This is a genomic window from Streptosporangium sp. NPDC002607, assembly GCF_053592655.1.
Genome location: NZ_JBSFWD010000050.1, coordinates 1 through 51599, shown reverse-complemented (window position 1 = coordinate 51599; position 51599 = coordinate 1). Strand labels below are relative to the sequence as shown.

47 protein-coding genes and 1 pseudogene are annotated in these 51599 nt (G+C 69.8%); 25 read left to right on the top strand and 23 right to left on the bottom strand.

What is annotated here, in order from left to right:
* Positions 1-615: pseudogene (locus ACWD3H_RS38015) on the bottom strand (hypothetical protein); the annotation flags it as partial.
* Between the two features lie 242 nt (positions 616-857).
* Between ACWD3H_RS38015 and ACWD3H_RS38010 the strand changes: the two are divergent.
* The 3 genes from ACWD3H_RS38010 to ACWD3H_RS38000 all read left to right on the top strand — a co-directional run bounded on the left by ACWD3H_RS38010 (position 858) and on the right by ACWD3H_RS38000 (position 5323).
* Positions 858-2906: an adenylate/guanylate cyclase domain-containing protein gene (locus ACWD3H_RS38010; protein ID WP_451958433.1), complete on the top strand. Its 2049-nt coding sequence runs from the start codon at positions 858-860 to the stop codon at positions 2904-2906.
* Between the two features lie 57 nt (positions 2907-2963).
* Positions 2964-3632, top strand: a complete 669-nt coding sequence (locus ACWD3H_RS38005) for a Crp/Fnr family transcriptional regulator (protein ID WP_350929757.1) — start codon at positions 2964-2966, stop codon at positions 3630-3632.
* A 227-nt stretch (positions 3633-3859) separates the two neighbouring features.
* The gene (locus tag ACWD3H_RS38000; RefSeq protein ID WP_451958432.1) at positions 3860-5323 is read left to right on the top strand and encodes an MFS transporter; all 1464 of its coding nucleotides are present in this window, start codon (positions 3860-3862) and stop codon (positions 5321-5323) included.
* A 3-nt stretch (positions 5324-5326) separates the two neighbouring features.
* Here the strand turns inward: ACWD3H_RS38000 and ACWD3H_RS37995 are convergent, their stop codons facing one another.
* A complete protein-coding gene (locus tag ACWD3H_RS37995) occupies positions 5327-6001 on the bottom strand; it encodes a TetR/AcrR family transcriptional regulator (protein WP_451958441.1) in 675 nt (224 codons plus the stop codon).
* 82 nt (positions 6002-6083) lie between these two features.
* Here ACWD3H_RS37995 and ACWD3H_RS37990 point away from each other — a divergent pair, with 82 nt between their 5' ends.
* Positions 6084-7520, top strand: coding sequence for an MFS transporter (locus ACWD3H_RS37990; protein WP_451958431.1), 1437 nt, complete (start codon positions 6084-6086; stop codon positions 7518-7520).
* A gap of 178 nt (positions 7521-7698) precedes the next feature.
* Here ACWD3H_RS37990 and ACWD3H_RS37985 read toward each other — a convergent pair whose 3' ends face one another.
* Positions 7699-8013 (bottom strand): hypothetical protein, encoded by a 315-nt coding sequence (locus ACWD3H_RS37985; RefSeq protein ID WP_451958430.1) that lies wholly within the window; start codon positions 8011-8013, stop codon positions 7699-7701.
* Between the two features lie 13 nt (positions 8014-8026).
* Between ACWD3H_RS37985 and ACWD3H_RS37980 the strand changes: the two genes are divergently transcribed.
* The gene (locus ACWD3H_RS37980; protein WP_451958429.1) at positions 8027-8425 is read left to right on the top strand and encodes a hypothetical protein; all 399 of its coding nucleotides are present in this window, start codon (positions 8027-8029) and stop codon (positions 8423-8425) included.
* A gap of 91 nt (positions 8426-8516) precedes the next feature.
* Here the strand turns inward: ACWD3H_RS37980 and ACWD3H_RS37975 are convergent, their stop codons facing one another.
* On the bottom strand, positions 8517-10580 hold the full coding sequence (locus ACWD3H_RS37975; RefSeq protein WP_451958428.1) for a PhoX family protein: 2064 nt from the start codon (positions 10578-10580) through the stop codon (positions 8517-8519).
* A 178-nt stretch (positions 10581-10758) separates the two neighbouring features.
* Here ACWD3H_RS37975 and ACWD3H_RS37970 point away from each other — a divergent pair, with 178 nt between their 5' ends.
* Positions 10759-11214, top strand: a complete 456-nt coding sequence (locus ACWD3H_RS37970; RefSeq protein ID WP_451958440.1) for a sterol carrier family protein — start codon at positions 10759-10761, stop codon at positions 11212-11214.
* An 89-nt stretch (positions 11215-11303) separates the two neighbouring features.
* Here the strand turns inward: ACWD3H_RS37970 and ACWD3H_RS37965 are convergent, their stop codons facing one another.
* Together ACWD3H_RS37965 and ACWD3H_RS37960 are read right to left on the bottom strand one after the other, a co-directional pair.
* The gene (locus ACWD3H_RS37965) at positions 11304-11753 is read right to left on the bottom strand and encodes a cupin domain-containing protein (RefSeq protein ID WP_451958427.1); all 450 of its coding nucleotides are present in this window, start codon (positions 11751-11753) and stop codon (positions 11304-11306) included.
* Positions 11754-11825: 72 nt separating this feature from the next.
* The gene (locus tag ACWD3H_RS37960) at positions 11826-12998 is read right to left on the bottom strand and encodes a glutathione-independent formaldehyde dehydrogenase (protein ID WP_451958426.1); all 1173 of its coding nucleotides are present in this window, start codon (positions 12996-12998) and stop codon (positions 11826-11828) included.
* A gap of 837 nt (positions 12999-13835) precedes the next feature.
* On the opposite strand from ACWD3H_RS37960, the gene ACWD3H_RS37955 reads away from it, so the two are divergent.
* Both ACWD3H_RS37955 and ACWD3H_RS37950 read left to right on the top strand, forming a co-directional pair.
* A complete protein-coding gene (locus ACWD3H_RS37955; protein ID WP_451958425.1) occupies positions 13836-15137 on the top strand; it encodes an Nramp family divalent metal transporter in 1302 nt (433 codons plus the stop codon).
* Between the two features lie 104 nt (positions 15138-15241).
* Positions 15242-16390, top strand: a complete 1149-nt coding sequence (locus ACWD3H_RS37950; protein WP_451958424.1) for an oxalate decarboxylase family bicupin — start codon at positions 15242-15244, stop codon at positions 16388-16390.
* Between the two features lie 337 nt (positions 16391-16727).
* Here ACWD3H_RS37950 and ACWD3H_RS37945 read toward each other — a convergent pair whose 3' ends face one another.
* A complete protein-coding gene (locus ACWD3H_RS37945) occupies positions 16728-17732 on the bottom strand; it encodes a hypothetical protein (protein WP_451958423.1) in 1005 nt (334 codons plus the stop codon).
* 160 nt (positions 17733-17892) lie between these two features.
* Between ACWD3H_RS37945 and purF the strand changes: the two genes are divergently transcribed.
* Complete coding sequence (purF, locus tag ACWD3H_RS37940) at positions 17893-19338, top strand: amidophosphoribosyltransferase (RefSeq protein ID WP_451958422.1); 1446 nt, start codon at positions 17893-17895, stop codon at positions 19336-19338.
* Positions 19339-19381: 43 nt separating this feature from the next.
* Complete coding sequence (purM, locus tag ACWD3H_RS37935) at positions 19382-20407, top strand: phosphoribosylformylglycinamidine cyclo-ligase (RefSeq protein ID WP_350929752.1); 1026 nt, start codon at positions 19382-19384, stop codon at positions 20405-20407.
* Between the two features lie 177 nt (positions 20408-20584).
* On the opposite strand, the gene ACWD3H_RS37930 is transcribed toward purM, so the two are convergent.
* Both ACWD3H_RS37930 and ACWD3H_RS37925 read right to left on the bottom strand, forming a co-directional pair.
* A complete protein-coding gene (locus tag ACWD3H_RS37930; protein WP_030917477.1) occupies positions 20585-20818 on the bottom strand; it encodes a DUF3073 domain-containing protein in 234 nt (77 codons plus the stop codon).
* Between the two features lie 150 nt (positions 20819-20968).
* Positions 20969-22072 (bottom strand): Glu/Leu/Phe/Val family dehydrogenase, encoded by a 1104-nt coding sequence (locus ACWD3H_RS37925; RefSeq protein ID WP_355548326.1) that lies wholly within the window; start codon positions 22070-22072, stop codon positions 20969-20971.
* Between the two features lie 264 nt (positions 22073-22336).
* Here ACWD3H_RS37925 and ACWD3H_RS37920 point away from each other — a divergent pair, with 264 nt between their 5' ends.
* Entirely contained in the window at positions 22337-23194 is an 858-nt protein-coding gene (locus tag ACWD3H_RS37920) for a hypothetical protein (RefSeq protein WP_355548329.1), read from the top strand.
* A gap of 318 nt (positions 23195-23512) precedes the next feature.
* Positions 23513-23716, top strand: coding sequence for a developmental transcriptional regulator BldC (bldC, locus tag ACWD3H_RS37915; protein ID WP_013133571.1), 204 nt, complete (start codon positions 23513-23515; stop codon positions 23714-23716).
* Between the two features lie 139 nt (positions 23717-23855).
* Here the strand turns inward: bldC and ACWD3H_RS37910 are convergent, their stop codons facing one another.
* Complete coding sequence (locus tag ACWD3H_RS37910) at positions 23856-24545, bottom strand: TetR/AcrR family transcriptional regulator (RefSeq protein WP_355548333.1); 690 nt, start codon at positions 24543-24545, stop codon at positions 23856-23858.
* Between the two features lie 135 nt (positions 24546-24680).
* On the opposite strand from ACWD3H_RS37910, the gene ACWD3H_RS37905 reads away from it, so the two are divergent.
* The 3 genes from ACWD3H_RS37905 to ACWD3H_RS37895 all read left to right on the top strand — a co-directional run bounded on the left by ACWD3H_RS37905 (position 24681) and on the right by ACWD3H_RS37895 (position 27115).
* Positions 24681-25766, top strand: a complete 1086-nt coding sequence (locus tag ACWD3H_RS37905; protein WP_030917489.1) for a LacI family DNA-binding transcriptional regulator — start codon at positions 24681-24683, stop codon at positions 25764-25766.
* A gap of 123 nt (positions 25767-25889) precedes the next feature.
* On the top strand, positions 25890-26138 hold the full coding sequence (locus ACWD3H_RS37900; RefSeq protein WP_030917491.1) for a hypothetical protein: 249 nt from the start codon (positions 25890-25892) through the stop codon (positions 26136-26138).
* A 71-nt stretch (positions 26139-26209) separates the two neighbouring features.
* A complete protein-coding gene (locus tag ACWD3H_RS37895; protein WP_451958421.1) occupies positions 26210-27115 on the top strand; it encodes an N-acetylmuramoyl-L-alanine amidase in 906 nt (301 codons plus the stop codon).
* 7 nt (positions 27116-27122) lie between these two features.
* Here the strand turns inward: ACWD3H_RS37895 and ACWD3H_RS37890 are convergent, their stop codons facing one another.
* Positions 27123-28667, bottom strand: a complete 1545-nt coding sequence (locus ACWD3H_RS37890) for a N,N-dimethylformamidase beta subunit family domain-containing protein (protein WP_451958420.1) — start codon at positions 28665-28667, stop codon at positions 27123-27125.
* A gap of 113 nt (positions 28668-28780) precedes the next feature.
* Here ACWD3H_RS37890 and ACWD3H_RS37885 point away from each other — a divergent pair, with 113 nt between their 5' ends.
* Positions 28781-30418: a beta-N-acetylhexosaminidase gene (locus ACWD3H_RS37885; RefSeq protein WP_451958419.1), complete on the top strand. Its 1638-nt coding sequence runs from the start codon at positions 28781-28783 to the stop codon at positions 30416-30418.
* A 74-nt stretch (positions 30419-30492) separates the two neighbouring features.
* Here ACWD3H_RS37885 and ACWD3H_RS37880 read toward each other — a convergent pair whose 3' ends face one another.
* From ACWD3H_RS37880 to ACWD3H_RS37865, 4 genes are all read right to left on the bottom strand, one after another.
* Entirely contained in the window at positions 30493-30696 is a 204-nt protein-coding gene (locus ACWD3H_RS37880) for a heavy-metal-associated domain-containing protein (RefSeq protein ID WP_350929745.1), read from the bottom strand.
* Positions 30697-30756: 60 nt separating this feature from the next.
* On the bottom strand, positions 30757-31842 hold the full coding sequence (locus ACWD3H_RS37875; RefSeq protein WP_350929744.1) for a quinone-dependent dihydroorotate dehydrogenase: 1086 nt from the start codon (positions 31840-31842) through the stop codon (positions 30757-30759).
* A 107-nt stretch (positions 31843-31949) separates the two neighbouring features.
* Complete coding sequence (locus tag ACWD3H_RS37870) at positions 31950-32657, bottom strand: GAF and ANTAR domain-containing protein (RefSeq protein ID WP_355625146.1); 708 nt, start codon at positions 32655-32657, stop codon at positions 31950-31952.
* A gap of 45 nt (positions 32658-32702) precedes the next feature.
* Positions 32703-33173, bottom strand: coding sequence for a GAF domain-containing protein (locus tag ACWD3H_RS37865; RefSeq protein ID WP_451958418.1), 471 nt, complete (start codon positions 33171-33173; stop codon positions 32703-32705).
* A gap of 172 nt (positions 33174-33345) precedes the next feature.
* Here ACWD3H_RS37865 and ACWD3H_RS37860 point away from each other — a divergent pair, with 172 nt between their 5' ends.
* The 4 genes from ACWD3H_RS37860 to ACWD3H_RS37845 all read left to right on the top strand — a co-directional run bounded on the left by ACWD3H_RS37860 (position 33346) and on the right by ACWD3H_RS37845 (position 35789).
* A complete protein-coding gene (locus ACWD3H_RS37860) occupies positions 33346-33729 on the top strand; it encodes a hypothetical protein (RefSeq protein ID WP_355548357.1) in 384 nt (127 codons plus the stop codon).
* A 53-nt stretch (positions 33730-33782) separates the two neighbouring features.
* Positions 33783-34547 carry a phosphatase PAP2 family protein gene (locus ACWD3H_RS37855; RefSeq protein WP_451958417.1) on the top strand — a complete coding sequence of 255 codons (765 nt, stop codon included), beginning with the start codon at positions 33783-33785 and terminating at the stop codon, positions 34545-34547.
* A 55-nt stretch (positions 34548-34602) separates the two neighbouring features.
* The gene (locus ACWD3H_RS37850) at positions 34603-35304 is read left to right on the top strand and encodes a phosphatase PAP2 family protein (RefSeq protein ID WP_451958416.1); all 702 of its coding nucleotides are present in this window, start codon (positions 34603-34605) and stop codon (positions 35302-35304) included.
* A gap of 221 nt (positions 35305-35525) precedes the next feature.
* Positions 35526-35789, top strand: coding sequence for a hypothetical protein (locus tag ACWD3H_RS37845; RefSeq protein ID WP_451958415.1), 264 nt, complete (start codon positions 35526-35528; stop codon positions 35787-35789).
* Between the two features lie 239 nt (positions 35790-36028).
* Here ACWD3H_RS37845 and ACWD3H_RS37840 read toward each other — a convergent pair whose 3' ends face one another.
* From ACWD3H_RS37840 to ACWD3H_RS37830, 3 genes are all read right to left on the bottom strand, one after another.
* Positions 36029-37930 (bottom strand): glycoside hydrolase family 15 protein, encoded by a 1902-nt coding sequence (locus ACWD3H_RS37840; protein ID WP_451958414.1) that lies wholly within the window; start codon positions 37928-37930, stop codon positions 36029-36031.
* Between the two features lie 134 nt (positions 37931-38064).
* On the bottom strand, positions 38065-38439 hold the full coding sequence (locus tag ACWD3H_RS37835) for a DUF2267 domain-containing protein (protein WP_355548372.1): 375 nt from the start codon (positions 38437-38439) through the stop codon (positions 38065-38067).
* A 94-nt stretch (positions 38440-38533) separates the two neighbouring features.
* Positions 38534-39469: an AraC family transcriptional regulator gene (locus tag ACWD3H_RS37830; RefSeq protein ID WP_451958413.1), complete on the bottom strand. Its 936-nt coding sequence runs from the start codon at positions 39467-39469 to the stop codon at positions 38534-38536.
* Between the two features lie 80 nt (positions 39470-39549).
* Between ACWD3H_RS37830 and ACWD3H_RS37825 the strand changes: the two genes are divergently transcribed.
* The 3 genes from ACWD3H_RS37825 (at position 39550) to ACWD3H_RS37815 (ending at position 42434) form a co-directional block, all read left to right on the top strand.
* On the top strand, positions 39550-40389 hold the full coding sequence (locus tag ACWD3H_RS37825) for an NAD(P)H-binding protein (RefSeq protein WP_451958412.1): 840 nt from the start codon (positions 39550-39552) through the stop codon (positions 40387-40389).
* A gap of 215 nt (positions 40390-40604) precedes the next feature.
* Positions 40605-41120: an anthrone oxygenase family protein gene (locus ACWD3H_RS37820; protein ID WP_355548381.1), complete on the top strand. Its 516-nt coding sequence runs from the start codon at positions 40605-40607 to the stop codon at positions 41118-41120.
* A 126-nt stretch (positions 41121-41246) separates the two neighbouring features.
* On the top strand, positions 41247-42434 hold the full coding sequence (locus ACWD3H_RS37815) for a serine hydrolase domain-containing protein (RefSeq protein ID WP_451958411.1): 1188 nt from the start codon (positions 41247-41249) through the stop codon (positions 42432-42434).
* 161 nt (positions 42435-42595) lie between these two features.
* Here the strand turns inward: ACWD3H_RS37815 and ACWD3H_RS37810 are convergent, their stop codons facing one another.
* The 5 genes from ACWD3H_RS37810 to recD2 all read right to left on the bottom strand — a co-directional run bounded on the left by ACWD3H_RS37810 (position 42596) and on the right by recD2 (position 48265).
* Positions 42596-43462, bottom strand: a complete 867-nt coding sequence (locus tag ACWD3H_RS37810) for an NAD(P)-dependent oxidoreductase (protein WP_451958410.1) — start codon at positions 43460-43462, stop codon at positions 42596-42598.
* Between the two features lie 90 nt (positions 43463-43552).
* Positions 43553-44584, bottom strand: coding sequence for an ABC transporter ATP-binding protein (locus ACWD3H_RS37805; RefSeq protein WP_451958409.1), 1032 nt, complete (start codon positions 44582-44584; stop codon positions 43553-43555).
* Positions 44581-45315 (bottom strand): molybdate ABC transporter permease subunit, encoded by a 735-nt coding sequence (gene modB, locus ACWD3H_RS37800; protein WP_355548654.1) that lies wholly within the window; start codon positions 45313-45315, stop codon positions 44581-44583. The genes ACWD3H_RS37805 and modB overlap by 4 nt, the downstream gene beginning before the upstream one ends.
* A 124-nt stretch (positions 45316-45439) precedes the next feature.
* Complete coding sequence (locus ACWD3H_RS37795; RefSeq protein ID WP_350927813.1) at positions 45440-45847, bottom strand: TOBE domain-containing protein; 408 nt, start codon at positions 45845-45847, stop codon at positions 45440-45442.
* 270 nt (positions 45848-46117) lie between these two features.
* Positions 46118-48265, bottom strand: a complete 2148-nt coding sequence (gene recD2, locus ACWD3H_RS37790; RefSeq protein ID WP_451958408.1) for an SF1B family DNA helicase RecD2 — start codon at positions 48263-48265, stop codon at positions 46118-46120.
* 159 nt (positions 48266-48424) lie between these two features.
* On the opposite strand from recD2, the gene ACWD3H_RS37785 reads away from it, so the two are divergent.
* Positions 48425-49450: a LacI family DNA-binding transcriptional regulator gene (locus ACWD3H_RS37785; RefSeq protein ID WP_451958407.1), complete on the top strand. Its 1026-nt coding sequence runs from the start codon at positions 48425-48427 to the stop codon at positions 49448-49450.
* 240 nt (positions 49451-49690) lie between these two features.
* Complete coding sequence (locus ACWD3H_RS37780; RefSeq protein WP_451958406.1) at positions 49691-51562, top strand: ricin-type beta-trefoil lectin domain protein; 1872 nt, start codon at positions 49691-49693, stop codon at positions 51560-51562.
* Positions 51563-51599: the final 37 nt, after the last annotated feature.

The window sequence follows — 51599 nt, the reverse complement described above, 5'->3', positions numbered from 1 at the left end:
CTTCGGACCGGCGGGTCCGGCGGGACCCTGAGCGCCCTTCGCACCGTCCTGACCGTCGGCGCCCTTCGGACCGGCGGGTCCGGCGGGACCCTGAGCGCCCTTCGCACCGTCCTGACCGTCGGCGCCCTTCGGACCGGCGGGTCCGGCGGGACCCTGAGCACCGGTGTCGCCCTTGGGACCCTGCGGACCGGTGGCGCCGTCCTTACCGTCCTTGCCGTCCTCGCCCTTCGGACCCTGAGCCCCGGTGTCGCCCTTGGGGCCCTGCGGACCGGTGGCGCCGGTCTTGCCGATAGGGCCACGCAGCCCCTGCGGACCCTGCGGTCCGGCGTCGCCCTTGAGGCCCTGCGGACCACGCTCGCCCTGCGGGCCGGCGGTGGCGATGCCCTGCTGCTGGCTCTCGCCCTGCTGCCCCCACCTGATCCGGATCTCGGTGGGCTTGCACTTGGCCGTCGCGTTGACGATGCGGGCGTAACGCGTCTGCTTGTGGACACACGCGTGGATCTCCGCACCCGCCGACGAGGCTACGGCACTGCCGCTCGCGGTGAACAACGTTCCGGCGAGCACACCAACGGTCACGACGGCGAGCGTGCGTCCGCCCGGCAACTTGATAGCCACTGGGCTTCCTTTCTGCGACACCAGAGTCTGGCGTGATGGGAGAGATACACGTAGTACACGGTTCAACCGTTCCAACGGTTGGCTCGCGAAACATCACACTTTGATCTCGGAAGCACAAATGTCCGGATGCCTGCCGACAGCGGCCGCGTGCGGGATAATCGGGCCGTTCGGGGGAACCCGCCCGCTGGGCGTGGACGAACAACACAGGGAACCAACCGGGTTCTCCAGACACGGAGGCCACCGTGCCGACCATCAACCCGACGGACACGGCCCTACAAGACCGTTCCGAACGGGAACCGTACCTGCCGCCCGCGACCCAGCCGGTCCGCACCCTGGTGTGGGCGTTGCATCTGGCACTGCCGATGCTCGGACTCTGGCTGCTGCTGGCCCAGCCCGACCTGAACATCGTCCTGCAGGACAATCCCAGTCATTTCTGGTTGATCATCACTGTCGCCGGGATCAACCTGGTTCTGGGCCTCATGATCAGCGAGGCGTCGGCCAGGCGGGCGGACGCACGCCTGCTCCTGGTCTCGCTGGTCTTCCTGAGCAGTGCCGGATCCTTCCTGGTGCACGGGCTGAGCACCCCGGGCATCATCCTGGGCACCCCGAGCTACGGGTTCGACCTGTCCCACCCGGTGGGCCTCCTCATCGCCTCGGTGTTCGCGTTCATATCGGCGCTGCCCCTGGGGGACCGAGCGGCCGAGACCGTCCTGCGGCGCCAGATGTGGCTACGCGGCGGTCTGGCCACCCTGATCACCGGGTGGGGGATCGCCTGCCTGGTGCCGGGCCTGACCCCGCTGAGCGACTCGCCCCCCGAGGGCACCGGCCTGGGCGGCCTGGAGTGGATCGGGGTGGCCCTGTACCTGGTGGCGGCCGCGATGATGTTCCAGCTGCACCGTGGCCGCCCCGCGGTCGTGCTGATCAGCCTGGTCACCGCGTACGCGCTGCTCGCCGAGTCCCTGGTCGCGGGGTTGTCCCACCACAACTGGCACCTGTCGTGGTGGCTCTGGCACGTGCTGCTGACCACGGCGTTCCTCTTCGTCGCCTACAGCGCCTACCTGCAGTTCCGGCGGGAGGGCACGAGCGCCGGGCTGTTCGACTCGGTGGCGCTGTCGGCGACGGTCCGCAGGATCAGGGCCGACTACGAGGCCGCCCTGGAGGAACTCGTCGGCCACCTGCGGCGCAGGGAGGAGAGCAGGGTTCCGATCGCGAACAGGCTGGCGGGCAAGTTCGGGCTCACCGAGTCCCAGGTGGCGGTGCTCGACCGGGCGGGTGAGGCACTGGCCAACGAGCGGGAGCTGACCGACAGGCTCGCCGCGCTGGTCGAGGTGGGCAGGCAGGCCCGCGTGGGCCTGCCGGAGCGCGAACTGCTGGCGCAGAGCCTCGACCGCGTACGGCAGGCGTACGGAGACGTCCGGATCAAGCTGGTCGACAACGGCCGGGTCACCGTGAACTCCAGGGAGTACGGCCCGAAGGACTTCCCCGGCGACCAGCCGATCCGGCTGGAGAGGAAGGTCGTCCACCCCCTGACCGTGAAGGGCAGGCTCGCCGGGGCGCTGGAGGTGCCGACCGGCAGCACCCCGCAGGACGAGGCGCTCGCCGCCATGCTGGCCGGTCAGCTGTCCATCTCCCTGGAGAACGTCCGCCTCTACAGCGAGCTGGAGACCCTCTTTCGGCAGTACATGTCGCCGGACGTGGCCCAGTCACTGCTGGCCGACCCGCAGACCGCGGCGCTCGGCGGCGAGCTGGTGGAGCTGACCGCGCTCTTCGCCGACCTGAAGGGCTTCACGAGCTTCTCCGAGCGGGTGGCGCCCGGCGAGATCGTCGAGATGCTGAACCGCTACCACACCGCGGCCGTGCCCATCGTGCTCGGCAACGGCGGCACGATCGTGCAGTTCGTGGGTGACGCGCTGCTCGCGCTGTTCAACGCCCCCGCCCGGCAGTCCGACCACGCCCTCGCCGCGGTGCGGGCGGGCCTGGCGATGCAGGAGGCCGCCGAGGAGATCGCGGCGGGGATGCCCGGCTATCCCCGCTTCAGGATTGGCATCAATACCGGTGAGGCGCTTGTCGGAAACATCGGCAGCCCCGAGCTTCGCGGTTTCAACGCGATGGGCGACTGCGTCAACGTGGCCGCCAGACTTGAGGGAATCGCCGACCCCGGCAGCGTCGTGATCGGCCAGAGCACCCTCGACCTGATCGGCCCCCGGGCCCAGACTCGTTCCCTGGGCCCGCTCAACCTCAAGGGCAGGGAACAACCCGTCCATGCCCACGTGCTGTCCGGGCTCTCGTAGCAGCGCCTCTCGTCCCGGGAGTCGTACGGACACGATCGAGATCACCATGAGGTGGTTATGACTTCTTCCCCCGAACCGGGTGAGTTCATCACATTGCTCACGAGCGATGAGGTAGCGGCTCTGTACGCCGCCGGGCGTCCCCGGCGCTGGGACAGGGGCGCGACGATGTTCACCGAAGGCGACGTGAACGACTGGGTGGTCATCCTGACATCCGGCCGGGTCAAGGTGTCCTCGCACACCGCGATCGGCAGCGAGGTGGTCCTGGCGATCCGGGGACCCGGAGCGTTGCTCGGCGAGTTCGCGGCGATCGACGGGCTGCCCAGGTCCGCCACGATCACCGCCCTCGAACCCGTCGAAGGAGTCACGGTCCGCGACTTTCCCGCCTACCTGCGGGACCACGGGAGAGTCGCGGTGCTGCTCATGCGGATGGTGATCGGCAAGATGCGCGACTCCGACCGCAAGCGGATCGAGTACGGCGCGTTCGACACCACGGGCCGGGTGGCCACCCGGCTGGTCGAGCTGGCCGAGCGGTACGGCGAGCCCACCAACGGCGGGGTCCGGGTGACGTTGCCGCTCTCCCAGGACGAGCTGGCCGGCTGGACCGGGGCCTCCCGCGAGGCGGTCAGCAAGGCGTTGCGCTCCCTGCGCGACCGCGGGCTGATCGAGACGGGCCGCCGCCGCGTGATCATCCACGATTTGGAGGGCCTGCGCAGACGGGCGCGCTGAGGGCGCGCCTACCCGCGGGAGGGAAGGCGCCGCCCCCGGCGGTGACGAGCACCACGATCACCGCCTCCGGCCTGGCCCGGGACGCGGTCCGGACGGGCGTGCCGTGCCCCGCCACCCGGCTGCCGTCCGTGCCGGGTGTGGCCTGACGCGAGGCGCGAGCGGGTTGGACGTGCTCTGTGGCGGGTCTGGATCAAGATCGACGTACAACGTACGTCAGACTGTAGCTCATGGTCGCAATCCCCCAAGACCTGCCCGGATCCCCTGAATACCTATCCAAACTCCGTTACGCGTGGCGGGTCTGCTCGGTCACCAGCCTCGGCATGGTCATGATCGGCATCTCCGGCAGCACGCTGAACGTCGCACTTCCCACCGTGGTCAGGCACTTTCACGCGGACGCGTTCGCGGCCGGCTGGGTCCTGCTGGCCTTCCTCCTCGTCAACACCGCGACGCTGGTGTTCTTCGGCCGGGTGGCCGACCTGCTCGGCCGGCGGGAGATCTATCTGGCGGGGTTCCTCCTGTTCACCGTCGGATCGCTGCTCGCCGGGCTCTCACCCGGCGTCTGGTTCCTGATCGCGATGCGCGCCGTGCAGGCGATCGGAGCCGCGATGGTCCTCGCCAACGGAACCGTGATCATCACCGACGCCTTCCCGCCGGACAGGCTCAGCCAGGGCATGGGCGTCTACATCGGCACCCTCTCGGTCGCCCAGCTCGCCGGCCCCACCCTGGGCGGCCTCATCGCCGAGACCGCCGGCTGGCAGTGGATCTTCTGGATGAACGTACCGGCCGGGCTGACCGCCCTGGTCTGGGGAGCGCTCACGCTGCGCCGGGGGCCCCGGGGGGCGCGCAGGCCGGTGGACGCGCTCGGCAACCTGATCGTGTTCGCCGCCCTCTCCGCGGCCCTGATCGCGCTCTCCGAGGCGGGGTCCCGGGGCCTGTCCAGCCCCGTGGTGACCGTCGGCATGGCGATCGCGGTGGCGCTGGTCCCGGTGCTGGTCCTGGTGGAACGCCGGGCGTCGCACCCCGTACTCAACGTGCGCCTGTTCGGCGAGCGCATGCTGGCCTTCGCCAACCTCGCCTCCTTCTGCAACGCGCTGGCGCGCTCGGCGCTGATCCTGCTGGTCGCCCTCTACTTCCAGGCCGCCAGGGACGTCGACGCCGTCACCGCGGCCCTGGGCGTGCTCCCTGTCCCGATCGGCATGGCCCTGGCCTCCCCGGTCACCGGCGCCCTCGGCCGCCGGATCAGGCCGTACGCGCTGTCGGTGGGGGGCACCCTGATGAGCGCGGCCGGGCTGGGCATCCTGCTCCTGAACACCGCTCCCGCCACGCCGTACTGGATCATCGGGGTTGGCCTGTTCCTGTGTGGCTGCGGCAGCGGCACCTTCCTGACCGGCAACACCACCCAGGTCATGGCGGCCCTGCCGGCGGGGAGCCTGGGAGTGGTGAACGGCTTCCGGCTTATGATCATGAATGTCGGGATCGTGCTGGGGGTCGCCCTCACGCTCAGCGTGCTGACCGGCTCGGTCAGCGCCGAGCTACGCGGGCAGGTGTACGCGGGCACGCTGTCGCGCCTCTCCCCCGTCGCCGTGGACCACCTGATGGCCGGCTTCCAGCGGACCTACGCCATGCTGTTCGCCGTTGCCCTGGCGGGCGCCCTGATGGCCTCGCTGGCCCGTCCCCGCCGCCGGGCCTGAGGGTCAGCGCTCGCCGGAGCGGGCGGACAGCGTCTCGATGCCCACCATGAGGAGGTCGACGCCGAATGTGTCGTAGAGGTCGGGACGGCCGTCCTCGGAGAGGGGGACGGCCATCTCCACGATGTGCGGGTAGACGTCCGGCGGTAGTGACTGGAGCCTGACACGCTTGAGCCGCGTCCGCTCGGCCGCCTCCCGCTCGGTGAGCCCGGGGACACAGTGCTTCGTCGGACCGGCTGCCAGCGAGATCGCGCCCTGGAGCAGGAACTGGGAGATCAGGCAGCTCTCCTCGTAGGAGAATCCACCGCGCTTGGCCAGGCCGAGGGCCATGTCCCAGACCCGCAGGAAGGCGGGCACCTCCATGTGGTCGACCTCGCTCAGCACGCCCGCCGCGCACGGGTGGCGCCGGAGCACCCTGACCAGACCGGCGACGAGCCCGCGGAGCCGCTCCTGCCACGGGCCCGCGTAGTCCCCCCCGTCGTCCCGGATCACGAAGCCCTCGACCAGGTGATCGGCCATGCCGACGGTCAACTGCTCCTTGTTCTTGAAGTGCCAGTAGAGCGCCATCGGGGTGACACCCAACTCCTGGGCGAGCCGCCGGATGGTCACCGCCTGTAGCCCTTCGGCGTCGCCGATCTCCAGCGCCTGCTCGACTACCGCCTCGCGGGTCAGTTTTCCCATCACGCTTGACAACTATACGCCGTACGGGTTCAACTGTGCACCGTACATGTACGACGTATAAGTACAACGTAGAGGGCGGGGAATGACAGACAGTCGCAGGTGGTGGGCTCTGGGAGCGATCTCGCTGGCCACCTTCATGACCTATCTCGACAACAACGTGGTGAACGTGGCACTGCCGACGATCCAGCGCGACCTCGGGCTGAGCATCTCGGGGCTGGAATGGATCGTGAGCGGCTACATCCTGGTGTTCGCCGGGTTGGTGCTCGTCGGCGGGCGCCTGGCCGATGTCTTCGGGCGGCGGCGGATCTTCCTGATCGGCCTGGTCGTGTTCACCGCGGCGTCGTTCGCCGCCGGGATGGCCACCGGCGGCGGCATGCTGATCGCCACCAGGGCGGTGCAGGGCGTGGGGGCGGCCTTCCTCACTCCCACGGCGCTGGCGCTGCTCACCTCGGTCTTCCCGGACACCAGGGAGCGCGCGACGGCGGTCGGCCTGTGGAGCGCGGTCGGCGCGCTGGCCCTCGCCCTGGGGCCGCTGACCGGCGGGTTCATCAGCGAGCACTGGCACTGGGGCTGGATCTATCTCATCAACGTGCCGATCGGCGCCGTGACGCTCGGGCTCGGGCTCTGGGCGATCAGGACGCCCTCCGACGAGCCGGTACGGCGCGGCCTCGACGTCCCGGGCCTGGTGACGTCGAGCCTGGCCCTGTTCGCGCTGACCTACGCGCTCATCGAGGGTGCGGGGGCCGGGTGGACCTCGCCGGAGATCCTGGGCGCGTTCGGGATCGCGGCCCTGTCCGCGCTTGCCTTCGTGACGATCGAACTGAGGAGCCGGGAGCCGATGATCGACCTGTCGCTGTTCCGGTCGCGGGTGTTCAGCGGAGGCACGCTGTCAATGGGCCTGTGGTCGTTCGGGGTGTTCGGGATCTACTTCTTTACCGCGCTGTACCTGCAGAACGCCCTGGGCTTCTCGCCCATCGAGGCCGGGGCGGCGTTCGTGCCGATGGCACTGTTGATGGCCGTCACCGCCGCCGTGGCCCCAAGGCTGGACCGGGCCCTGGGAACCGCGCGGACCGTGGCGGCCGGGCTCCTGCTGATGGCCGTGGCGATCTTCGGAATCTCCTTCGTCGGGCAGGACGGGTCGTTCGGCGACCTGCTGCCCTGGTTCCTCGTCTACGGGCTGGGCGGCGGCATGCTGGTGCCGCTCACCACGGCGATCCTGGGCACGCTCCCCGCGGGCAGGTCGGGGGTCGCCTCGGGCGTGCTGAACGTCTCACGCGAGATCTTCGGTCTGCTCGGGATCACGATTCTGGGGGCGATCCTCAGCGCGCGCCAGGCCACGTTCCTGGCCGAGGGGGCCGGGCAGCTGACCGCCTTCCTGGACGCGTACCGGTACACGCTGGTCGTCGCCGCGCTCATCGTGCTGGTGGGAGTGCCGGTCAGCCTGCTGTCACTGCGGACTCCCCGCTCCCCGGAGCGGCCCGTCACACCCGCCGAGCGCCCGGCGGTACCGATCGGCTAGAACCGGGACCGGCTCGCGCCCTTCTTGGGAGGGCCCGAGCCGGTACGGATCGCGTTCGTCACAGCGCGGCTCCCTCCCCTATATGCGGCATGACCAACATAATTGAGATGGTCGGCCCGGTCGGATCGGACACCTGGTGTCCTGCCCCGGGTCGTCCCGCTCCCCCTCGAAACCCACGTCACACCGCTCGGCGAGCACATCGCCACCTGGGCGTCCGGCAGGAGGAGCACATGCGTTCCGTCACACTGATGGGAGTGGCCGCCGCACTCATGATGGGTTCGGGTGTCCTGGCCGAGCCGGGTGCCGCCCCCACGCCAACCCCCAGCACCACACCCAGCACCACCGCCACATCCAGCCCCACCGCCACACCCAGCCCCACACCCAGCCCCACCACCACACCCAGCACCACACCCAGCCCCACCGCCACACCCAGCGTCACGACCAGCGCCACATCCACGTCCGGCGCCACGACCAGCGTCACCAGCAAAACCAACCAGACAGTGAAAATGCCCCCTATAGGGGGCAGGAACACCATCCCCAAGGCGCTGAAGAACGTCCCGTCGCTCCGCATCCTTCCCCCGTGGCCCCGCCAGGCCAGCCACGTCCGGATATTCGTGCACTGCCCTCCCTCGTCGAACCACGCGATCGTCGGCTCCACCGCGTTCAACCTGAAGGGGTCGAACCGTCTCTACCGGGAGATCGGGGTAGGACTCTCCGACCGGGGATTGGCACACCGCGCCGCGTCCATCTCCTACTTCGCCCTGCCCGGACCCCACGGGGCCTGCCTGAAGTGCGTGAAGGTCACGATGAACAAGCAGACCCGCATCAGGCGGATCCGGGTGACCGGCCGGGCCTCTGCCCCGCTCTTCGTACGAAGGTTCAGCATCTGGCAGTTCTTCGACTGACGGACCCACCACTGACCGGGTGTCCGATCCTCGTGGCTCTCACCTGAGCCACGAGGATCGGACCCATGCTTCCCGGAAGCGGAGACGGCGGTCAGGAGCCGATCTTGCCGCCCCTCGCGTGCCAGGCGACCACGACGGACGGGCGGGGCTGGGAGGTGCCGCCGTCCGGCCAGTGGCTGCTGGGAGCCTCGGGGGTGGCGCCGTTGGTCTCGCCGGGGTGCTGCACGGCCACGAAGACGCTGCGCTGGTCCGCGCTGACCAGCGGGCCGCAGGTCTCCGCGCCGACCGGCACGCTCAGGAACTGCTTGAGGTGGCCGCGCTCGGAACCGCGGACCGGCATGACGAACAGGCCGTCGTTGGCACCGAGCTGGCTGCCGTCCGTGGCGATCCAGAGGTTGCCGTCGGCGTCGAAGGCCACGTTGTCCGGGCAGGAGATCGCCGAGACCTTGGTCTTGTCGAACCCGGCGAAGTAGGTCGCGGGGTCGTTCGGATCGCCACAGACCAGCGGCAGGGACCAGGCGAAGGTCGTGGCCCCGGCGTCGTTCCGCCGCTCGACGATCTCCAGGATGTGGCCGTGCTTGTTGGCCGGGCGCGGGTTGGCCTCGTCCACCTGGGCCGGAGTCCGGTTGGTGTTGTTGGTCAGCGCCACGTAGACGCCGCCGGTGACGGGGTTGCGCTCCACGTCCTCGGGACGGTCCATCTTGGTCGCCCCGACCTTGTCGGCCGCCACCCGGGTGTAGACGAGCACCTCCGCGGCCGTCATCCCCGGCACGTGCGAGACGTTACCGGTGACCAGCGGGATCCACTCGCCCGAGCCGTCGAACTGCCCGTCGGCCGGGAGCCTGCCGGTGCCGTCGATCTCGGTGGCGGGGCTGTCTCCGGTGAATCTGGCCACGTACAGCGTGCCGTCGTCCAGCAGGTCCCGGTTGTTCCGGTCGAAGCCGGGAATGTAGCGCTTCCTGGAGACGAACTTGTAGACGTACTCGAACCGGGAGTCGTCCCCCATGTAGGCCACCACCCGGCCGTCGGCGGCCAGGGAGGTGGTGGCGCCCTCGTGGGCCAGCCTGCCCAGGGCGGTGCGCTTGATCGGGGTGGAGTCCGGATCGAACGGGTCGATCTCCACGATCCAGCCGGTACGGTTGATCTCGTTCGGGTGTTTCGCCAGGTCGAACCGGTCCTCGACCCGGTCGAACCTGCGGTTTCCACTCGGGATGCCCGTCGTGGCGCTCACCCCGTACCGGGTGAGGTAGGGCTTCTGCGCCTCGGGCACGCCGTTGCCGTTGACGAAGTACTGGTTGAAGTTCTCCTCGCCACTGAGCACCGTGCCCCACGGCGTGGTGCCGCCCGCGCAGTTGTTCAGCATGCCGACCGGCGTGGTGCCCTTCGGGTCGGCCGCGGTCTTCAGCAGGTCGCTGCCGGCCGCCGGGCCGGTGAACCTCATCCGGGTCTGCACGGTGATGCGACGGTTGTAGCGACGGGAGCCCTTGGTCACCAGCCTCCACTGGCCGGAGGCGCCCACCCGCTCGACCTCGACCACCGAGCCGCCGTGCGCGGCCATCGCGATCCTGATCTGCTCCTCCGTCGCGGCGGTGCCGTCCGTGTAACCGCGGAACATCAGGTTCTCGTCGGTGTACTCGTGGTTGACCCAGAGCAGGCCACGGTGCTGCCCCAGCTGGAAGAGCGTCACGTAGTCGCAGTTGTAGCCGAACTGCTTGGCCTGCGCGGCGGCCGTCTGGTTCTCGAAGTCGAACGCCGGAGCGCCGGGCAGCACCGGGTCACCCCAGCCCACCACGACCGCCGACAGGTAGCCCGTGGGGACCGTCACCTTGTCGTCGGTGTTCGGCGCGATGGCGGTGAAGCGCGGGCCGCCCTTCCGGCCGGTGGCCTTCGCCCCCCGGTCCGGGTCGGCGACGGCCGGGAGCGCCGTACCGACCCCCACCCCGGCGACGACGGCGCCCAGGGCGCCCGCGCGCAGCACCCCGCGCCGGGTCATCGCCTCGGCGACCACGTCGCCGAAGTAGGTGTTGTCACTGGTGTTCATCACATCGTGGGCGCACTGGTCACCGCAACGGAACCGGCAGGTGAGCGCGCTGCGGCCACCCTTGTGAGGGCTCATGAGCAGGGGCAGCAGGCGGCGCGGCGACATGTTCGCCACAGGGTCCTCCAAAAAGGGGTGGAGTCTTACCGCCCGGACGCTACGTGCGCCGGCCAAACCTGAGGTGAACGACATTTGCCCGGACGGTGAACCGTTCGGTGGAGCGGGCCCGGCGATCATCGGAATCAAGCAGCTCGGCGGTGTCCTGTCGTCGGGACGGCCCGCTCCGGCGGGCATCATGGAGGGCGTGCCGCCTTACAAGCCCGACCCCGCCAAGGTTCACGCCGCTCTCGACACCCAGCTGAGCTCCCTCGACGAGCCGCCCTACGACGGTCCTACCGGGGTCACGGCGCTGCTGGACGCCTGCGTGAGCGTGGTGCTGCGAGCCTTCGAGCACGAGATCCGCCCGGAACGGGAGATCACCCGCTTCGCCGTACGGCACCTGCTGGACAGGCTGGCGACGGCCGCTCCCGGCCGGACCGTCGAGGTCCGGGTCCCGCCCTACGCGGCGGTGCAGTGCGTGGAAGGTCCCCGGCACACCCGCGGCACCCCGCCCAACGTGGTGGAGACCGACGCGCGCACCTGGCTGGACCTGGCCACCGGCCGTCTGACCTGGTCCGCGGCGATGGCCGCCGGTAAGGTCGCGGCGAGCGGAGCCCGCGCCGACCTGTCGGAGCATCTGCCGCTGCGATAGCCCTCGCCGCCGGGTCCCGGCAAGTTGGTGCCCGCTCGCCGCCCTGCACATCGCAGTGCGCGCGAACGCGCAGTGGGACCCTCGGTCGTCTATTCCGGGACGGTGTACTCGACCGCCGGCGCCTCGATGTATTTGTCGAGCTCAGGGAGGTTGACTACGATCGGGTCCACGCCGGATCGCACAACCGCCCAGACCGTCTCGTACTCGGCGGAGGCGTTGATCTCCTGGTGGACGACATGGGCGGGGACGAACACGAAGTCACCGCGTCCCGCTTCCGCCACGTTCTCCAGCCGGTCCCCCCACCGATACCGGGCCGTGCCGCTGATGACGTACAGGACGGTTTCCTGCTCCCCGTGATGGTGCGCTCCGGTTGCCGCGCCGGGCTTGACCGTGCTCAGGAACGCCGAAAGATGTGTTGCGTCCGGGTTCCGGGCATCGAAGGCCACTTCGCGGATCAGCCCAGAAGTCTGCGTCGTGTTTCTGTCGAGGGCTTCGCCGTGGACGACCCTGATCTGCTTGCTGAGAGGAATGTCACTCATGGTTGCCCTTTCTCTAGCGCCAAGAAGCGATCACCCATTCCGCCATCGCCGTCCACCCTGATGCGCCGGCTGTCACGGCCGCAGGACGGCCTTGATGACTCCGTCGACGCGCTGATCGAAGGCCCGGAACAACCCGGGCGCGTCATCAAGCCGCCCATGATGGGTGACCACCACACTGGGACGGGCCCGGCCGGACAGCACGAGGTCACGGAGCAACACCGTGTAGCGACGATCGTGCGTACGACCGAACCTCACCGAAACCCCCTTGGAGAAGAACGTCGCCCACGGCACCGTCAGGCGGCCGTCGGCGTGCCCCTCGGGGGCTGGACGCAGATCCTTCTCGGCATGGACACCGATGATGCCCAGATGCCCGGTCGGGTTGACCAGCCGGGCGAGATCGCTGATGACCTGAGTCGGGTTCTCCACGCCAGGCTCCAGGCGGTCGTGAGCCTGGAACCCCACCGCGTCGATGCCCACCTGGACCCCGCTCATCGCCGCCTCACCGGGCGTCAGGCCACCGGCCCGGCGAAGCTCGTGGATCTGGTCCACGGGATCCGCCGGCCGGTAGTCGACGGGAACGGCGCCGATCTCCCCGGCCTTGTCCAGCCGTTCGGGTACCGCATCGACGACGTAGACCTCGGCGGCACCCTTCAGCAGGGAACTGTAGGCCGCGAGCAGGCCGATGGCCCCGGCGCCGAACACCGCGACCGTCGCGCCCGCGGTCACCTGCGCCAACTCGGTCGCATGCCACCCGGTCACGAACGCGTCGGCCAGCAACACCAGATCGTCTTCACGATCGTCGCCCGGTTCCCCGGGCACCGGGACACAGTTGGCGTCGGCGAAGGGCACCCGCAGCAGCTCGGCCTGCGCGCCGCGGTAAGGTCCCATGCCCGCGTAGCCGTACGCCGCGCCGAAGCCACCCGGGCGCACCCGCAGGCAGGCGGCCGACAGTCCCCGCGCGCAGTTGACGCACACTCCGCAGTACACGTGAGTCGGGATCACCACCCGGTCCCCGGGTTTGACCATCTCGACCGCGGAACCGGCCTGCTCGATGACGCCGAGAGGCTCGTGCCCCAGCACCAGGCCAGGCGTGGCTCCCGTGCGCCCGTCGTACATGTGCAGGTCGGTCCCGCAGATCGCGCTCGAGCTGATCCGGACGACGACGTCTTCGGGTTCTTCGAGCACCGCGTCGGGGACGTCCTCGACCGCGACCGAGCGGGTGCCGGCGAAGACGACGGCCTTCATACCGGCCGCCCAGCGCTGGTGCTCATCCGTACCCCCGTCTCTCATCCGGCGGCCAGCGGCCGCACTACACGCACCGCCCCCGCCATACGTCCAATTTCGGCCTGAATCAACCCAGCCGTACCCACTCACTGACCGCCCACGCGGACTCCGACGTAATCAGCGGGGAGATCCTGCACCTCTCCCGCGACGGACAATGGACGCCGGCCGGTTCCAACGCTGCTCGCCGGGCTCGTTTCGGTCTGGTGCGGGATAGCGCTCACCGCGTGGCATGGCCGGCATACCCGTGCGATGCCCTCGTGATGAGAGGTCGTGCACCGCGCCCACAAGCGCGGTCTTGCCAGGGTTTCGGCACCGCCTCACCGATCCACGCCACCCGGCTGTTCTCCCTCCGGGGCCGGCGCGCACGGCACGCCCACGACGGCCGGCTCGACTTCGGGATCGTGCCGCCAGGATTCCACCGAGGCCCGGGGGCGCGTACATGGTGCGCAAAGCCGTTCCCCAAGATGGCCACGGTCACGGCCTCGACCTGGGCCTCCAGGACCAATATGCATGCGTAGCGGATCCTCTGGCAGGTGTCGATCCAGTACGACGGCTTTTGCAGTAATTGTGCAGCCACATTCGTGCTTATTTCTCAGGATACGCAGACGATAAATTCTGATTTGCGAGAGAGTTCGCTGCTTATAGTTATGCTGCCTTCTATTTGCTCACTTGTGGGATGGCTTGTCGTGTCGGCATCCGGAGGCGCGGGTATTCGTGCCTCGACCCCTCTGGCTCTCATCTCTGGTGTACGAGCCGAATTGCAGGTTCATCGGATGTCGACCTGGACGGGAAAAGCAATTGATCGTTCGTGATGCCACCCGCCATGACGCCATCTTGGACGCCTTGGCCGTTCCGGTGGACTCCAGCGTCTCGGGGGGTGAGGGCCGTCGTTCGCGGATCGCGCCGATGTTGGGTCCGGCGTTCGTGGCGGCCATCGCCTACATCGATCCGGGCAACGTCGCCACCAATCTCACGGCCGGCGCCACGCACGGCTATTTACTCGTGTGGGTGGTCGTGGTCGCCAGCCTCGTGGCCATCCTCGTCCAGTTCCAGGCCGCCAAGCTGGGGATGGCGACCGGCCAGAGTCTGCCGCGACTGTGCCGCGAGCGACTCCCGCGGTGGGGAACCCGACTCCTGTGGGCCCAGGCCGAGATCGTCGTGCTCGCGACCGACTTGGCCGAGTTCGTCGGCGCGGCGATCGGTATGCGGCTGCTGTTCGGGATGCCCGCGGCTCTCTCCGCCGCGGTGACGGCCGCGGTGTCGCTCCTGCTGCTACAACTGCGGCGGCGGGGCCGTACCCGCCGGTTCGAGCTGATGAGCGCGGCCGCACTCGTGCTGGTGGGCGCGGGCGTCTGCTATGACATCGTCGCGGTGGGCCACCAGTCAGCCGCCGGACTCGCGGCCGGGCTCGTCCCGGGCTTTGACGGCCCGGGCTCGCTGGTCCTCGCGATGGGAATCGTCGGCGCCACGGTCATGCCGCATGCGGTCTATCTGCACTCCGCGCTGGTCCAGGGCCGTGGGATGTCGACCGACGCCGCCCGTAGGCAGCCCGGGCTCGTACGTCGTGCACTGCGCCTCGACTGCGTGCTCGCCCTGGGCATCGCCACCGGCATCAACGTGTCGATGATCGCCCTGGGTGCCGGGTTCGGCGCCGCGACGGGCGGGACGTGGACCGGCGACCTTATCGACGCACACTCCGAGCTGGCTGGCCGGGTCGGCGGCTTCGCCGCCCTGGCGTTCGCCGTGACACTACTGTCTTCCGGGATCTCGTCGGCCGGCGTCGGCACGTTGGCGGGAGATGTGGTCATGCACGGATTCCTCGGCTGGCGGGTGTCCCCCCACGTGCGCAGGATCGTGACGATGGCGCCATCCGTGCTGGCGTTGAGCATCGGCGTGCCCCTCACCGGTTTGCTGATCGCGAGCCAGGTGGTGATCTCGCTGGGGGTACCGGTGGCGTTGTTCCTCCTCGTCTGGTTCTGCCGGGACCGGGCGTTGATGGGCCCGCTCGTCAACGCCCCGCTCACCACGCGGGTCGCCGGGGTGACCGGCGCGATTGTGGCCGCGCTCGGCGCCTGCCTGCCGTTCACGCTCCTTTTCTGAAGCCCCCGTTCACTTCCGAAACAGCACGGAAGTCGCGGCCAGTCGCCCCTATGTCATTCACCCGCCTCATTTGTCCATCGCACCGACACAAAGGATGAGCTCGCATGCGCGACCGTACGTACAAGAACATTCCACAGCCCCAACGAGACGGCCAGGGAGGCGTCGACACGGGTCCCCGGAACATCGAGTTGGACATTCAGAATCCGGACCTGCTCACGCCGCCGGTCACCGACAGCGGCACCGTGCCCAACATGAAATTCTCCTTCTCCATGGCGCACACCCGGATCGAGGAGGGCGGATGGACCAGGGAGGTCACCGCGCGCGAGTTGCCGATCGCCACCACACTGGCCGGCGTCGACATGCACCTCAACCCGGGCGCCTACCGTGAGCTGCACTGGCACAAGGAGGCGGAGTGGGCCTACGTACTGGAGGGCAGCTGCCGGATCGGCGCCGTCGACCAGGAGGGCTGCAACTTCCTCGACGACGTGCAGAAGGGCGACCTGTGGTTCTTCCCCAAGGGTGTGCCGCACTACATCCAGGCGCTCGAGGAGGGTGTGGAGTTCCTGCTCGTCTTTGATGACGGATCGTTCTCCGAGAACTCCACGTTTATGATCAGTGACTTCTTCGCGCACACGCCGAAGAGCGTCCTCGCGAAGAATTTCGGCTGGACGCTTGAGCAGATGGAGAACATTCCGGAGAAGGAGAAGTACATTTTCCAGGGCCAGGTGCCGCCTCCCCTGGAGTCCGACCGGGTGGTCAGCCCCACGGGTGACGTGCCGCGGACGTTCAAGCACCGGATGCACGCACAAGAGCCGATCCGGTTCGACGGCGGCACGGTACGGATCGTCGACTCGAGGACCTTCGCGGCGGCCACCACCATCTCGGCCGCTCTCGTGGAGGTGGAGCCGGGCGGTCTGCGTGAGCTGCACTGGCATCCGACCGACGATGAGTGGCAGTACTGGATCTCCGGGTTCGGCCGGATGGGCGTGTTCGCCAGCTCGGGCCTGGCGCGGACGTTCAACTTCCAGGCCGGCGACGTCGGCTATGTGCCGTTCGCTTACGGGCACTACATCGAGAACCTCGGGAACGAGCCACTGGTCTTCCTCGAGATGTTCCGCAATCCGCTCTTCGAGGACATTTCAGCGATGCAGTGGATGGCCAACACTCCGCCGCAGGTCAGCGCCGATACGCTCAACATCCCGAGGTCGATGATCGAGGCACTCCCGAAGAGCAAGCGTAGCGTCGTCAGATGATCTCGTTACCTCGGATGTCTCTGCTGGGGCCGGGGCGGCGCCGGTCGCCCCGTCCCGGCGGGTTTGGCCGAGATCCGACTCGGGGCGGCGCCGAACTCTGGGACTTCCTGCCCGGTTTGCCCATGCAGGCCCATGGCCGTTGAGAACCGAGCTTCCCGAGCGCCGGCGTGTGGCATCCGAAACGGGCGTCTCACCTGTGAGAACACCCCTTCTGGATCCATCCGATGTGGGTTCTGGCCTATCTGGGCCGCCCGGTCTCGGCGATCTCGCAGAGCCGTGCGGCCCAGATAGGCCAGAACCATATTCGGTGGATTTTCCGTCAGTACTACCGGGCCCCTCAGGGGGTGGGCTGGATCCGGACGCCGAACCTGTCCTCGATGCAGCGCTGCTGTAGCTCCGGTGGCAGGTTGGCGCAGTCGCCGATCTTGCTGTAGAGCCAGCTCAGGAACGCCGCCGCGATGATCAGAGTGAGGACGCTCAGCGCTATGCCCACCCAGGCCCTGCCCGGGGCGGACTTCTTGACGAGCGCGACGATGCCGACGATCAGGCCGACGATCGCCACCAGCACACCGAGGCCGCAGACGACGAGCGACACGATGGCCACGATCCCGAGCACGAGCGCGGCGGTGCCGAGCCCGTCGCTCTGCCTGCGCCCCTCACCCGGATACGCCGGGTAAGGCGCGGCGCCCGGATAGGCGGGCATGCCAGGCGGCGGGTACGGCGGCGGCTGGTAGGGGCCTGGCGCGCCCTGAGGCGGCTGGTAGGGGCCCTCCGCGGACGGCGTCTGCGGGCCGGGACCTCCGTAGGGCTGCCCGGCCTGCTGGGCCTCCCCGTATCTCGGCTGCTCCCCGTAGCCGTGCCGGCCCGAATAGCCCGGCTGGGGAGTGCCGGGAGCGGGCTCGGTGGGCTCGGTGGGCCGAGGCTGGGCCGCGGGTTCCGCTGAGGGCTCAGGCGGTTCGTAGCGCGAGGGCTGGGTGGGGCCGGGGTGGTCAGGGCCGCCCGGAGCCTCCGAGGCGCCCTCCCAGCCGGGATACGCGGCGGGCGTGGCACCGGGCACGGGGTGCGGCGGCCGTTCCTCCGGTTCGGGGACTTCCCGCTCCCGCCCACCGGACTCCGGCGTCTCGTCCCCCTTGGGGGCGTCCGGATCACCGGCCTGGTCAGGCTGGGGGACCTCCGGCGCGACCGGCGTGTCCGGATGCGGCGGCACCCTCGGCTCTTCGGGAACGGGGGGCGGTTGCCGGTTCGGCGTCTCGCCGGGGTCGGGTACGGGCGACTCGGGATCCGGCTCCTTCCACGGCTCCCGCCGCGGATCGGGCTGGTTCGGGTCCACAGGTGTTGTCACGTCTCTTCTCCCGACGCTTGGGCATGCCGGATATCTCACACTCCCCTGTCACCTGCCGACGAAACAGGCTGACACGGCAAAACACCGATGATCGTTCGGTCAGGGTGCGACATGCCACGGAACGGACCCTAGGTGCGAGCAGGGAAGAAGCCGACCTAGAATGAAGCATGTGTTGAAGGGCGACGGCCATCTGAGCCATGACCTTGACCCCCACGACCGGCCTCCGAAGGACGCATGTGGCGTCTTCGGGGTCTGGGCTCCTGGGGAGGAAGTCTCCAAACTCACCTACTACGGACTGTACGCGTTACAGCACCGCGGTCAGGAGTCCGCGGGCATCGCGGTCAGCGAGGGCAGCAGGATCCTCGTCTACAAGGACATGGGACTGGTCTCCCAGGTCTTCGACGAGTCCGTGCTCGGCACCCTCCGCGGCCACCTGGCGATCGGCCACTGCCGCTACTCGACGACCGGGTCGAGCGTCTGGGAGAACGCGCAGCCGACGCTGAGCTCGACCGAGGGTGGCGGGCTCGCACTCGCCCACAACGGAAACCTGATCAACACCCCGGTGCTGGCCAGGCGTCTGGCCCCGGGTTCCACCCGGGCGACCACCGACACCGAGGTGCTGACGTCGCTGCTGGCCCAGGATCGCAGCCAGTCCATCGACGACGCGGCCGCCGAACTTCTTCCGCAGGTCAGGGGCGCCTACTCGCTCGTCTTCATGGACGAGCGGACACTTTACGCGGCCCGTGACCCCCAGGGCGTCCGCCCGCTGGTCCTGGGGCGCCTGGAGCGCGGCTGGGTGGTCGCCTCCGAGACCGCGGCCCTGGACATCGTGGGCGCCACGTTCGTCCGCGAGATCGAACCGGGTGAGCTGATCACCGTCGACGAGCGCGGCGTGCGCTCGCGGAAGTTCGCGCTCGCCGAACCCAAGGGCTGCCTGTTCGAGTACGTCTACCTGGCCCGTCCGGACACCACGATCGCCGGGCGCGGCGTGCAGACCACGCGCGTCGAGATCGGCCGCATGCTGGCCCGCGAGCACCCGGTCGAGGCCGACCTGGTCATCCCCACGCCAGAGTCGGGCACCCCCGCCGCCGTCGGCTACGCCGAGGAGAGCGGGATCCCGTACGGCCAGGGCCTGGTCAAGAACTCCTACGTGGGCCGGACCTTCATCCAGCCGTCCCAGACGATCCGCCAGCTGGGCATCCGCCTGAAGCTCAACCCGCTGAAGGAGGTCGTCGCCGGCAAGCGTCTGGTCGTCGTGGACGACTCGATCGTCCGGGGCAACACCCAGCGGGCGATCGTCAAGATGCTGCGCGAGGCGGGCGCCAGGGAGGTGCACGTCCGGATCTCCTCCCCGCCGGTCAGCTGGCCGTGCTTCTACGGCATCGACTTCGCCACCCGGGCCGAGCTGATCGCCGGTTCGCTCAGCGTGGAGGAGATCCGCGCCTCGCTCGGCGCCGACTCGCTCGGATACATCTCGCTGGAGGGCCTGACCAAGGCCACCACGATCCCCGCCGACCGGCTCTGCCGCGCCTGCTTCGACGGTAACTACCCGATCCCGATCGACCAGGACAACGTGGGCAAATACGTGCTGGAGGCCAAGCATTGAGCAGGTCAGGCAGTCAGACCGCCCGGCCGACGAGAGAGGCCCCATGACCAGCTACGCGGCCGCAGGAGTGGACATCGACGCGGGTGAGCGCGCCGTCGAGCTGATGAGGTCGAAGGTCGCGCGGGCCCGGCGGCCCGAGGTCGTGGACGACGCCAGCGGCTTCGCCGGCCTCTTCGACGCCTCGGCCCTGCTGTCGTACCGGCGGCCGCTGCTCACCACGTCGACCGACGGCGTCGGCACCAAGGTCATGCTGGCCCAGCGGCTGGGCAAGCACGACACGATCGGCCTCGACCTGGTCGGCATGGTCGTGGACGACCTGGTGGTCTGCGGTGCCGAGCCGCTGTTCATGACCGACTACATCGCCTGCGGCAAGGTCGTTCCCGAGCGGATCGCCGAGATCGTGGGCGGCATCGCCGAGGGCTGCCGCCTGGCGGGCTGTGCCCTCATCGGCGGGGAGACCGCCGAGCACCCCGGAGCCATGGGCGCCGACGAGTACGACCTCGCGGGCGCCGCCACCGGCGTGGTGGAGGCCGACCGGATGCTCGGCCGGGACAGGGTCCGCGAGGGCGACGTGGTCCTCGCGCTGGCCTCCTCCGGCGTGCACTCCAACGGCTACTCGCTGGTCCGGCACATCATCGACCGGGCCGGGCTGTCGCTGGAGGCCGAACTGCCCGAGCTGGGCCGGACGCTGGGCGAGGAGCTGCTGGAGCCGACCAGGATCTACTCACTCGACTGCCTGGAGCTGGCCCGCACGGTCGACGTCCACGCGTACGCGCACATCACGGGCGGCGGCCTGGCGAGCAACCTGGCCCGTTCGCTGCCCGACGGGCTGGACGCGCTGCTCGACCGCTCGTCATGGACCCCGCCCGCCGTCTTCGAGGTGCTCGCCGGACACGGCCAGGTGGCCCAGGCCGACATGGACCGCACGTTCAACCTGGGCGTGGGCATGACCGCGATCGTCGCCGCGGAGGCCGTGCAGCCCGCCCTGGCGCTGCTCGGCGAGCGTGACCTTCCGGCCTGGGTGCTCGGCGAGATCGTCGAGGGCTCCGGCCAGGCACGTTTCCGATGACCCGATGGATCTTCCCCGCCCCGGGCCGGGGCGGGGAAGATCCCGGGTGAGTCGAGTACCACGAAAAGCGCCCCGGACCACCGGAGCGCCGCATATTGTCGACTCCCAGCGAGAAGGACACCCGGCCGCTATGTGCTCACCGCCGGGTGCCCTGCTCACCGTCAAACCGAAACCCGCCTAGCGGCGCCCGGATGTCCCGTCGTCGCGGTCATCCTTGGAGCCGAAGTCATCGGCGTAATCGGCGTACCGATCCGCCAGCTCGTCGTAGGCGTCGTTGGAGTCGTCGTTGTGGTTGGAGTCATCTCTGACTCCGAGCTCGTCGCGAAGACGCTCAAGATCAGTGCCACCGCTGTTGTACTTCAGCTGGCGAGCAACCTTGACCTGCTTGGCCTTTGCTCGGCCGCGCCCCATTGGCTCGACCCCCTCGTGTGGGGTCGTGCCCGACCCCTCGTCGCTAACGCACCACGCACTGACGCCACCTGACTTGAGGCGCCAGCTCTCGTTCGCCTACAACCGTACCCGTTTTACGCCCGGCTCGGTACGCCGTATGGGCGTGTGGGGCTAGTGGCCCAGCCAAATGCCCCTAATTCGCCCGACTTCCGACATTCTTCGCTCAGCCAGCCTATCGGCTGCGACAGCCGGAGGAACGCCGTCCTCCGCCGCAGTGGAGAAGATCTTAAGAGTCGTGTCGTAGATCTGGGTGGCCTTTGCCCGCGCCCGGTCCATGTTGAACCCGGCGATCTCGTCCGCGACCTGGATCACCCCGCCGGAGTTGACCACGTAGTCGGGCGCGTAGAGGATTCCCCGGTCGGCGAGCTGCTTCTCCACGCCGGGATGGGCCAGCTGGTTGTTGGCCCCGCCGCAGACGATCGTGGCGCGCAGGCGGGCCACCGTCTCGTCGTCCAGCGCCCCGCCGAGGGAGCACGGCGCGTAGACGTCGATGTCGGATCCGGTGAGCTCCAGCCGGTCGGCGACCACCTCCACCCGCGGGTGGCGCCGCAGCAGCCGCTCCACGGCCGCCTCGCTCACGTCGCAGACCACGACCTCGGCGCCGTCCTCGACCAGGTGATCGACCAGGCGGTGGCCGACCTTGCCCACGCCCTCGACACCGACGCGCCTGCCGCGCAGCGTCGGGGTGCCGTAGGCGTACTCGGCGGCGGCGCGCATGCCCTGGAAAACGCCGTAGGCGGTCAGGATCGACGAGTCCCCGGCTCCGCCGTTGGCCAGCGTGCGGCCGGTCACGTAGGAGCTCTCGCGGGCCACGACGTCCATGTCCTCGCTGTAGGTGCCGACGTCACACGCGGTGTAGTAGCGGCCCCCGAGTGACTGGACGAACCGGCCGTAGGCGCGCAGCAGCGCCTCGCTCTTGTCCTTCGCCGGGTCGCCGATGATGACGGCCTTGCCGCCACCGAGGTCGAGTCCCGCCAGGGCGTTCTTGTAGGCCATCGCCCGTGAGAGATTGAGCACGTCCGCCAGCGCGGCCTGCTCGCTCTCGTAGGGGTAGAACCTGGTGCCGCCCAGGCCTGGGCCCAGGGCCGTGTTGTGGATGGCGATGATGGCCCGCAGACCACTGTGCTCGTCGGAGCAGAAAACGACCTGCTCGTGCCTGTTCTGGCCGGTTACCGGGCCCGCGTCCTTGTGGGACAGCCCGAAGACGTCGGTCACTGTGGTGACTCCCAGTCGTTCGTTCCCGCCGCTCCGTCGCGGCGGAGATCACCTTCAGCGTAACCACAAGCCCGCAGCGGGACGACTCACGCGAAGGTCTCATCACGTTTGACGAGGGGGCCGGCCGGGTACGCCGCCTCGCCGCCGTGGTTCCCGCGTTCGAAACGGTCAGGCCCTCGAAGGAGCGGAGGAGTCGCCCGGACGGCGGCCACGAAAGCCGGTCCGGTACGGACAGCGGCCCGTCGTTCGTGACACGATGCGGACGTGCTGCCCTACGCCGCGTACCTCCGCGTCTACGAGCCACTGGTCGCGTTCACCCCCGCGGAGCGCGTCTCGTGGGCCGCCTACGCCGAGGCGGCCGACCGACCGCGCCGAGCCGGCGCCCTCCACGCCGAACACGGCGAGGCGGTGCGGCGCCTCCTGGGGATCCCACCGACCCCGGCACCCGCCCAGGAGAGCCCCAACGCCTATCTGAGGCGCGTGGAGGAGGTCCTGTACGTCTGCCCATGGCAGAGCAGGCTGAGGTCGTGGCTGGCCTTCTCACGCTTCCGTGGGGCGACCCCGCCCAAGCTGATGGAGCGGTTCGTGCCACCCGCCGTCGCGGAGCAGACCGCCGACGACTTCGACCGGTTCAAGCGCCGTACCGACTCGGCCGCGCTGCGCACGCACATCCGCGGCTCCACCTGGCACGTTCCGACCTCGTGGTTCGTCCCCTTCGACGGCAACGAGCGCTGGCTGGTCATCGACGGCGACGGGGGCCAGGGGGGCACGACCACCACGCGCAATCTGATCTACGTCACCTCCATGGCCCATGCCAGGCGCCGCAGCGCCCGTGCCCTGCAGATCATCAGGAGGCAGGTCGGCGAGGTCTCGATCACCGCCGAGGTCGAGGACGTGGCGCGCTGGCTGGAGGAGTTCCACCCGCATTCGCTGGTCGAGCTCGACTACGGCGGCATCGTCAACCTCATGGACGACGAGACGCTCCAGGCCGACGAGTCCGTGGCGGAGCTCGCGGCGGCGCTGACAGGTCTGGAAAAAGGCGAGGAAGAACTGGCGTTCGCCATGTACCAGCGCGTCATCCTCCGCTGGCGATCAATACAACTTCTCGAATCGGCAAACTGACTCGCAAATCATCCCTTCGACCTGCGTAAGTAGGTCCGTCGATGACCGGGGATGCACCTACGAACTGAGTAGTTTGCCGTTTTCACTGCGATACCACGAAACGTGTCGCTAGAATCACCGAGCGTGACAACAACACGTGCACAAGAGAGATGAGTCACTCAAAGACTCGCCAATCGCTCTACGTGGCTGTATGGTCACATCGGGTGATGCCGTATATGGCCCAAACTGCCGCACGCAATGGCCATAGGCGGACATCCGTGACAAGCGTCAAGTCGCAGGATCGCTGTCGCCGGTCCACATGGAGGAGAGGCCGCACAAATGTCAGCTCGTACACCCGAGGCAGAGCCGCTGCTCACCCCGGCGGAGGTCGCAACCATGTTCCGCGTCGATCCCAAGACCGTGACCCGGTGGGCGAAGGCGGGCAAGTTGACGTCCATCCGCACCCTGGGTGGACACCGCCGGTACCGGGAGACCGAGGTTCGCGCGCTGCTCGCGGGGATTCCGCAGCAGCGCTCAGAGTAAGACGGGGGCCGTCACTGACCTAGGGGGATTGGTGCGCGCTCACCCTGTGAGCGCGTAGGCCACACAGGTTTATGGGGAGCGGCGTCGCCCGCCCGGCGCCGCCCCAGCCACCTGCCCGACGTCTTTCCCGGACCGTGGATCAGCTCGTCTGGTCCCGGAGCAGGTTGTCCAGCAACTCGCCGACCTGCGAGTCGTGCTTGGCCGCCACACCGAGCAGCGCCACCATGTGGTCGACCAGCATGCGCTCCAGGGCCGGCCGCTCGATGTCGCGGTGCTCCAGCCAGTCGAGGCCCGCGGTCTCGACGGAGGCGATCCAGGAACGCAGCGTGATGCGGAGCGCGGGGCCGGGCTCCTCGACCCGCATCTGCTTCATGATCAGTATGAACAGCCGGTTCCTGACCGAGTCGACGATCTCCCCGATGTCGCCGCTGCGGTTGGCGGGACCGCCCCTGAGCAGCGCGGCGAAACCCGCCGCGTGCTCCTCCACGAAGTCGAAGTATCGGGTGAGCCCTCCAGCCAGCTCGTCCAGCGGGCGGCCGTCCTCGTGGGGCTTGAGCCTTGCCTCCAACTGGGCCGCGGCGCTTTTCAGCGCGGCGACGTAGAGCTCCTGCTTGCCGCCGAAGTAGTGGTAGACCAGAGCCCGCGACGCGCCGGCCGCGGAGGCCACGTCATCGATCGACACGTCTTCCGCGTCCCGCCTGCTGAACAGCTCCAGGGCCGCCGCCATGAGCTCCTCACGGCGCCGGTCCACGCTGAGCCTGCGCCGCGCCGGTCGCGCGTCACCCGCCGCAGGTTTCGCCTGTTCGGCGGCTCCGGATGTCGAACCCACACCGTGCAGACTATCGGAGTCGGTATGCACGGCGTTGAGGTCAAGATCGGAGTTCCCTACCCCGGAGGCCGTACCCCATTCGGAACTCGATCGTTTTGAGTGACAGGTGCCCATCCACCATCGCGGGGGAGAGCCATGTCAGGACCGCCGGTCAACACCACCGTCACCCGAGCCCGCGGGTTCGCCGAGCCCGTCTTATCCGACGGGTGCGGACCACGCCCGAGACCCACGATCCGCAATGTGGCCGAGCGGGCCGGTGTCTCCAAATCACTGGTCTCGCTCGTTCTGCGCGGATCGCCACACGTCAGCGAGCATCGCAGACAGGCCGTGCTCCAGGCGGCCAGAGACCTCGGCTACCGGCCCAACGCGGTCGCGCGCAGCCTGGTCGAGGGCCGTACCCATCTGGTCGGGGCGCTCGTCGCCGACCTGCACAACCCGTTCTACGCCGAGTTCCTGGACGGCCTGCAGGAGAGCCTGCACGGCGACGGGCTGAGGCTCCTCATCGGCAACAGCCAGTGGGACCCCGCCTTCGAGGACGAGGCGGTCGAGGCATTCCTCGAACTGCGCGTCGACGGGCTCGTCCTGCTCGGCATCGCGCCCACCAGCGGGACGCTCATCGAGGCCACCGGCTACACGCCCACGGTCGTGGTGGGCGAGCGCGACATCGACCTCGGCGGCGTGGACATCGTCGTCGACGACGACCAACTCGGCGCCCGCCTGGCCGTCGACCACCTCGTGGAGCTCGGCCACCGCCGAATCGCCCACATAGAGGCCTCGGGCATCTCCTCCGGGCGCTTCCGGTGCGAGGGTTACCTGGTCGCGATGCGCAGGCACTCCCTGGCCCCGTACATCATGGTCGAGGAGGGGGCCTCCAGCGAGGAGGGCGGCGCGCGGGCCGCGCACAGCCTGCTCACCCGCGACCCCCGGCCCACAGCGATCTTCGCCGCCAACGACCTGGTGGCCATGGGCGTGCTCTCCGCGGCCGCCGAGCTGGGCCTGCGGGTTCCCGAGGACCTGTCGGTGGTCGGGTACGACAACATCCACCGTGCCGGGACCCAGCCGATCTCGCTGACCACCGTGGACCAGCCCCGCCGCGCCATGGGCCGTTCCGCCGCCGCGCTGCTGAACGACCGGATCGGCGACCCCGGCAAGGCCTCACGCCTGCGCCAGGTCGCGCCGCAGCTGGTCGTACGGAACAGCACGAGTTCCACCGAGCGCTGAAGCGCCTGCCTGGAGCGTTACAGGACGCCCAGGCAGGCTTCATCAACTCCCCAAAATCAGGTCAACATCGCGAACGCCGGTGTGCCGCCGGTGTTGACTCTGGCCGAGACGAGGGGGGTAACAATGCGTGATCCAGAACTGGTGTCATGCGCCCAGCGGGCCGCCGCCGAGCTTGAGCGGGCGTGGGCGCACTGGCGGGCCGCCCGGGGCCGCAGCGGAGACGCCGGAGCCGAGTCCGTCGCCAGTTACGTGGCCCATTCGATCGACCACCCGTGGGGGCGTCCGCGCGTGGTCCTCGGGCTGGACGCCGAGGACGCCAGGGAACTCGCCTCGCTCCTGCAGAAGCAGGAGGTCGGCGAGCACGCCTGGTAACAGAAGGTGACAGCCGGGTACATATCGCGACAACGGCCGAGCCATGTCGTCGCGCCGCGTAAGTTGGGTGGTTGACGACCTACTTGGGGGCGATGAGCGTGACCGGCAGAGCACTCGCGACGGCCCTTGTCCTGTGCGGCCTGAGCGCCGCCGCCTGCGGCGGCGGCACCGCGGACCTCGCGCGAGATCGTGTGGGAGTCCCACCGGCGGCCGCCACGACCACCCGCCCCGTGACCGGCGACACGGCCGCCCCCCTGACCGGCCCCGCGGCCGGCGCGGCGAGCGGTTCCGCGGCGAGTCCCACCGCGGCCGGAAAACCGCTGAGCGGCAAGGTCGTGGTCATCGACCCCGGTCACAACGGGCAGAACTACCGCCACTCCGCGGAGATCAACAAGAAGGTCAACGTGCTGACCCAGTGGAAGCCCTGCGACACCACGGGCACCGCCACCGCGAACGGCTACAGCGAGGCCGCCTTCACCTGGGACGTCTCCCAGCGCCTGGACAAGATCCTCAAGAGCCGGGGCGCGAAGGTGGTGCTGACCCGCCAGAACAACAACGGCGTTGGACCGTGCATCACCCAGCGGGCCGCGATCGGCAACAAGGCCAAGGCGAACGCGGCGATCTCGATTCACGCCGACGGGGCGGGCCCCGCCAACCACGGCTTCCACGTGATCATGCCGAAGAAGATCAACGGCCCGGTCGACCCGGTGGTCAAGGACTCCGAGAGGCTCGGCATCGACGTGCGCGACGCCATGAAGCGCGGCACCGGCCTGTCGTACTCCACCTACATCGGCAAGGCGGCCCTGGACTACCGCAACGACCTCGGCGGACTGAACCTCTCCACGGTTCCCAAGATCTTCGTCGAGTGCGGCAACATGAAGAACCCGACCGAGGCGGCCAAGTTCCAGCAGGCGGCGTTCCGGCAGAAGATCGCGCTCTCCCTGGCCAACGGGCTGCAGCAGTACCTGACCCACTGAGGCCCGCTCAGCCTCTCGCCGGACCGGCCAGGCCCAGGGACCTGAGGTTGTCCTCGGCCGGGTGGCGGCGCGCGGCCGGACCGGCCGCGAAGGCCCGCAGGATGTTCCCCGTGGCCCTGCGGACGAAGGAGGCGGCCCGTTCCGTGACGCCGTGGCCGCAGCGGGCTCCCCGCATCGCGCACACCCAGCGCATCGTGCCCGAGGAGAACACGGCGGCGCCGCTCGGCACCGTGTAGTAGGCACTGTGCGCGACCGTGGAGCGTCCGCCGCAGTCGACCGGGGAGACGGACAGGACCTCCATCGGGCGAGGCACGCCCGCACCGACCCGGTCGGTCTCCACCCCCACCATGCCGGGGAAGGTGGTGCCGCGCCGCACCCCGGTCCCCTTGAAGATCCAGTTGCCGGGACGCCAGACCACGTAGGCGGACTCGGAGGGGAAGCAGTCGTACATCGGGCCGGTCAGCGAGCTCTCCGGCCTGCCGGTCGCGCGCCACAGGACCGTGTGGGCGTCCTCGGCGGCGTCCTTGTGGCAGACGACCAGGCGGCGGTGGCCCAGAGGCGTCGCGGCGAAACGGATCCGCCAGTAGACGGCGTTGGCTCCGAGGAAGGCGAGGTTGGTGCCGTGGTCACGGGCCGCCTCGACGGTGCGGCGCATGCGTGCCGACCAGTACTCGTCGTGGCCCAGGGAGACCAGGCCCCTTGCCCCGTCGAGGAGGTGCGGGTCGCGGTCGAGATCCGCGCTCGTGACATAGGCGAGCGGGACACCGCTGTGCTCGGCGACCTCGATGGCGTCGCGTTCCATGTCCAGGAAGAGCCGCGCTCCCGATGTGTCGTAGGGGCGGTCGAAGCTGACCGCGCGGGACCTGTCCTCGAAGCCGCCGGGCCCTCTGTAGAGGCTGCGGCCACCCCAGTCGTTGTACGCCTGCCAGGTGGTGACCGCGTTGACGACGACCAGGCGTCCCCTGGTGGAGGTGGACCTGACGGTGAGCGGCACGTAGCGACTGCCTCCGCTGGCGGCGTCCAGCCTGATCAGGTAGGAGCCCTCCGGCCAGCCGGAGGTGTCCACCTCGGGGCCCGGCTTCCAGTGGGCGGCGGTCACCGTGCGGGTGGCGGCGATCGTCCTGGCCGGGGCCTGCCTCATGCCGGGCAGCCCGCTCGCCCGCCAGACCTGCCTGGCCCCGGCTCCGCCGTACCAGCCCATGCGGAAGGCCCTTGCGGTGTAGCGGTCGGCGGTGGTCGAGACGTACAGCCGGAAGCTCTCTCCCGGCGGCACGCTCACCCGGTCGGCGAAGCCCTCGATCTCGTGCTCGGCGCCGCGGTGGCGCACTCGCCAGTCAGGGGTGCCCGGCCTGGCGTTCTCGATCGCGGTGGCGTCCGCCGCCCCGGCGCTCCGCACCGCGGACGCCGACGTCGAGGGAGTGGGCGAGGGCGGCTCCGCGGGCCGCTCGGCGGCGGCGCCACATCCGGCGACCAGCAGTATCGCCATCAGGGTCATCAGCGGTGTACGGGCCGAATGCCAGGACGTTTGGAACATGAGCAGCAGCATGTCCATCGGGAAGATCCTCCGCGTTCCTCCCCCGCCGGTCTTGGGTGGTTCTTGGCCTCATGATCCGGATCAGCAAAGTAAACGGCTTATCCGCCGATGGGTTTGGCATGATGCGAACCATGACTGACCTCCTTCCGCTTCCTGCCGCGTACACGTCTGTGGACGGCTCCCTCGGGCTCTCTCCCGGAGTCGGTGTCCAGGGCCCCGCCGGGCTGGTCGACGCGGTACGGCTCGCACTCGCCGTACTCGACCCGCGTCCCGACGGGGCAGGTGTGATCAGGGTGGAACCCGACGCGTCGCTCGGCGCCGAGTCGTACACCCTGGACGTGACGGCCCAGGGCGTGCGGATCGCGGCCGGAGACCGCGCCGGGGCCTTCTACGCGGGCCAGACGCTCCGGCAGCTGCTCCCCGCCGCGGCGTTCCGCGCGGTGGCGGGGACGGGCTGGAGCGTCCCCCTCGGCCAGGTGCGGGACGCGCCCCGGTTCTCCTGGCGCGGGGTGCACCTGGACGTGGCACGGCACTTCATGCCCAAGCGCGAGGTGCTCAGGATGGTCGACCTCATGGCGGCGCACAAGCTGAACCGCCTCCACCTGCACCTGGTGGACGACCAGGGCTGGCGGGTCGAGAGCCGCAGGCACCCGCGGCTGCACGAGGTGGGCTCGCACCGCCCGCGCACGGTCACCAGCTACTACCGGGAGGACCTCGCCTTCGACGACGTGCCGCACGGCGGCTACTACACGCTGGACGACCTCGCCGAGATCGGCGCCTACGCGCGGGCCCGCGCCGTGACCGTCGTGCCCGAGATCGACGTGCCGGGACACGCCTCGGCGATCCTCGCCGCCTATCCCGAGCTGGACGCCCGCGCCACCGGCGGGCGGCGGCCCGAGCCCTTCCGGGTGCTGGAGCGCTGGGGCATCTCCCCCGCGATCCTGTCCCCGCTGCCCGGCACCGTCGACTTCCTGACCGACGTGTTCGACGAGATCCTGGCGGCGCTGGGCGAGACCCCGTACGTCCATATCGGCGGGGACGAATGCGTGCTCGACGACTGGGCGGCCTCCCCCGAGATCGTCGCCTTCCAGGCGGAGCTGGGGCTGGGAAGCCTCGCCGACCTGCACGCCTGGTTCCTGCGCCGGCTGGCGGACGTGCTGGCGACGCGTGGCAGCCGGGCCGTGGTGTGGGACGAGGCGTTCGTCAGCGGCATGCTCAGACCCGACACGATCGTGATGCCCTGGCGCGGCCCCGGGGTGGCCAGGCGCGCCGCCGCGGCCGGGCACGACGTGGTGCAGACTCCGGTCTTCCCGCTGTACTTCGACTACGCCGAGGCCGCGTCCGAGCTGGAGCCGGTGGCGATCGGCGACGCGATCACCGTCTCGGACGTCGCGGCCTTCGCCCCGGCGCCACCGGAGTGGACGGCCGGGGAGCGGGAGCGCGTGCTCGGGGCGCAGTTCCAGCTGTGGAGCGAGCGGCTGCCCGACGGGCGCGCGGTGGACTACCGGGCCTGGCCCCGGGGGTGCGCGCTGGCCGAGGTCACCTGGTCGGGCTCGGCCGGGGCCGGGTTCGACGCCCGGCTGGAGACGCATCTGGGCCGCCTCGACGCGCTCGGCGTCGAGTACCGGCCGCCGGCCGGCCCGCACCCCTGGCAGCTGGGCGGTACCGGCCATCGGCGGCACCGGCCGGGGGTCGTCAGGGCGGACGAGGCCATGAGGCATCTGGAGGAGAAGACCCACGACGCCGACTCGACCCGGCCCAGCCTCTGACCCCGGCGGGCCGGGGCGGGCCGGGGCGGAGGACCCCTGACCGCCCCGGTCGGCCGGAGAGGACCGGCAGCGGATCAGCCCGCCACCTGGTAGCCGGCCTCCTTGATGGCGGCGCGGATGGCCGCGTCGTCGGGAGAGTCACCGGAGACGTCGACCCTGCCGGTTTCGAGGTCGACGTCGACACCGGTGACGCCGGAGACCTCGCCGACCTCCTCCTTGACCGAGCTCACGCAGTGGCCACAGGTCATGCCGGTGACGGTGTATGTGATCACGCTCATCGTGCCTCCAATGCCCCAAGGTTACCCACCCAGGGTATACCGCCTCCCTGGAGGGGGGGATCAGGCCGCGGTACGGCCGATTATCTGGCGGAGGTCCACCACGCCGTGACGGCGGAGCCTGCGGGCGAGCTCGCGGTTGACGCGATGCGCCCAGAAGGGCCCCTCGTAGATCAGCGCGCTGTAGCCCTGAACGAGCGTGGCCCCGGCGAGCAGGCGTTCCCAGACGTCGTCCACGTCCTCGACGCCGCCTACGGAGACGAGCACCAGGCGGTCGCCCACCCTCGCGCGCAGCCTGCGCAGCACTTCCAGCGACCTGGCCTTCAGCGGCCTGCCGGACAGGCCACCGCTCTGCTGAGCCCGGTCACGCTCCGCGCCGGTCAGCGCCTGCCTGCTGATCGTGGTGTTGGTGGCGATGATGCCGTCGAGACCGAGCTCCAGGGCCAGGTCGGCGACCGCGTCCACATCGTCGTCCGCCAGGTCGGGCGCTATCTTGACCAGCAGCGGGGTGCGCTTGGGGGTGGCGTCGGCGATCTCCTTCACCGCCCGCAGCAGCGGGCCGAGCAGTTCCACGGCCTGGAGGTCGCGCAGCCCGGGAGTGTTGGGCGAGCTGACGTTGACGACCAGGTAGTCGGCCAGTGGAGCGAGCTTTCTGGCGCTGGTCACGTAGTCGTCGACGGCCCCCGACTCGGGCACCACCTTGGTCTTGCCGATGTTGACGCCGACGATCGCCGGAACGCCCCTGGGCCTGCTCAGCAGCCGGGCCGCCGCGGAGGCTCCGGCGTTGTTGAACCCCATCCTGTTGATGATCGCCCGGTTTCCCACGAGGCGGAACAGCCGGGGCCGGGCGTTGCCCGGCTGCGCGTGGGCGGTGATCGTGCCGACCTCGACGTGGCTGAAGCCGAGCGCGGACATGGCCTCCACGCAGCCGGCGTCCTTGTCGAAGCCGGCCGCCAGCCCGAACGGGCCGGGGAAGTGCACGCCGAAGGCCTGCACGCGCAGTGCGGGATCGCGCGGCGCGAGGCTGCGGTGAAGCAGCCTCTTGACCACGGGCATGACCGAGAGGGCACGGAGCGCGCGCACCGTCAGATGGTGCGCGTCCTCCGCGTCGAGGCGGCTGAGGACCTGCGAGAAGACGAATCTGTACATCACCGATCAGGTTAGTGCCCCCACGGGGTAGGGCACGCGCCGGCCAGGTCGCCGGAGTGCCTGATCAGCGGGCATCCATCGGGCTCAGCCCCGTGACGTGAGCAGGATCACCGCATTTCTCCGGCTCCCTCACCGAGCAGCTCGGCTGCGAGGTCGGCGACGCGACGGCGACTGTCCCTGGCCTGCTTGCGCAGGCCGGTGAAGGCCTGGGTGGCGGTCAGGTCGTGCTTTCCCATCAGGTAGCCGATCGCCCGCTCGATGACCACGCGGTAGTCGAGGGCGTACTGGAGCTGCTCGGCCAGCGCGCTCTTCTCCTCGGCGGCCATCGCGGCGGCGAGCAGCTGCTCGATCACGTCCGCGTAGCCGTAGAGGGCTTGAATGTCCGACTCGTCCCACTGGTAAACCGTGGCCTGGTAGACGTTCAACGTACCCACCGGCTCGCTGCCGAGCCGGACGGGCACCCCGGCCACCGCCCGCACCTCCGGGTGGAGCCGGTCGGCGAGTTTCGGCCAGCGCGGGTCGACGCTCACGTCGCTTGAGGTCACCGCGCAATTCTCTTCAAACGCGGAAACGCACGGCCCCTGACCAAGATGGAGCTGCGCGCCCTCAAGACTCCGCCCCGGATCGTCGGTGGCGACCAAATAACGAAGATCCTTGCCCTCCTCCGCGAACATCAACCCCGCACCCGAATACCCGAACAGCGAGTTCACCACGTCCACGGCACGCTCCAACTGATGGACTATGCCTGTGGCGGACGAGGTCGTCCTGAGCTTTCTCAAGCTCGCGACCAGCGCTTCCGGATCAATGTGAGTCATATGTGGGGCGCCTTTCAGCGTCGACCTGGCTACTTGACATGCACACTACGACTGCCCAGAAATAGGAGATCTATTGGCCAGCGTTTGGAGAACCATCACCATGAGCTCACCGAGGCGTTCTCCGGCCCGGACTTTCGCGGGTTGCCATTCATGGCTCATCCGGTCGTAGAAATTCAGGGTGCCGATCAGCTGTTCCTCGGTTCGCAACGGCACCGAGAGCACCGCACGGACCTCCGAGACCCGCGCGGCCACGCCGGGGAACCCGAGGGGTCTGGCCGCCCGCAGGTCGTCGACCGTGACGTCTTCCCCTCGGGCCAGGCTCTCGATGGCCGGCCCGGAACCGATCTGCTCCTGGATCAGCTCCAGGCGCCGGCCGTGGTCGTCGGAACCGCCGATCGCTCGCAACCGGTCGTGGTCGTCTATCAGCATGAGCGCCGCGCCGTCGGCGCCGAGAACGTCGGCGAGAGCACCGAGGGTGCGATCGATGAGCCGGGAGAGTTCGAGGGCCTGTGTCATGGGCGGGCTTCCTCCACGTCGAGGTAGCTCCGCGGACACAGGGCGGAATGATCTGCGGATCAGAGCCTAGTGCTGCCCGATGACTCCGGCCAAGCGGTTCCTCTCCCTGGCCACATATCGCCGTCAACACATCGTTAAGCGTTCGGCAAACAGAGATCGGCAGGGTGGGTACATGAACACCCTGTCACGTTCGGCCATCGCCCGGCGGCGGCGCACCCTGGCGCACATCGTGCTCCGCGACCTCGCGGAAACCGGTGATGTCACAGTCCCTGTCTGGTGGGAGGAGGAGATCCAGCGGGAGTTCGACGGACTCGGCGGGTTTCTGGCCGAGCTGAGCCGGCAGTGGTGGACCGCCTACGCCGCGCATCTGGACGCGCTGATCGAGCTCGGCGTCGACGACCCGTCCCAGGCATGGGACGACGTCGCGGCGCAGATGCCGCAGCTACGGGCCGTCCTCGACGCCTACACGGACGAGGCGGCACTCGCCGAGGCCGAGCGGCGGCACTGCGACGTCCTGCGCTGGACCACCCGGCGCGAATCCCGGCCCGCGGCCTGAGGCTTTACCCGAAGTGGAAAGAATATTCACCGGAAATCGGGTAGCCATGAACGATGGTCCGAACTGTCCAAGGTGAGTCACCAGCGCACGGAAATCCCGATGACAACTCCGCCGACCTGCGCCTGGGCATACGCCTGACGCTTGCGGTGGTGGCGGTGGCGATCTTCACGGTGCCGTTCGTGGTCCTGCTCGTGCTCGTGAAGACCTCCTCCTCACCGCTCAGGAGCTTCGACGAGAGCATCGCCCTCCAGCTGCACGCCCAGGCACTGGAGCACCCCGGCTACACGGCTTTCCTCAACGTGGCGACCGAGGTGTTCGGCCCCTGGACATGGCGTGGGCTGGTGCTGCTGACCGCCGCCTGGCTCTGGTACCGGGGCGCGCCGCGGCTGGCCGTCTGGGCGGTCGCCACGATCACCTTCGGCGGCCTGCTGAACCTCGCGATCAAGGGGATCGTCGACCGCGCCCGGCCCGACCTGCCCGATCCGGTGGCCTCGGCGCCCGGCGCCTCCTTCCCCTCCGGCCACGCGATGGGCGCCGCGCTGGGCGCGTGCATCCTCGTGCTCATCCTGCTGCCCTTCCTGCGGACTCCGGCCTCCCGGATCGCCGCCTGGATCGTCGCGGCGGTCGTCGTGGTGTTCGTCGCCTACAGCCGGGTGGCGCTCGGCGTCCACTGGACCAGCGACGTCGTCGCCGGGGTCGCGCTGGGCGTGGTGGTCGTGGTGGGGACGGCCGCGGGCTTCGAGGCCTGGCGCCGGGGAGAGGGCCGCAAACCCGTCGAGCCGCCCATGGAGGGCATCGAACCCGAGGCGTTCCGGTGAGGCCATTCGGGGTAGCTGGCGCGCCATGTCAAAAATGTCGTTGGATTTCAGAGGCGTGACGCGCCTCATCCTGGTGCCGCTGGCCATCATGGCCGCCCTGACGATCGGCGTCGGACTCCTCATCACCAAGATCCTGCAGACGACGACCCTCGTGGCGAACGACCAGGGGGTCAACGAGCAGCTGGCCCAGGGCCGCACCGCCTACTGGAGCTCGATCACCGACGTGGTGTCGGGCCTGTCCGACACCCCGGTGATCATCACTGCGACCGCGTTGCTCGTCATCGGCTTCCGGCTGGTCTTCGGGCGCTGGAACGAATCGATCTTCCTCGCGCTGGCGGTCTTCTCCCAGTCGGCGATCTTCCTGCTGGCCACCGTCTTCGCCCAGCGCAAGCGACCCGCCGTCGAGCATCTCGACCCCGCCCCGCCCACCTCCAGCTTCCCCTCGGGCCACACCAGTGCCGCTGTCGCCTTCTACTGCGGCGTCGCCCTGGTGCTGACCGTCCACACCCACCGCTACAAGATCCTGAACGTGCTGTGGTGGCTGGTCGGCCTGGGCATCCCCCTCGGCATCGGCTACTCGCGCATGTATCGCGGCATGCACCACCTGAGCGACGTGAGCTGGGGCTTCCTGCTCGGCCTGGTCTGCATCGCGGTGGCGGCCAACGCGCTGCTGTTCCGGCCGGTGGTGCGGGAGAGGGAGAAGGCCCCGAGACCACGGGGAGACGCCCGGTCGTACCAGGAATCAGCCGAGGGGTGAGAGACATTCCCCACCCGCGGGATCGCTTCACATGAGACCGTTATGAAGCAGCGTCACCAAGTCTCACATCTGTCACTTGGGGTCGCTCAATGATCGCCCTGCGCTACGAAGTAAGATAGAAACCCCAATAGGGAGATTCACCTCTCTCCGGCGGGGCACGAGCAGCCAGCCGGCCGGACAGAGAGACGTTCGACGGCTACCCTCAAGGAAGGAAGCCGGCCATGGATCATCAGTCCGTCGTCTGCGTCAAATGTACGGGCGTTCTCCTCGCCACCGACTCCCGCACCTACACGGCACAGCGAGGTCGCCTGATCCTGACCAACGGCTACTGCGGCTGCCCTGCCGCGCAGGCCCCTGCCGAGCAGGCCACCGAGCAGCAGCAGCCCCAGCCCGTCGCGGAGCAGCCCGTCGCGCACCCGCAGCCCGCGCACACCCCTCAGCAGAACGCACAGCCCGCAGGCCAGAACTCGATGGTGGTCGCCTAGCGACATCCGCGGAGGGAGCGGTCGCGGCGTCGGGGGGCGTGCGCGACGGCTCGGCCACTCAGCGGCCCCGCGTGTTCAGCCGCTGAGTCCCCAGGCCAGCACCACCGACAGACCGCTCGTCGCGAGCAGGCCGACGAGCACCACTATCGCAATCACCCGACGGTTCATACCCGAAAGCCTAGCCAGGCCGTTCGGGTGCTCTCGCACGTCCGCGTGCGGTCTGACTGCTCCTACGTCTCCTACGTCGGCCAGGCGGTCGGGATGAACTGCTCTCGCTCCGCGCGGATGATGTGGATCACCGCGTTGATGAGTGCCAGGTGGGTGAACGCCTGGGGAAAGTTGCCGAGGTGGCGCCCGGTCACCGGGTCGATCTCCTCGGCGTAGAGCCCGAGGGCGCTGGCGAAGGAGAGGACCCTCTCGCAGAGCCTGCGGGCCCGGGTGTACTCCCCGATATCGGTCAGCGCCGAGACGAGCCAGAACGAGCAGATCGTGAAGGTGCCCTCCTCGCCCGACATGCCGTCGTCCGTGTACTCCGTCCTGTAGCGCAGGACCAGGTCGTCGGCTGTCAGCTCGTCGGCGATGGCCAGAACGGTGGCACGGACCCGGGGATCACTGGCCGGCAGGAAGTGCACCAGCGGGATGAGCAGGAGTGACGCGTCGAGAGCGTCGGAGTCGTAGTGCTGCTTGAACACGCCTCGCTCGCTGACGCCGTTGGCGCACACGTCGGCGTGGATCTCGTCGGCGATCGCCTGCCAGTGCGCGGCCAGCTCGAACTCCTCCCTGAGCAGGGCGAGCCGGGTGCCCCTGTCGATCGCCACCCAGCACATGACCTTCGAGGAGGTGAAGTGCCGTGGCTCTCCGCGCACCTCCCATATGCCCCGGTCGGGCTCCTGCCAGTGTCTGATGGCCGACTCGACCTGTCGCTTCAGGACGGGCCAGATCCGCTCGTCCAGGCGGTCCCGCGACCGGGTGTGGATGTAGAAGGAGTCGAGGACGGCACCCCAGACGTCGTTCTGGCGGTGCTGGTAGGCGTCGTTGCCGATCCGGACGGGCCTGGCGCCCTCGTATCCGTGAAGATGGTCGAGAACGTGCTCCTTCAGCTCACACTCACCGTCGACGCCGTACACGATCTGGAGCTCCTCGTCCCGCTCCGCGACGTCGGCGATGAACCAGAAGAAGTCGTCGGCCTCCCAGTCGAAGCCCAGCGTGTAGAGGCCCCAGAGGGCGAGGGTCGAGTCCCTGATCCAGGAGTAGCGGTAGTCCCAGTTGCGGCTGCCCCCCGGGGTCTCGGGCAGGGAGGTGGTCGCCGCCGCGACGAGCGCGCCCGTCGGGGCGAAGGTCAGGCCCTTGAGGGTGAGGGCGCTGCGCTCCAGGTAGCTCCGCCAGTGGTGGTCGGGAAAGTTTCCCCTGGCGAGCCAGTGCTGCCAGTGGTGGGCGGTCCACACCAACCGCTCGTAGGCCTCCTCGAAGGTGTACGGCGGCTCGTGCACGGTCCACGACAGCGCGCAGAAGCGCGTGTCCCCCTCCTTCAGGAGGGTGCGCGCCGTCGCTCGCCCGGCCTCGAACCCCAGCCGCAGGTCCGTGGTGAGCCTGAGCTCCAGGCTCTGCCCCGCCGCCCTCGCGACGCCCTGGTGGTAGCCCCTGTCGGTGTACGACCAGCGGGCGGGGATGCGGCCGTAGTCGAACATCGGCTCGCAGCCGAGCGTGACCTGTGCCTCCCCGCTGACGCAGCGCGCCGTGCGGAGCAGCACGTGGGAGGCGTCGTAGTCGGTCGGCGCCCTCCGGTGCGTGTGGGAGAGCTCCTCGTGGTGGTGCCAGGGTCCCACCAGGAGCAGGTCGCGCACGATGATCCAGCCGGTGGGCGTGCCCCAGCTGGTCTCCAGGATCATGGTGCCGGGCAGGTAGCGGCGCGCGGCGGGCACCCTCAGATCCGCGGGACCGAACCTGAAGCCTCCCGCGCCCCGATCGAGGATGGCGGCGAAGACGCTGGGAGAGTCCATCCTGGGCAGGCAGAGCCACTCGACGTTCCCGCTCGGCGCGATCAGCGCGGTGACCTCACAGTCGGACAGGAACGCGTAGTCGGCGATGGGCGGGAAGGGAGAGGGGCCGTGCAGCGCGCTCACCGATGGATCCGCTGTCATGAGCCCTTTCCTCCCCTCGGGTCGCCCTGCTCGGGAACACCTGCCGTCACGCCCACCGGTTCCGGGATTTCCGGTCCGCGGCGGGGAACCAGGCTGTCCGCTTCGCCAGGCCCCCCGCCCGCCGGCCCCCCGGGTCAGGTGGTGGTCTCCACCATCTCCTGGAATTCCCCGGGAAGCTGTGCCAGAACATGATCGAAAACTTCGTCGTCGACCATCTCGCGCACCGTGACCAGAACGGCCCGCACCCCGGCGGTGGCCTCCTTCATGGTCAGGCCGGTGCGCTCGCTGACCCGGGTGACGAAGTCATGCAGCCCGAAGTCCTCGCCCCTGTCCCGTACGTGAAGCGAACCCCGCAGGGGTTCCGGCAGTGATGTCGCGAGACGCCTGGCCTCCCCCGCGCTCAGCTGATCTCCCAGCATCTCCACAGTCGCGCGAGCGAGGTCTTCCGCCTCCTGGCGCGACAGGGCCGCGCGCTCCGCCACGGCGCGAATGAAGTCCTTGTATTCCATGTCGTCCCCCTCGACCGGCTAGCCTTCCCGGTCGGTACGAGAATGAACACCCAGGTCACGACCTGTGTCGAGGACTTCCTGCCCGGGGAGCCGGCTACCTCGCCCCGGCACGGTGCTCCTGCGGGCTGACCCCGCGTACCCGCTTGAAGGCCGTGCTGAGCGCGAACGAGCTGCCGTACCCGACCTGAGCGGCCACCGCGCCGACCGTGGCGTCGGTCTCGCGCAGCAGGTCGGCGGCCATGGCCAGCCGCCAGCCGGTGAGGAAGGCCATCGGGGACTCGCCGACCAGCTCGGTGAAACGGCGGGCCAGGGCCGCGCGGGAGACGCCGGCCCCGGCGGCCAGGGCGGCCACGGTCCAGGGGTGGGCGGGGTTGTTGTGCAGCATGCGCAGGGCCTTGCCCACCACGGGATCGCTGTGCGCCCGGTACCAGGCGGGGGCCCCGGCCTCGGGACGGGAGAACCAGGCCCGCAGGACGGCGATGAGCAGCAGGTCGAGCAGCCGGTCGAGAACGGCCTCCTGCCCCGGCTCGTCCTTGACGATCTCGTCGGCGAGCAACGGGATGATGGGGCAGTTCCAGGCGCCTTCCGGCAGGACCAGCAGCGTGGGCAGCGCCTCCAGTAGACGCCGGCTGATCTCCCCGCGCATCTGGTAGGCGCCGGTGAGGATCACCGTCGACCCGTCCGGGCTGTTGCCCCAGGTGCGGACGCCCAGATCCATCGCCTGAGCCAGGTCCCGCCCGTCGAGGGTGGTGCAGTGCTGCCCGGGGTGGATCACCACCTGGGGAGACGTGGCCGGGTCGTCGGCGACGGTGTAGGGATCGGGACCGCGGATGATCGCGACGTCCCCGGGGCCCAGGCGCACCGCGTCACCGCCGTCGGGGACCACCCACGCCTCGCCCCGCACCATGGCCGCCAGGGCGAGCGGCGCCCGATCCTGGATGCGGAGGGACCAGGGCGGGCTCAGGATCGAGCGGAGCAGGAACGCTCCCCGGGCTCTCGGCCCGTCCAGGAGGTCGGTGAGTGCGTCCACGGACTCACTCTAGACGTTGGAACATGGAATTGCGCTTCTCAACCATGGACCGTCTCAGCATTGCCCGGTTCACTGGTGGTATGACGGAGAACACGCACGAGAAGAGCACGACGCTGGTCCTCGGAGGCACCGGCAAGACCGGCCGCCGGGTGGTGGAGCGGCTCACCGCGCGCGGCCTGCCGGTGCGGGTCGGTTCCCGCTCGGGCGAGCCGCCGTTCGACTGGGAGGACCAGGCGACGTGGGCGGCCGCGCTGCGGGGGGTGGGGTCGGTGTACCTGGTCTACTACCCGGACCTGGCGTTCCCCGGGGCCGCGGACTCGGTCCGCTCGTTCGTCTCGCGGGCGGTCGGGAGCGGCGTCCGACGGCTGGTGCTCCTGTCCGGCCGGGGCGAGGAGGAGGCCCAGGTGAGCGAGCGGACGGTCAGGGAGTCCGGCGCCGAGTGGACGATCCTGCGGGCGAGCTGGTTCTGCCAGAACTTCAGCGAGGACTACCTGCTGGAGCCGGTCATGGGCGGCGAGATCGCGTTCCCCGCGGGGGACGTGGCCGAGCCGTTCGTCGACGCCGAGGACATCGCGGACGTCGCGGTCGCGGCGCTGACCGAGGACGGGCACGCGGGCGAGCTCTACGAGCTGACCGGTCCCCGGCTGCTGACCTTCGCCGACGCGGCCGCGGAGATCTCCAAGGCGACCGGCCGCGAGATCGGCTACCTGCCGGTCTCCCCCGGGGAGTACGCGGCCGGGCTGGTCGAGCACGGCGTACCGGCCGGGTACGCGGCGCAGTTGGCCGGGCTCTTCACCGATGTCCTGGACGGCCGCAACGCCCACCTGACGGACGGCGTCCGGCGTGCCCTGGGCAGGGAGCCCAGGGATTTCACCGACTACGCGCGAGAGGCCGCCGCCACCGGCGTCTGGGGCGGCTAGCGGGACGGCGGCGAGCGGGGCGCACGGGTGCCGCCCCGCCCGGGTTCCGCCACGGTCGCGATCTCAGTCGCGGTCGCTCTGGACCGACGGCCCGGTGGCGGCGAGCCGGGCGCACGGGTGCCGCCTCGCGTCGGTTCCGCCCGCCCGGGAACCCGGTGGCGGCGAGCGTGTCCGCTCCCGCCGCCGGAGTTTCGACGACAGTCATGGAGGATGTGATGTTGATGCTGTTCCGAGGCGTCGCGCTGGTCGCGGCGACGATCACCGTGGGGCTCATGGCGGGCCTCTTCTACGCCTACACCTGCTCCGTCATGCCCGGCCTGGGCCAGACGGACGACCGGACCTTCGTCGGCGCGATGCGGCGGATCAACGTGGCGATCCTCAACGGCTGGTTCGCCGTCTGCTTCGGCGGCGCGCTGGTGCTGACCGTCCTGGCCGCGCTGCTCCACCTCCACCGGGAGGGACGCCCCGTGCTGCCCTGGATCGTGGCCGCGCTCGTCCTGTACGTGGTGGTGCTCGTCATCACCATGCGGGTCAACGTGCCGCTCAACAACGCGCTCGACGCGGCCGGGGAGCCCGACGGCGTCGCCGACCTCGCGGCGGTGCGCGAGCGGTTCGAGGCGATGTGGGTTCGCTGGAACCTCGCCCGCACCGTGGCGTGCGTCGCCGCCTTCGGCTGCCTTGCCTGGGCCCTCGTGCTGTACGGGCGCATCGGGCCATCGGGCGGCTCGTGACCCGGGCGGGCTGCCCGCCCGCGCCCACCACCGGGAGCCCTCGCCGGGGAGACCTCACCCGGAGGACTCCGGGCGGTGACCGTATGGGGAACCAGCCGGCCCCTGCTAGAGAACTGCCAGAAAAGCGTGCCACGATCCCCTCCGTACGCGAGCGCCTCCCCCACCGCCGAGCTCACCGGAGGGAACATGGAAAGGATCGACATCAGCCACCGCCTGCGAGGGCCGGTCGTCGCGACGATCACCGCGCTCGCACTGACCGCCGGGGCGGCTCCCGCCCTGGCCCGGACGGCGCCGGTCTCCTTCACCCCGGCCGCCACCAGGGCGGACTCCTCCGACCTCATGTGGCCGTCGGCACATCCGGTCGAACTGCGGAGCGCCCCCAGGCGGCTCTCCGTGACCTACACCTACAAGGGACGCGAGCACACTCTTGACAGCTTTCTCGCACGAACGAAGACCAACGGCTTCGTCGTCCTGGACGGCCAGAAGATCGTGAACGAGCGCTACGTCCAGGCCGATCCCGATACCCGGTTCCAGTCCTGGTCGATGGCGAAGTCCTTCACGTCGGCCGCGGTCGGCATCGCCCTGCACGAGGGGCACATCCGCTCGATCGACGACCCGGTGACCGGCTACCTGCCCGAACTACGCGGCTCGGGCTACAACGGAGTGTCCATCCGCGACCTGCTCCGGATGTCGTCGGGAATCGACTGGGACGAGCGCTCCGATGTGCCTGACCTGCACATGAGCGCCATCCGGGGCCAGTCGGTCACGAAACTGGCGGCGCGGCAGGTACGCGGCTGGAAACCCGGCAGCAGGTTCGAGTACACGAGCATGAACTCCTTCGTGCTCGCCAAGCTCGTCAGCCGCGCCACGGGCACGCCGTACCACCGGTACGTGGAGAAGAAGATCTGGAAGCCCGCCGGCATGGCGTCCACGGTACGCGTCGACAGCGACTCAGGCGGCGACAGCCTCGGCTACTGCTGCTACCACGCCACCGACCGCGACTTCGCCCGGTTCGGCCTGCTCTACCTCCGCGACGGGCGGGCAGGAGGGCACCAGGTGGTTCCGCGCTCCTGGGTCAGGAAGTCGACCACACCCTCCGCTTCCTTCAGCCCCGGCTACGGGCTGCACTGGTGGCTCGGCGGCGACGGCCGGGGCGACTTCATGGCCGCCGGGCTCGGCGGGCAGTACATCTACGTCTCGCCCAGGCACGGGGTGGTCGTCGTCAAGTCGGCCCGCTCCGCCTCGGACCAGAACCAGGGCGAGACGCTGGCCGCGTTCCGCGCCGTGGCCGCCGAGGTGGCGAGAACCCGCTGACGCCGGCCCGGCCGCGGGAGGACGCCCCAAGGACGTGTTCTGTGGATCTTCGCCTGTGCTGCGGATCGGCCGGACGGACGCCCCGCACGGCGGAGGAGGAGCTCATGACGGAGTCATGGGCGACGACGACAACGCCGCGGGGCGCCGTCCGGGCAGTACGCCTAGCGTGATCCGCCGCGCAGCAGCTCGACGATCGCGCCGATGTCGGCGTCGCCCCAGCCGCGCTCGGCCGCCTCCTCGTAACGCCGCTCGACCAGCCGGGCGACGGGCAGCTCAAGACCGCTCGACTCGGCCAGCTCTGCGGCGAGCCGCACGTCCTTGGCGGCGAGCCTCGTCGTGAACCACCCCTGGTGGTCGCCGGCCAGGACGTCGTCGATCCGGTTGTGCAGGGCGGGCGCGACGGTGGGCCACTGGAAGAGGAAGTCGTGCAGCAGCACGTTGTCGAGGCCGGCGGCCTGGCTCGTGGCCGTCACCTCGGCGAGCGCCGCGATTCCGGACATGAGCAGGTAGTTGTTCAGCAGCTTGAAAGCGAGCGCGGCGCCGGGGTCGGCGCCGCAGTAGGAGTAGGAGGCGAAGGCCTCCGTCCACACCGGCTTCAGCTCGTCGACGAGGTCGCGCTCGCCACCCACCAGGACCGTGGCCCTCCCCTCGGCGACGGCCGAGGGACCGCCGAGCACGGGGGCCGCCACGAATCGGCCTCCCGGCACCAGGTCCCGCATCTCGCGGGCCGTGGCCGGGGCGACGGTGCTCAGGTCGGCCACGACCGGCCTGGTCGACTCGATCGGGCCTGCCTGGACGAGCTGGGCCATCACCTCGCGGACCGCCCGGCCGTCGGCGAGCGACAGCAGCACCGCATCGGCCGCCCGCACCGCCTCTCCAAGCGAGGCCGCCTCGACGGCGCCGAGGCTGACCGGCTCGTCCGCCCGGCCCGGCGTGCGGTTCCACACCGTGACCTGGAAACCGAGCCCCAGCAACCGCCGGGCCAGCGCCCGCCCCATCATGCCCATCCCGAGCACGGCAACGCGCATAGGTCATCCCCCCTCCACGTCATTATGCTCACCGGGGTTCTGGCGGCCGTGCCGCCACGCGGATCACCGTCCATCCCCCCGGCCAGGGCGTCAGAACGGGTAGACGTGGGTCTCGGTGGCCTTGACCGACGCCCAGATCCGCTGTCCGGGGGTGAGGTCGAGGTCGGCGACGGCGGCGGGGGTGACGTCGGCCGCGGCGGCGATCGGCCCGGCCAGGTGGATGCGGATGCTGTCGCCGTGCCGTTCGATGCCCTCGATCGTGGCCTGCCAGAGGTTGCGCGGGCTGCCGTCGGGACGGGTCCGATACAGCGCGACCGCGCTGGGCGGGAAGGCGACGAACGCGGGGCCCTCCAGATGCTCGGCGACGCTGAAGAGCACCTCTCCGACGGAGACCTGCTGTCCGGCGGCGGTGCCCCGGTAGAGGTTGAGGCCGACCAGGCGGGCGACGTAGTCGGTACGCGGGCGCCGGGCGACCTCGGCGGGGGTGCCCTGCTGCACGACGGCGCCGTTCTCGATGACGACCAGGCGGTCGGCGAGCACCATGGCGTCCAGCGGATCGTGGGTGACCAGGACCGTCGCGCCGCCGAAGTCGGCCAGGTGGCGGCGGAGCTGGGAGCGGATCTCCAGGCGGGTGTGGGCGTCCAGGGCCGCCAGCGGCTCGTCCATCAGCAGCAGGCGAGGCTCCACCGCGAGGGCGCGGGCCAGCGCGACGCGCTGGGCCTGACCGCCGGAGAGCTGCCGGGGTTTCATCGTGGCGTGCCCGGCCAGGCCGACGCGCTCCAGCCAGACCGCGGCCCCCCGCCGTGCCTCCGTCCTGGAGGCGCCACGGCAGCGGGGCCCGAAGGCGACGTTGTCCAGCGCGGACAGGTGCGGGAAGAGCAGGTAGTCCTGGAAGACCACGCCGATCGGGCGTCGTTCGGCCGCCAGGGTGTGCAGCGCCTCGCCGTCCAGGCTGATCTGCCCGCCGGACAGGGCGGTGAGCCCGGCCAGCGCGCGCAGCGCCGTGGTCTTGCCCGCGCCGTTGGGGCCGAGCAGGGCGACGACCTGTCCCGCGGCGACCTCCAGCTCGATGTCCAGGTGGAAGCGGGGCCTGGTGACGACAAGACGGGCGTTCAGCGTCACGGGGCACTCACCCACCGCTCGCGCAGGCCGGCCAGGATGATCACCGAGACGGCGAGCAGGACGAGGCTGAGCACGATCGCGGCCTCGGGTTCGGTCTCCAGGGCGAGGTAGACGGCCAGCGGCATGGTCTGGGTCCGGCCGGGGAAGTTGCCGGCGAAGGTGATGGTGGCGCCGAACTCGCCGAGCGCGCGGGCCCAGCACAGCACGGCTCCGGCGACGATGCCGGGGGCGATCAGGGGCAGGGTGACACGGCGGAAGATGATCCAGCGGGACGCTCCCAGCGTCGCGGCGGCCTCCTCGAAGCGCAGGTCGGCCGCGCGCAGCGCGCCCTCGACGCTGATGACCAGGAACGGCATGGCGACGAACGCCTCGGCGACGACGACTCCCGCCGTGGTGAACGGCAGGGTGATGCCGAAGGTGGCGTCCAGCCACTGGCCGATCAGGCCGCGCCGCCCCAGCACGAGCAGCAGGGCGACCCCGCCGACCACCGGGGGCAGCACGAGGGGAACCGTGATCAGCGCCCGCACCAGGCGGCGGCCGGGGAAGTCGACACGGGCCAGCAGCCAGGCCAGCGGCACGCCGAGGAGCAGGCATACCAGCGTGGCCAGGGTCGCGGTCACCAGCGACAGGCGCAGCGCCTCCAGCACATGGGGCTCGCCCAGCCTCTCGACCAGCGTGGACCAGGGGGCGCGCACCAGCAGCCCGGCCAGCGGCAGCGTCAGGAAGATCATGCCGACCACCGCGGGCAGCACCAGCACCCAGGGCAGGCGACCCGCCACCCCACCGGAAGAGGCACCCGCCGTACCGCTGGGCGGACCGCCCGCCACGCCACGTGCCCCGCCGCTCATCTGGCTGTCAGCCCGCCGTACGGGCGTGGTCGGGGATCTCCACGACGACGTTGGTGGACTTGATCACGGCGACCGCCATCACCCCCACCTCCAGGCCCAGCTCGTCGGCGGCCTGGCGGCTCATCAGCGACACCACCCGGTAGGGACCCGCGGCGATCTCCACCTGGGCCATCACCGCATCCTTGATCACCTCGGTCACGATCCCGCGGAAACGGTTCCGCGCCGAGGAGAGCCCCGAGCCGTTCTCGGACTCGATCTGGGCACGCGCGAACGCCGCCAGATCCGCACCCGCCACCATCCGGTGACCATGCTCGTCCCGCCGGGCCGCGAGCCGCCCGGCGTCCACCCAGCGGCGGACGGTGTCGGGACTCACCCCCAGCAGCGCGGCGGCCTCACTGATCCGAAACGTCGTCACAACAATCACCATACCTTTGCATATGCAGGTCTTTATCCCCATATCTCATGGCAGACGCACACCCCAGGGCGGGCGCACCATGATCTGGCACCTCATCTTCACCCTCCGGGGGAGCCGGACGACCCGGTTGAGCCCTCCCGCTCACCCGTCGTCATGTTCGGCGATTCCCCTGCCGGGCTCACCCGGCATGGTTCCGGTGTTCGAAACGGTCAGGGCCCGGCCGGCGCCTGCCCCGGCCGGGGAGCGGAGGAGTCACTTCGGAGGTCCTCGTCAGTCATCGGTCAGAACGGTTCCGAGGCTCAGCGCGAGCCGGCGGGCGAGCCCGGTGTTGCGGCGGTGGCCGAGCCGCTGGACGGCCAACTCCAGAGCCTTTCGCTCACCGACGACGACCACCCAGGACCGCGCCCGGGTGATCAGGGTGTAGAGCAGCTTGCGGCGGAGCATGACGCCGCCGGACTCGGTGACCAGGGGCGCGACCACGAAGGGATACTCACTGCCCTGGGAGCGGTGGATGCTGATGGCGTACGTGTGGGTCAGCTCGTCGAGCTCGCCGAAGCCGTACTTCACGATCTGCCCGTCGTCGGTGCGAATCTCGACGAGCCTCTCCTCAGGGGTGATGGCGGTGACCGTGCCGGTGTCTCCGTTGAAGACACCCTTGTCGTAGTTGTTGCGGATCGGCATGACCCGGTCGCCGACCCGGAAGACCGAGGCACCCGACCAGTGCTCCGCGACTCCCTCGCGAGCCGGGTTGAGCCGCTCCTGGATCATCCGGCCGATCTCGGCGGTCCCGGTCAGGCCCCTGCGCATCGGGCACAGCACCTGGACCTGGTCCGGACTCACCCCCTGCTTGCGCGGGATCGCCACCGTCGCCAGGTGCATCACCCGCTCGGCGACCTGCTCGGGGTCGTCGACCTCCTCGAACCAGAAGCCCCCGCCACCGGGGATCGGAGGCACCTCTCCGGTCCGGATCCGGTGAGCGGCCCTGATGATCCCGCTCCCCTCGGCCTGGCGGAAGACACGGGTCAGCCGGATCCGCGCGATCTCCTCGACACGCAGCAGGTCGGCCAGCACGCTGCCAGGGGCGATGCTGGGCAGCTGGTCACTGTCGCCCACGATCAGCAGGTGACTGCCCACCGGGATGGCCGCGGTGAGCCGGGTGGCCAGGTGCAGGTCCAGCATGGAGGCCTCGTCGACCACGATCAGGTCGGCCTGCGCGGGTGTCTGCTCGAACAGCGCACCGCTGTCGGAGTCCGGTTGGTGGGCCAGCATCCGGTGCACGGTCATCGCGGGCATGCCGGTGAGCTCCGACAGGCGCTTGGCCGCCTTGCCGGTCGGCGCGGTAAGGGTCACCGAGCCGCCCATCGCCTTCGCGGTCGCCGCGATGGTCCTGACGGTATGGCTCTTCCCGCAGCCCGGACCGCCGGTGATGATGGACACGGTGCTGGTCAGCGCCATGTTCACCGCCGCCCGCTGATCCTCGTCCAGCCCGGCATCCTCCTGGAAGGCGCGCATCGGCAGCGTCGAAGTGGCCTGGATGAGCCTGGTCAGCTGGGCGGTCAGGGTGAGTTCGCGGCTGTGGGTCTCCTTCAGGTACACCACGGCCTGCCCCGCCTCGTCGGGCGACACCTCGACGACCACCCTGCGGTCGGCGACGAGGGCGTCGAGCATCCGGCGGACGAGGTCGTGGTCCTGCTCGACCAGTTCCGCGGACCGGGTGACCAGGGCGATCAGCCGTACGAAGCAGTGCCCGTCGCGGCTGGCCGCCGTCTCCAGCCTGTCCAGGATCGCCGCCTTGATCCGCTGCGGGCTGCTCTCGGAGACCCCGGAGCGCAGGGCGATCCGGTCGGCCGTGGTGAACGCGATGCCCCTGACCTTGCCGATGAGCCGGTACGGATCGGAGGTGAGGATGTCGCCCGACTCGGCTCCGAACACCTGGTAGATCTTGGCCGCGAGCAGCGGGCTGATCCCGAACCCCTGCAGGGTCACCATCAGCTCGGCGATCGCCTTCTGCTCCTGCCACGCGTCGGCGATCTGGGCCTGCCGCGCGGGGCCGATGTTGACGACCTCGGTGAGCCGTCCGGGTTCGGTGTCGATGACGGTCAGCGTCGTGTCACCGAAGTGGCTGACGATGGCGTGGGCGAGCCTCGGCCCGATACCCCGGATCAGACCGGAGCCCAGATAGATCCGGATGGCCCTGACCGTGGCCGGGACCAGCCGCTCGCACGCCGTGACCTCGAAACGCCTGCCGTGACGCGGATGCTCGCCCCACGCGCCGATGAGCCGGAGCGTCTCTCCCGGCTGGACCCCGCCCAGAGCCCGGCCGGAGGCGACGAAGCCGGGCATGCCCTCGGCGCTCATCCGCGCGATCGTGTACTCGTCCTCCCGGACGTACACCAGCTGCTCGACAGACGCCTCCACGACAGAGAGCCAACCCTCCTCTTCACCCTTCGCGCATCAGACTAGGTGACCCGCTATCCCCGCAAGGCGTCATGCCCCGGGCATCACGCGGCCGGCGAGGCGGGTCAGGGTCACCGGTGGTTATTCTGACGGCAGGGACGCGGCGACCAGGGGGCGCGAATGGCCAGACCCGGGATGCGGGCGACCGTGCGCGACATCGCGGCGGAGACGGGTCTGTCGATCGCCACCGTCTCGCGGGTCCTGAACGGGCAGACCAATGTCGCCCCGCACACCCGGGAGCTGGTGTTACAGGCCGTCGGCCGCCTCGGAGAGCAGGCCCCCCGGCCGCGCGCGAGGCAGGAGGCGATGGCCGGCGGCACGATCTACGTGCGCTGCCCCTACCTGCTGACCGACTATTTCGGGCTCATCGTCTCCTCCGTCGGGGAGACCGTCGAACTGCACGGCGGGCAGATGATCCTGAGCACCGGAGAGTCCGCCCAGCACACCCCGGTGCTCTCCGGCCTGCCCGACCGCCTCGACATCGCGGGCGCGATCCTGATCCTTCCCCCGGAGTCGGGTGACGAGCTCGTACGGCTCCGTGACCGGCGCTTCCCCTTCGTGGTGATCGACCCCAGGACACCCCCTCCCAAGGACATCGTGGCGGTGTCGGCGGCGCACTTCGCCGGTGCGCGCAGGCTGATGGCGCACGTGGTCGAGCTCGGTCACCGCCGGGTCGGCATCATCGGCGGTCCGGTGAAGTGGCTGCCCAGCGAGGCCAGGCTGGCCGGCTACACCGCGTCGCTGGCCGACGTCGGTGTTCTGCCCTCGGCCGAGTTGCTGCGCAACGTGCCGGAGCCCAACACGGAGAACGGCTACCGCGCGGCCTGTGAACTACTCGACCTGCCCGAGCGGCCGACGGCCCTGGTCGCGTTCAACGACAAGATGGCGGTCGGCGCGCTGTGGGCGGCGGCCGAGCGTGGCCTGAGCGTCCCCGGCGACCTCTCGGTCGCGGGTTTCGACGACATCGACATCGGCAGGGCGACCCTGCCGATGCTGACCACGGTGCGCCAGCCCCTGCAGGAGATGGGCCGGATGGCGGTCACGCTGCTGACGCGGCTGCTCAGCCGGCACAGGCTGGAGGCGCTGCACGTCTCCCTGGGGACCGACCTGGTCGTCCGCGGCTCCACCGGACCCGCCCCTTACTGATTGTTTCATTTGTTTCAGCACTGACTCGCCCCTGGCAAAGCGCGCGCGAAGCCCTGTAATTCTGGCCTTGACAACCAATTCCCGACCGTGTTGTTCTTCTCTGTAACAGACAGGTTTCTTATTTGTTACATTTGTTACAGTGACGGCTCCCGGGGTGCCGAATGTGACCCGATTCGAGCAGCCCAGAGCGTCGCGGCCCCACCCGCGGCCCCTGTCGCACCCCCCGAAAGGACCCCTGCCGTGTTTCGACCTCCCCGCCGGGCCCTCACCCTGGCCCTCGCCTGCGTCGCCGCCCTGTGGATGGCGGGGCCCGGCATCGCCTCGCCCGCCCTCGCCGCGGGTGAGCCCGTGAACATCTGGCTCACCACCACCTCCGACTCGGGCGGCCGGACCGTCACGCGGGGCCTCCAGCAGCAGTCCCCCATCGCCTTCGGGCCCGCCGGCGGCAGCGCCAACCACACCATCACCGTCAACGAGGGCACCACCTACCAGCAGTTCGAAGGGGGCGGCGCCTCGATCACCGACACCACCGCCTACCTGCTGCGCGGCGGAGCGATCAGCGCGACCACCCGCGACACCGTGATGCGCAAGCTCTTCCACCCCACGGACGGCATCGGCCTGTCGTTCGTGCGCAACCCGATCGGCGCCTCCGATCTCTCCCGGCCGGGCCACGTCTCCCTCGACGACACCTGCTGCGACCTGGGCGACTTCGGCGCGAACGGGTACGACACCAACGTGCGCCTGCTCACCGGGCAGGCCAAATCGCTCAACCCGGATCTGCGCGTCAAGGGCGTGCCGTGGAGCGCCCCCGGCTGGATGAAGGACAACGGCCGGATGGACCAGATGGGCTGGCTCAAGTGGGAGTACTACCCCATGTACGCCCAGTACCTGGTCAAGTACATCCAGAGCTACCAGGCCGCCGGAATCCCGGTGAACTACATCTCGGTGCAGAACGAGCCCAACTGCTGCCAGGCGGGCAACCCGACCGCGATGAACTACCCCGGCATGAGCTGGAACCCCTCGGGGCTGGCCGAGTTCACCAAGAACCACGTCTACCCGGCCTTCCGCGCCGCCGGCATCACCACCAAGGTTCTGGTCCACGACTGGAACTACGGCGACTACGCCAACTTCGGTTCAGGCGTGCTGAACGACGCGGGCGTGCGGAACGACCCGCTCTTCGGCGGCATCGCCTGGCACGGCTACTTCGGTGACCCGGCGGTCGGCACGCAGGTGCACAACCAGTACCCGGCGGTACGCCAGTTCAGCACCGAGCACTCGGGCGGTACCTGGATCGGCAACCAGCACAACGAGGATCTCTCCGACATCGTCAGCTACACCCGCAACTGGAGCGGCAGCCTGGTCAAGTGGAGCCTCGCGCTCAACCAGAGCATGGGACCGCACAACGGCGGCTGCGGCACCTGCACCGGCCTGATCACCGTCCAGGAGGGTGGCTCCCGCGCCGGCCAGGTCGACTACACCATCGAGTACTACACGACCGGCCACCTCACCAAGTTCGTCAGGCCCGGGGCCTACCGGATCGACTCCACCGCCAACGGCACGATCCAGAACGTCGCCTGGCGCAACCCCGACGGTTCCAAGGCCCTGATCGCGCACAACGGCGGCACCTCCGCCCAGTCCGTCCGGGTCAACTGGGGCAACCAGTCCTTCGTCTACTCCCTGCCCGCCCGTACCACCGCCACCTTCACCTGGGCCGGTACCTCGGCGGGCACCGGCGGCACCATCACCGGCCTGGGCGGCAAATGCGTGGACGTCGCGGGCGGCAGCAGCGCCGACGGCGCCGCCGTCCAGCTCTACACCTGCAACGGCACCGCCGCCCAGCAGTGGACCCGCCCCGGCGACGGCACGCTCCGCGCGCTCGGCAAGTGCCTGGACGTCGTCGACAACGGCACGGCCAACGGCAGCCGGCTCCAGTTGTGGACCTGTTTCGGCGGCCCCAACCAGCAGTGGACCTACAACCCGACAACCAGGGACCTGGTGAACCCCGCGACGAACAGGTGCGTGGACGTCACCGGTAACACCAGCGCCGACGGCACCCGCCTCCAGTTGTGGGACTGCGGCGGCGGCGCGAACCAGAAGTGGACGCTCTCCTGACCTGAGTGTCGCGGACGTGCCCCGTCCAGATGACGGG

Coding starts and splice junctions, on each gene's coding strand:
- ACWD3H_RS37880 (WP_350929745.1), bottom strand. CDS start 30,696: ATGAGCGTGATCACATACACCGTCACCGGCATGACCTGTGGCCACTGC.
- ACWD3H_RS37885 (WP_451958419.1), top strand. CDS start 28,781: ATGACTGACCTCCTTCCGCTTCCTGCCGCGTACACGTCTGTGGACGGC.
- ACWD3H_RS37845 (WP_451958415.1), top strand. CDS start 35,526: ATGGATCATCAGTCCGTCGTCTGCGTCAAATGTACGGGCGTTCTCCTC.
- ACWD3H_RS37870 (WP_355625146.1), bottom strand. CDS start 32,657: ATGACTCACATTGATCCGGAAGCGCTGGTCGCGAGCTTGAGAAAGCTC.
- ACWD3H_RS37820 (WP_355548381.1), top strand. CDS start 40,605: ATGTTGATGCTGTTCCGAGGCGTCGCGCTGGTCGCGGCGACGATCACC.
- ACWD3H_RS37835 (WP_355548372.1), bottom strand. CDS start 38,439: ATGGAATACAAGGACTTCATTCGCGCCGTGGCGGAGCGCGCGGCCCTG.
- ACWD3H_RS38000 (WP_451958432.1), top strand. CDS start 3,860: ATGGTCGCAATCCCCCAAGACCTGCCCGGATCCCCTGAATACCTATCC.
- purM (WP_350929752.1), top strand. CDS start 19,382: ATGACCAGCTACGCGGCCGCAGGAGTGGACATCGACGCGGGTGAGCGC.
- modB (WP_355548654.1), bottom strand. CDS start 45,315: ATGATCTTCCTGACGCTGCCGCTGGCCGGGCTGCTGGTGCGCGCCCCC.
- ACWD3H_RS37965 (WP_451958427.1), bottom strand. CDS start 11,753: ATGAGTGACATTCCTCTCAGCAAGCAGATCAGGGTCGTCCACGGCGAA.
- ACWD3H_RS37970 (WP_451958440.1), top strand. CDS start 10,759: ATGGAGGGCGTGCCGCCTTACAAGCCCGACCCCGCCAAGGTTCACGCC.
- ACWD3H_RS37890 (WP_451958420.1), bottom strand. CDS start 28,667: ATGGACATGCTGCTGCTCATGTTCCAAACGTCCTGGCATTCGGCCCGT.
- ACWD3H_RS37860 (WP_355548357.1), top strand. CDS start 33,346: ATGAACACCCTGTCACGTTCGGCCATCGCCCGGCGGCGGCGCACCCTG.
- ACWD3H_RS37825 (WP_451958412.1), top strand. CDS start 39,550: ATGACGGAGAACACGCACGAGAAGAGCACGACGCTGGTCCTCGGAGGC.
- ACWD3H_RS37905 (WP_030917489.1), top strand. CDS start 24,681: ATGTCAGGACCGCCGGTCAACACCACCGTCACCCGAGCCCGCGGGTTC.
- ACWD3H_RS37980 (WP_451958429.1), top strand. CDS start 8,027: ATGCCCCCTATAGGGGGCAGGAACACCATCCCCAAGGCGCTGAAGAAC.
- ACWD3H_RS37855 (WP_451958417.1), top strand. CDS start 33,783: ATGGTCCGAACTGTCCAAGGTGAGTCACCAGCGCACGGAAATCCCGAT.
- ACWD3H_RS37840 (WP_451958414.1), bottom strand. CDS start 37,930: ATGACAGCGGATCCATCGGTGAGCGCGCTGCACGGCCCCTCTCCCTTC.
- ACWD3H_RS37865 (WP_451958418.1), bottom strand. CDS start 33,173: ATGACACAGGCCCTCGAACTCTCCCGGCTCATCGATCGCACCCTCGGT.
- ACWD3H_RS37960 (WP_451958426.1), bottom strand. CDS start 12,998: ATGAAGGCCGTCGTCTTCGCCGGCACCCGCTCGGTCGCGGTCGAGGAC.
- ACWD3H_RS37930 (WP_030917477.1), bottom strand. CDS start 20,818: ATGGGGCGCGGCCGAGCAAAGGCCAAGCAGGTCAAGGTTGCTCGCCAG.
- purF (WP_451958422.1), top strand. CDS start 17,893: ATGAAGCATGTGTTGAAGGGCGACGGCCATCTGAGCCATGACCTTGAC.
- ACWD3H_RS37810 (WP_451958410.1), bottom strand. CDS start 43,462: ATGCGCGTTGCCGTGCTCGGGATGGGCATGATGGGGCGGGCGCTGGCC.
- ACWD3H_RS38005 (WP_350929757.1), top strand. CDS start 2,964: ATGACTTCTTCCCCCGAACCGGGTGAGTTCATCACATTGCTCACGAGC.
- bldC (WP_013133571.1), top strand. CDS start 23,513: ATGTCAGCTCGTACACCCGAGGCAGAGCCGCTGCTCACCCCGGCGGAG.
- ACWD3H_RS37950 (WP_451958424.1), top strand. CDS start 15,242: ATGCGCGACCGTACGTACAAGAACATTCCACAGCCCCAACGAGACGGC.
- ACWD3H_RS37875 (WP_350929744.1), bottom strand. CDS start 31,842: ATGTACAGATTCGTCTTCTCGCAGGTCCTCAGCCGCCTCGACGCGGAG.
- ACWD3H_RS37995 (WP_451958441.1), bottom strand. CDS start 6,001: ATGGGAAAACTGACCCGCGAGGCGGTAGTCGAGCAGGCGCTGGAGATC.
- ACWD3H_RS37990 (WP_451958431.1), top strand. CDS start 6,084: ATGACAGACAGTCGCAGGTGGTGGGCTCTGGGAGCGATCTCGCTGGCC.
- ACWD3H_RS37900 (WP_030917491.1), top strand. CDS start 25,890: ATGCGTGATCCAGAACTGGTGTCATGCGCCCAGCGGGCCGCCGCCGAG.
- ACWD3H_RS37785 (WP_451958407.1), top strand. CDS start 48,425: ATGGCCAGACCCGGGATGCGGGCGACCGTGCGCGACATCGCGGCGGAG.